The organism is Bartonella sp. OT172YNZD (genome assembly GCF_042193725.1).
GTDB lineage: Bacteria > Pseudomonadota > Alphaproteobacteria > Rhizobiales > Rhizobiaceae > Bartonella > Bartonella grahamii_A.
In genome coordinates this window covers 1-57,671 of sequence record NZ_JBHILZ010000008.1, presented here as the reverse complement: position 1 = coordinate 57,671, position 57,671 = coordinate 1, and the positions used below count along the sequence as shown (strand labels likewise).

Sequence of the window (57,671 nt, the reverse complement as noted above, 5' to 3'; positions counted from 1 at the left end):
ACATGATGATAAAAAAGGTTATTTTTATATTGCTAAAATTGTTAAAAAAGGTCGAGCTGCAGAAGAAATTATTGCCGATATTTTACCGAATATTATCCGCAACTTTCCGTGGCCGAAATCTATGCGTTGGGGAAAAGATTCAGCACAAAGTGGTGCTCTGAAGTGGATTCGACCTTTACAAAACATTCTTTGCATCTTCGGACCAGAAATTGGTGAAACACATACTATTCCGTTTACAATTGGTTCTCTTAAAAGCAATAATTTAACTTATGGTCATCGTTTCTTAAGTGATGGAAAGCCATTTCAAGTGCGCCGCTTTGATGATTATGTTACTCAACTTGAAACCCACAAAGTCATTCTGGATGCCGAGAGACGAAAGAATATTATTTTAGCTGATGCCCAAAATCTCTGCTTTGCCAACGGTTTAGAACTGGTTCAAGACAATCCCCTCCTAGAAGAAGTTGCTGGTCTTGTTGAATGGCCTGTTATCCTGATGGGTGATTTTGACAAATCATTCCTTGATATTCCTCCAGAAATTATCCGCTTGACCATTCGAGCCAATCAAAAATGTTTTGTCACCCGTAAACAAGGAGAAAAAGTAAAACTTTCTCATCATTTTATTCTTGTTTCTAATATTCTTGCAAATGATGAAGGCAAAGAAATTTCAAAAGGAAATAGTAAGGTTGTCCGTGCCCGTCTCTCTGATGCACTTTATTTTTGGCAAACTGATCAGCGTGATTTGCCTGATATTCAACAATTGGAATCTTCTATAAAAAAATTTGATCTTGATATAAAAAAACCTTTCGATCAAAGAATGGCGCGACTTGATCATTTGAATGTAACTTTTCATGCTAAATTAGGTACGCAAGGTGCAAGAGTAGAACGCATTGCTACACTCGCACAAGAAATTGCACCTTTGATACAAACAGATCCTATTTTAGCAAAACGTGCAGCAATTCTTGCAAAAGCTGATTTGCAAACAGAAATCGTCGGAGAATTTCCTGAATTACAAGGAGTTATGGGGAAAAAATATGCCCTTCTTCAAGGAGAAGATCCTCGCGTAGCTGTAGCAATCGAGGAGCATTATAAACCTCAAGGACCAACAGATCGTCTTCCACAAGAACCGCTTGCTATAACCGTTATGCTCGCCGACAAAATTGACATGCTCGTTGGCTTTTGGCTCATTAATGAAAAACCAACGGGCTCAAAAGATCCCTATGCGTTAAGACGAGCAGCATTGGGAATTATTAGGCTTGTACTTTCGCGAGATTGGAAAATCAATCTTATACCACTGTTTCAGTTAGCAACAAATCTCTTCTTACAACAAAAAAATAAATATGAAATCTCTCAAAGAGAAAATTCCCAATTGCAGAATCTGCTTCCAGAAAAAATAGAATATATTTTATCAGACCTGTTATTCTTTTTTCATGACCGTTTGAAAATCTATCTAAAAGAGGAAGGTGCTCGTTACGATGCCCTTGAAGCCGTTTTAAATAAAGACTCTGATGATTTTTTATTGGTGGCACGTCGTGTCGAATCGCTTATCGCTTTTATCAATACCCATGATGGAATGAACTTTGTAGCCTCTGTAAAACGTACTGCCAATATTCTTGAAAATGAATTTCAAAAAAGCACAACAATAGCGAGTAAAATTAATCCTGAGCTCTTTGTCGAGAAAGAAGAAAACCAGCTCTATCATGCAATCTGTGAAGTAGAAAAAAAGGTTCTTGCTCCCATCAATGCAACAAATTTATCATTTGCACTCAGTGCACTAGCGCCACTTGGAAAATTGATTGATATATTTTTTGAAACGGTATTGGTAAATGATAAAAAACCTGACGTTCGTGCTAACCGTCTTGCTCTTCTCAAACGCACTCACATTGTTACACAATCGGTTGCAGACTTTTCAAAACTTGTCATTTAAAATCAAAATGTCCTATTAACTGGTAAAAATAATGAAGATAAATTTTTTTTATGACTTTTATTAATTAATATTGAGGAAATTATGCAATCAAAGAGGACGTTCTTTATCTCTCAAATATCATTAATTAAGATATGTTTTCATCTTGATAAATGATTCCTTCTCAAGAGACGCTTTAATAAGTTTATCTGCCTTGTTAGAATCTAATTCCTTTGCAATAAGGATACGTGCTGTAGAAATTGCCAAATCAATAGCCGATGCAGAAACCATGCGTATTGCATCTGCCTCTGCTTGAGCGATTTTTTGCTCTGCCAATTTATTGCGGTTTTTTACATATTCTTCTGCTTTTGTACGAGCCTCAGCAATAACAGATTCAACTTCATGCTTTGCTGCTGCAATAATTTCTTGCGCATCTTTTTCTGCTTCTGCATGTTTGCGTTGATATTCAGCCAATATTTCCTGTGCCTCTTCACGAAGACGCAGCGCCTCATCCAGTTCATCTTTGATACGTTTCGCGCGTGCATCAAGATGGTGTATAACCCTCTGTGGAATTTGGAAATAGACTAAAAGAGCCAAAAAAAGAACTAACCCAACAAATGCCCAAAAAGTATCAGTCATCTTTGTCTTCCTCCATAATCCGCAGTTTTAACAACTGAACGAACAGCCTCTTTGCTGATATCAACGTCAATCAATTTTTTCACAATTTCAAGAGCTACTTCTTCAGCGATAGAACCAACATTTTGCATCGCTTTATCTCGAATTTTTGCTATCTGTTTTTCAGCATCTGCGAGTTTTTTCTCTAGACTCTCTTCAATTTCTTTCCGTTCAAGCTCTGCCTTTTCTTTTAATTCTTCACTAGCTACCTGCGCTATAGCCTGCGCGTTCAAACGCGCTTCCGCTAATTTCCGCTCATAAGTTTCAACAACAATGTCTGCTTCTTGCTTCATGCGCATTGCCTGATCTAAATCAGATGCTATTCGATCTCGCCGTGTTTCAATAACACCGCCAATACGTGGTACAATTACACGGGAGATAAAAAGATAAAAAAGTCCGAAAGAAATTGCCAACCAGAAAAAATGCGAACCAAAATGCACAAAATCAAAAGGCGGAAACACACGATTTGCATGCTCTGCCACCTTTTTAATATGTTCTATCGACGTTTCAGTGTTCTGTGCATAAGCGCTTGAAACAAACATCTTCTTTCATCCTTTAAATAGCTTATTAAAGCCCTCTATAACCGATGATAACTGACTAACATCTCTCTAGCATCTCTCTGGTTAAGAGCCTAAAAGGGTAAATCTTTCCTCATGCAAGAACAGATATACCCTTTTGATGATGATTAAACCCCAAAAAGAAGTAATAAAGCAATGAGCAATGAAAAAATTCCCAAAGCTTCTGTTACAGCAAAACCAAAGACGAGACGTCCAAACTGACTATCTGCTGCTGATGGATTTCGTAATGCACCAGAAAGATAGCTACCAAAAATATTACCAAGTCCTAAAGCTGTTCCAGCCATACCAAAGCAAGCAAGACCAGCACCAATATATTTTGCTGCAAGCACCATTTCCATGTTATTCTCCTTTAAAGCGAAATTGCATTATTCGACGGAAAACCGCCAGTTCTATTAATGTCCTGGATGAATTGCATCATTAAGATACATACAAGTTAAAACCGTAAAGACGTAAGCCTGAAGAAATGCGACCAAAAACTCAAGAGCAGTAATTGCTACAGTCATAATAAGCGGTAAAATCGAACCACCCACACCTACGAGTCCTACCCCAATCATTGAAACAACAAACCCAGAAAACACTTTAAGCGTAATATGACCAGCAAGCATATTCGCAAAAAGACGAAGAGAAAGACTAATTGGACGGGAGAGAAAAGAAATAACCTCAATCATTGTCACCAGAGGTAAAACCACAACCGGAACTCCACTGGGAACGAACAGTTTCAAAAAACTGACCCCATGCTTATAAAAGCCATAACCAATCACCGTCAAGATTACCACCATTGCTAACGAAAACGTGATCATGATTTGAGACGTAACCGTATAAAAATAAGGAAAGAGACCAATAAAGTTAGCAACCAAAATAAAAGTAAACAGAGAAAAAACTAAAGGGAAAAACTGCATTCCTTGCACACCAGATGATTCCCGCAGAGTCGATGCTACAAATTCATATGCCATTTCCGAAAGAGACTGCATCCGCGTTGGAACCAATCCACGACTCGATGATGAAATAAAGAGAAAAATAGAAGTTACAACAACCGTGAGGACTGTAAATAATGATACATTTGTAAACGATAAATCCATATTTCCTATGGAAATCTTAATCAGCCTTGAAACCTCAAACTGATGAATAGGATCTGGAGCGTGTGCTGTCACTTCAACCTCATTTATCGGACCTCTCATTGGCCCCTTTATCTTGTTTATCTTGGCGCAATACGCCTTTTTTTCCTAATTGACTGGAGGAAACATACCCCACAGACCGAAGAATACTCAATACACCCGCAGCAAATCCAAAGAAGAGAAAAAATACCAATCCCCAAGGCCATGAACTTGCTAACTTATCAAACCCCAACCCCAAAACAATACCAACTATAATACTTGCCAGAAACTCACTGGAAAGCTTAATTGCATCTGCCATCCTTCCTTGTGATTTTTCCCGCTTACTCTTATACTCCCGCTTCTTTAATGCTTGCTTGCGCACTAAAGCTACGCTTAAGTTCCTACTACGACATTCCAAATCCTCTGAATGAAGACACTCTCCTTGCTTTTTCTCTTCAGCCTCCTTACGGCTCATAACGGGTTTCTCGCCCATCGCCATCATTGGCTCCTTAATTAAAAAGCAATGTAAGAATACATTTCATAAAACCGTGTGCATCATATTGTTCCCGAATTTATTCGTCAAGATACTAAAAGAAATCTATCACAAGTTATCGTATAAATTTCATTGCAGAAATAACGTATTTTTCAATTTACATGCTTTCTTAAAAAGATATTCTAAGCACCTAAACCGATTTCACGACAGCACCCGTGAATGTATAACGAAAAGTTCCCGTGAATAATATAAAACTTATAGAACAACCATTTTACGCTTAACGAAAGGTGTAAACTAATACCATCTTATTTTCCGGCTCCCAATGTTATATCAGTCCTAGTTTTGAAAGAGAACATAGAAAACTAAAAACAGTATGAGAACGTTGGTTTTCTCCTTTTATTCGAATAAACTTGCACTTTTCATTTTATGAAAATGATAATAATCAATGGTTTCTGTATGATCCTATTCGCGAAGTATTTTATAGACGCCATTACAAGCCTCATCACGAAATGAGCTTGAGGGTATTAAGAGAAGCTCCTTTAAATACAAGATATTAATAAATCAAAAATTTCAAATAGATTAAGCCAATAGAACACAATAAAATTTAAATATGATTACCATACCACTTTATACAATTTTAATCCACTTTTATAAACTTCGCTCCTTACAATTGAATATCTGTGGATTCAGCAAATATTTTTGCTTTTTATTCAGACAAACAAGAAAAAGCGCTTATTCATAAGCTTTATTTTTATGAAACGATAATCTAATGCTGCTTTTCAAACAAGCATCATAATTATATTCCCCTACCCTCATATTGCATCTATTCTTGCATTTAAATAACCCATTAAGAGGATTATGTACTCTTTCTTAAATACTATTAAACTCTTCTCATGACATGCAAATAAATGATCTTTATCAAGATGAGAGAGCTCTATTCAATAGCGCTCATGATAAATGATTATCAATAAAATTAAAACTTTAGCAAATAAAACTTTTTCTTTTATGAAAAGAAAGATCATAAAAAAACTTATTTTTAAGATTCTTAAGTATAGATTTCATTCACTTAAAAAATTAAAGAGTTATCATTTCTTCTTGGAACGTGTCGCAAAAGGATTATCAGAGGCTCGTAATGATATGCGAACGGGTATACCAGACATATCAAATGTTTCACGTAACCCATTGACAAGATAACGCAAATACGACTGGGGCATACTTTTGGGGCGCGAGCAGGAAATCATAAATCCAGGAGGACGTGTCTTAACCTGTGTAATGTATTTAACCTTAAGTCGACGTCCAGAAACCGCAGGAGGTGGATGATGTGCCACAATAGTTCCAAGCCATTGGTTCAATTTAGCCGTCGAAATGCGACGATTCCATACACGGTGCATCATCATGACATTTTCCATCAGTTTATCAATCCCTTGACCATATTGTCCTGATAAAGGAACAGCTCTCAAACCACGAACTTGAGGAAGAAATCGCGCACATTTTTCATGCAAATCAATCAATGTGGTCTGACTGTTTTCAATAAGGTCCCACTTATTGAAAGCAATAACTGGAACACGCCCTTCACGAATCACAAGATCAGCAATTTGTAAATCCTGCTTTTCAAAAGGTATCGTTGCATCAAAAACAATGACCACCACTTCTGCAAAACGAATAGCACGTAAAGTATCTGCAACAGATAGTTTTTCTAATTTTTCTTGAATTCTCGATTTTCGACGTAAACCTGCAGTATCAAAAAGTTTAATATGACGACCACGCCATTCCCAATCTACAGAAATAGAATCACGCGTGAGTCCTGCTTCTGGTCCTGTTAACAATCGCTCTTGTTTCAACATACTATTGATAAGAGTGGATTTTCCTGTATTGGGACGCCCCGCAATTGCAATCCTAATGGGCTTACTTTCATCGTAAATAAGCTCCTCTTCTTCCAAATCCTTTACATCATCACCAACAGATGCAGGTTGTATCATTCTATCTTCTTCTTTGTTGTTGCCAAAAGCATGCTCTGACCCAACAGCATCTATAATTGCATCACGCAGATCACTAAGTCCCAAACCATGTTCAGCCGATATTGGGCACGGCTCCCCCAAACCTAATGACCACGCCTCATACTCTCCTCCTGTTGCCGCTCTTGACTCAGACTTATTGGCAACAAGCACAATTGGCTTTCCTGATTTGCGAACCAATGAAGAAAAATTTAAATCACTTGGTGTTATTCCGCTCTTTGCATCAAATACAAATAAAATAAGATCCGCTTCATCAATTGCAACTTTTGTATGAGAACGCATACGCCCCTCAAGTGTATGATCACCTGTTTCTTCCAGCCCAGCCGTATCAATCACATCAAAACGTAGATCTTGAAGTTTTGCCGCATGAATACGCCGATCACGTGTTACACCAGGCTTATCATCAACCAAAGCCAATTTTTGCCCAACCAAACGATTAAATAGTGTTGACTTCCCAACATTGGGACGACCAACGATAGCAATGGTAAGGCTCATCGATTTATTCCTTATTTGCCTTGCCCTCAGCTTGTATAAGCTCAAGCATCATTCGAGCCCGATCTGTTATTTTTAAACCCAAAGAACCTTCTTCAGAAATTTTCTTAAAATAATAAACCGCCTCATCCATTTTATCCGCCTTATAAGCAGCTAAGCCTAAAGCTTCTCTTGCAGACATACGCATAGGATCGGTATCACTTGCCATATCTTTGATGCGCTTTTCAACATCAGTTAATGTCCCTGTATCAACCAGAATATAAGCCGCCCGAATTTTTGCAACTTTCTGCAAAATCTGCGGTGCTTTCTCGTCCGCTGCAACAGAATCAAAGATCTCCACTGACTTAATAATATCACCTTTCTCCATGAGTAAAGAAGCCTCACGTAAACGAGCAAGAAAAGGATACCCCCCAAAATGAGAGGTTTTAACAGTTTCTAATTGCTTTATCGCTTTATCAAAATCACGTGTATCCGCAAGATCAAGACTCTTTACAAATGCATCACCAATATAACCAGCTTTCTTTATTTGTGTATGATGATAAACTTGATAAGCAACTATCATGAATATAAAAAGAATAGCTGCTCCAATAATTGAAAAACCATACCGTCTCCAAAAAGCAAGCGCCTTTTCCTGACGAAATTCTGCATTCACTTCAGCAATAAAACTATCATACGACATATATCATACCTTGAAAAAAGTTACTTCACCTATGCTTTTACGCATAAATGGATAAAGATAGTAGCCCTAATTAACTAAAAATCTTTAAATTGCTCGTTTATTTATTTTAAATCAACATGTAGCCAATTCAATCAGATTTTTGCAACAGTCTTAATCGAAAATGATGTAAGCACCCTGTTTGTTCACATTACAGCTTTTACATATATTGAGTCTTATGAAAAATTCACTGCCTTAATATTTATCATGATTGCCTATCATCTCAAGCGAACTTTCTCCCCATTATATAGAGGGATAATCTTTTGAAGTCTTCAACCGCAATCGTTGGTTGTATTGGATTATACAATTATAATAGAAAAACTAATTCTTGAAAAAACTTGAATAAACAGTAAATTTCCACGAATGTCTACTAAAACCAAATAGATAAAGTTTTATCTGTATCAAAAATACCGAAGCGCCATGATTAAAGTGTGGTATAATTCCAAATCTTCAGTTAAAGTTCTATATACAAAGTGTATCCCTTCAGCTTATCTTCATGCGATTAACAACTTTTTATAATTGATCCTTAAAGTTTTTTAAAATATCCTATTGTAAGGGCCAAACCCACATAAGCATTGGAACAGCAATAATAACGATCAACACCGCCAATGGAGCACCCAAACGTGGATAATCACTAAAACGATATCCTCCTGGCGCCATCACGAGCATATTACTTTGATGTCCAATAGGTGTAAGAAACTCACAACCCGCACCAATTGCAACAGCCATCAAAAAAGCTTCAGGTTTATAATGAAGGGAATGAGCAAAACTTGACGCAATTGGTGCTACCATCATCACTGTTGCTGCATTATTCAAAAATGGCGTGACCAACATAGCTGTCACCAACATAAGTGCTAAAGCACCAAATGGCGGGAAAAATATTGCCAATTGACTCAGCCATTGACCAATGAGATCCGTACATCCTGTTTTCTCTAACGCTTCACTCACTGGAATAAGAGCCGCTAGTAGTACTAATATTTGGCCATCTAATGCCTGATACAGATCACGCGCGGGCAAAACGCGAAAGATAACCATTGCGGCAGCAGCAGAAAAAAAAGAAAAAGCAACTGGAACAATATGAAAAGCTGTAAAAATAATTGCTATAAATAAAACAACTAAAGAGATGAAACCATGTCGTAAATTTCCAAACACAATATTTCGTTTTGCTAGGGGCAAGCATTTCAATTCTCTTAATAAATTTGGAATAACTGCATCCTGTCCTTGCAAAACAATCACATCTCCAAGATGGAAAATAATATCATCAAGTCTTCCCCGCACCCTTTCATGTTGACGACTTAACGCAAGCAAATTTACATTATAGCGATCAAATAGGGAAAACTCTTTCGCACTAATACCAATAAGAGGTGAATTATGGGTGATGACTGCTTCAATAATATCAATGTCACTGTCCTTATCACCTGCAGCAATAGTTCGCCCCTTAGAAAACTCTAAACGAGCAGAGTTCATCACGCTATCTAACCCTGTATGCGACCCTTCCAGCAAAATAATATCATTTTCAGACAAAACAAAATCTGGTAATGGTGAAATAGATACTTTGTTTCTGATGATTTGAATCACCATAACGTCACCACTTGATGGCTTAACCAAATCAACAATATTTTTTCCTATAATTGGTGAATTTATTGGAATATGCACTTCTGCAACATAATTACGAATATCAATGGCATCATCAAATGATACACCTGAACGCATACGCACAGGCAAAAGCCAATAAAAAAAGACTAAATATACAACACCAGCCGCCGCAATAACAGCACCAACTGGTGTAAAATCAAACATAGTAAAAGGTGTTCCTGTTAAACGTTCTTGCATCGCTGAAATAACAACATTGGGAGATGTTCCTATCTGTGTCATAAGCCCCCCCAACAAAGAACCAAAGGCCATGGGCATCAAAAAGACAGAAGGAGAAACCTGAGAACGACGTGCAAACTGAAAAGCTATCGGAAGCATAATAGCCAAAGCACCAATGTTTTTAACAAACATTGATAATACGACAACAGAAAGAACTAAAAAAGCTAATTGAAAACGCACAGATTTCACGTCTGGCCATATCCGTTGAATAATAAATTCCATTATACCTGAGCGAGATACAGCCGTACTGACAACAAACACACTCCCCACAATAATAACAATATCATTACTAAAACCGCTAAAAGCTTCCTTCGGACTGACAAGACCAAGAGCACAAGCTATTAATAACGTACAAATAGCAACAAGATCATAACGAAATCGATCCCAAATAAAAACAACCATCATGAGACCAATGATCGAAAAAGCCATTATTTGATTTTCTGTCATAACACTCACCTCTCCCCGTTAAATTATAATGAACAAAAACATATCTTTTATGTTTTAAATATTCCTGTAAACAGCAGCAAGATAAAAGCAGAGATCGGAATATTTTAGGATAATTTTAAAGTGATAAAAGTTGATAAAGCTATATTGCAAAAAAGATGAGAATAACTCTAATATAGAGAGTAGATAATTGTTGAAACTGGTGCACGCGATATTTAAACCTTTGTCGTTGCTTAAAAGAATTTATCTTCACTCTCAATTCAAAGAGTGCTAAAAATGAAAGAAGAAAGAATGGTCAATCTTAATAGTGGGTATCAAAGTAACCTCAGATATTGGCTCACTTGCATTATTGGATTTGTTGCTATCTTGGCAATTATAATTGTTGGTGGATTTTATATCGCAAAACCCTATCTTGACAGTTTTGTAAGACAAGAAATAGCCCGTCGTGCCATAAAAGCCGAAACATCTGAAGTAAGCATTCTAGGTAAAGTCAATTTGAAGAATGTGACATTACCCGTTCCACCTGGTACATCACTTAAAATTGGTGCCATTTCTGCCCGTCCTCCTCTTTCCTTTATTCCTGGAACTTTTACATTTTATAATGTTGATTTAAAGCATAATAATATTCATGTGCAAATTCCCCAAATTTCTCTTCGGAGTGTATCCTTAAAAGAAAAAGATAGAACAATAACATCACATCTTTTACAATCAATGATGCGTATTGAGCTTTCCTCAATTATTGCTCCCAAGATACAACTTTCTATAGAAAATAAAAATAACCGAATAGAAACGGTTGAAGTCAAGAATTTCCAGCTTTCTGATTTTAAAAATGGACATATCCGTTCAGTTAGTATTAAAAATATGGATCTTAAAACAGTTACAGTAAATGGTGCCAAACAGATGCATCTTATGGCTAAAAGTGATATAATAAAAGCTCATGATATCGACATCAACTATGCCTATTCTATCATTTTTGGAAAAAACAACGCTCTCAACCAAGGTAAAACCGTTACTGGCCCCATTTCTCTGAATAATGTAAGTGTCGATGTTTTTGAAGAAGCGGAAAAAAGCAGTTCTTTCTTTCTCGGACAATTTAAAACATCTGGTTTAAAAATGAAACCGCTTGAACAAACTCCTGAAAAATTGATCAAAGCTTACCTTAATGCAAGAAAAGAGAATAATAAAATCGCTGAAAAAATAGCACAAAATGGTCTTCTTCTAAACATACTGCTCGCCATTACCTCAGCGGATGCCAAAGTTGATAATATCACCGTTGATATACCGCAGTTGAAAGCAACACTCGAATCACTCCAATTTAAACCAAGCTTGTGGAAACAACCTATCCCCAAAAAGCTTTTTCTTTCTCTCAATAACCTTTCCGTTTCACCTAAAAAAATGAATGAAAAAGACTTAGAGTTCTTCAAAAATCTGAACTTTGATCGCTTTGACATTTCAGGAAAAATTGATATTTCTTATGATGAAAAAAAACGTATGCTCCTTCTTGATGCAATGTCTTTCAATATGAAAGACATTGCATCTGGGAACATGTCGGCTCAGGTTATTGATGTTGATGAAAAGTTTTTTTCTGGTCAGCAAAATGTAATGATTGCTGCTTCTCAAGACTTTGGCATCAATGAAATTGATATACAATATAGGGATGCAGGTTTCATTGATAAGCTTTTTTCTTATCTTGCGCAAAACCTTAATGACAGCCAACATGATCTTAAAAAGGAACTCTATGACGATTTCTATCTAATGATGACGCAGACCTCAAAAATGCTGCTAAAAAATCATGCCGAAGCAGAAAAAATTTCAAAATCTTTAGGTGAATTTGCTAGAAATCCACAAACATTGATCGTTAAAATTAAAGCAAAAGATAATAAAGGGCTTACAATAGTTGATCTCGAATCTGCTCTACAAAATGATCTATCCAAGGCTTTAAGCAAAGTACATCTCACTATTAAAAATGAAGCATTACCTTAAACATTTTGTGCTTTAAAGATGCTGATCTTGTCTATAAATTAAGAACTTTATTCCTCTTTTTTCTTTTATATGATACAGAAGGTATCATACAGAGTCATTTATACAGAGAATGTAGAATCTAAAATGTCGATGCTTGGAGTTGTTCATGTCTGATTTATCTTCAAATCGCCTGCCTAATCGTGCTTCTCGTGTCACCAATCAAGCGCTTTCTGCTATCGAGCGTTTTCTCCATATTGAAGCTCTTAGTGGTATTGTTCTTTTATTAGCTGCTGCTTCTGCACTTATTTTTGCCAATTCTAAATATGCTGCTTTCTATGAATCTTTTTGGCATACACCTCTTGGCTTTAATTTGGGTCATTTCACTCTTTCATGGGATTTACATTTCTGGGTTAATGATGCCCTTATGACTATTTTCTTTCTCGTCGCAGGAATGGAAATTCGACGTGAAATTCATGAAGGTGCTCTTGCCGATTTTAAACAAGCAATCTTACCAATTGTTGCTGCAATAGGGGGCGTTTGTGTTCCTGCAATTATTTACTTTATCTTCAACTTTAACGAGGGACATATAGGCGGTTGGGCTGTGCCAACAGCAACAGATATTGCCTTTGCTTTAGGTATTCTTGCTCTTCTTGGAAAAAAAATTCCTTCTAATCTTCATATTATTCTTCTATCATTAGCCATTATTGATGATATTATCGCTGTTCTTATTATTGCTTTTTTCTACTCAACAAACATTGATCCTAGCGGTTTAATGATCGCAGGGGCAGGTATTGCTTTGGTGCTATTTTTTCAGTGGATCGGACTTGCATCAACATGGCTTTACATTTTACCTGGTGCAATCATCTGGTGGGGTTTAATGGTAACAGGCGTTCACCCATCACTTGCTGGCGTAATCTTAGGGATGATGACTCCCGTTCTTCCTACCCGTACTCTTGTAGCGCCACTCACCATGCTCAGTAACGCTATGCAAATTCTTCAAGAAAAAAATACAAAAACAGATCTGCATCATATTTCAACCGCATTGAAAAAAATGCGCAAAGGACAACAGGCCATGATTGCTCCAGTAACACGTGTTCAAAAAGCGTTACATCCGTGGGTTGCATACGGTATCATGCCGATTTTTGCCTTCGCAAATGCAGGAGTAAGTTTTGCAAACTTTGATCTTTCTTCTGACAAATCATTCTTGATTGTCCTGGGTGTTGTCATTGGTCTTTTCGTTGGTAAGCCTCTTGGTATTATCACAGCCAGTTATATAGCCGTAAAATCAGGGCTATGCCGCCTACCCCCTCATATGACATGGACCGGCGTTTTACTCATTGGTTTTTTAGCAGGAATTGGCTTTACAATGTCTATCTTTGTTTCAATGCTCGCTTTTAAAGATATCATTCTGCTTGATTCTGCAAAAATTGGGGTCCTTTGTGGCTCTGGTTTATCTGCTCTTATCGGTCTGGGATATGGATTTATTTATATTAAGCGCAATAAAGGAGTTTCTCATAGTTCCTGACAAACTAACTGAGAATACATTTTTATGCAAAACTTTTAAAAAGTGATTTACAAATAAAAAAAATCGTAAACTATTTAAAAAATATAGGCTATACTACTCAAGACGCTTTTTTCATTGTGTATAATTCTGAATTATACAAGAAGAAAATTAATAGTAGGCAATTTAATACAACCAATGATGGCAGAGAACTTTTAAACCACCCCTATGTACTGGGTGCTTAAGCGTATTATCTTATTCCTGGTGGAGAAGCATATAATGAAATGGTAGAAAAATATTTACAAATTAAAGGTTGTAGTGCTCAAGATGCTTTCTATTATCGAAGCTGGTATTAAGTTAATAGTCCAGATATTTGAAAGAATATAGTAGAAGATTGATAGAAGAACCAATTATTCTGCCTGGATACATAAAGTATAGAACCGTAACTATTCCCGATGGGAAAGCGTACGAAGATGCACAAAAAAACAAATTGAAGGAATCACTCTACCTGCAGAATATTGCAAAATTGAAATATATAGAAAAAATTAAGACTCAAAATTATGTGCGTAAGGAATGATTATTAATACTAAATGTAAAAAATGGAACATATTTATACATTCAACATGAAATAACTAAGCGATAAAAAATACCAGACAAGCACAAAATAAAAATACAAAAAACTATAGAAAATAATATTTATAAAAAGATCTTTATTTGGAATAAGTGTATTAATTATCGCACTTTGATAACGTATCTTATATTCACTTCAAATGGACGTCCCCATTCGAATGCATTACTATTAAAAAGTAATTACAAAACATGAGAATACGTTTCGCATTCATATACTGAATAAAAACAAACTGTGGGAAAAAATATTTAACGAAATTAGAATAATAAAAATGGCTATATTTCTTACAAGAAGAGTTTTACTTACAAAGAATACCATTTGAAAAATCTGTAAACATGATAAGAAAATACTTGTAATATAGTAGTTAAGGGAAGAAAGTTAACCTAAAGAACATATGGAGGTATCGAAAACTCTGAAAATCTTAATCATAATTCAAAAAAAAGATAAATAGATATGAGAAAAAATTTAAGTAATGAAATTATAAAGCAATACGCTATAACATTATCATTAATTTTAAGCTATAGTTACATGATTTTATGAAAAGTGCTTCTGAAGAGCTATAAGCCATAAACGCAGTGGTTTGTTCCTTATTCTATAAAAAAGGGGCTATCTTAAAGACTTCTCATCCCTCTCTATAGGCTCTAAAACGTTTATAGACGGCATATTTTATATCCCTTCTTAAACAGTTTTTACCCAAACATCTTTCTCTTATAATGTATAAATAACCATTTTTAAATTCATCATGAACAAATTTAAAATGAGAGAGTTTTGCTGTATTAAATATTCTATTTAAGTTAAAAATATAAATTATCCTTAACAAAAATTATTAATATATATTAAAGCATTATGTTATTGAAACTTTGTTGAAACTAAAAAATGCTTATCTCTTATCAAGTGCATAAACAGCATGTAATGTTCTAACCGCAAGTTCAGTGTAAGCACTATCAATCAAAATAGAAATTTTAATTTCTGAAGTCGTAATTGCTTGAATGTTAATACCCTTTTCAGCCAAAGCCTTAAATGCTGTAGCAGCAACACCTGCATGGCTACGCATTCCAATACCAATCACAGATACCTTGGCAAGATCGCTTTCAAATTGGAGAACATCAAATCCAATTTCTTTGCGATTCTTCTCAAGAAGTGTAACGGCTTTTTCTACATCTGATGATGGTACAGTAAAAGTCATATCAGTTTTTGACCCATCCTCAGAAATATTTTGCACAATCATATCAACATTAATGCGTTCTTCAGCCAAGGGACCAAAAATTGCTGCCGAAATCCCTGGACGATCGGCAAGCCGACGAAGGGAAATTTGGGCTTCATCCTTAGCAAAAGCAATACCAGTAACATTTTGTTGTTCCACGATTTCATCCTCATCGCAAATAAGTGTTCCAGAAGAACTCATTGGGTCCTTCATGCCTAACGCATCAGGATTCTCAAAACTTGAACGCACAAAGGTACGAACCTTATGAACCATTGCCAATTCAACAGAACGAACTTGTAAAACCTTTGCACCAAGAGAAGCCATTTCTAGCATTTCTTCAAAAGCTACTTTTGATAAACGACGCGCTTTTGGTTCTATACGTGGATCCGTTGTATAAACACCATCCACATCCGTATAAATATCACAGCGATCAGCTTGTACAGCAGCGGCTATAGCAACAGCGCTTGTATCTGATCCTCCACGCCCTAAGGTAGAAATCCGATTATCCGGAGCTAACCCCTGAAAACCAGCAATAACGGCAACCTGACCTTCCTGAAAACACTCGATTAAAAAAGATCCATCAATATTAGTAATACGTGCACGGCCATGCCCATTGTCTGTATGAATAGGAATTTGCCAACCAAGCCATGAACGTGCATTCACCCCCATTTCTTGAAGTGTCAAAGCCAACAAACCTGAAGTAACCTGTTCACCAGAAGCAACCACAACATCATATTCACGAGCATCTCTATGCATGGAGGAAGCATCACACGTCCACTGAACAAGCTCATTGGTTTTACCAGCCATCGCAGATACGACAACGGCAACCTCATTGCCTGCATCAATCTCTCTTTTGACATGCCGTGCAACATTATGAATACATTCAATGTTTGCTACAGATGTTCCACCAAATTTCATGACAATGCGCGCCATTAATAACACTCTTACCTTTACATCTCTTATCTCAAACAGTAATAAGAATTAGATGCTGTATCAACTAACCATTTTCTCGACATAGCGAATATCTATCATTTGTGCAAGTTTCATTATGATTATATTAATTTCTCTTGACTTTGTATAAAATCTACTTGACCTGATCATTAAAAATAAAAGGAAGGCAACATGATCGATGAAACACAAACAACTATTGATCAAAGTGAAATTGATCATTTTTCACGTATTGCTACAGAATGGTGGAAGCCACAAGGAAAATTTCGACCTCTTCACCAATTTAACCCAACGCGCCTTGCTTACATCAGAGAAAAAATCTGTTTAGAGTTTAATCGTGACCCTTCTTCGCTTACGCCCTTTGACAATTTGAAAATTCTTGATATTGGCTGTGGAGGAGGCTTGTTATGTGAACCAATGGCACGTCTTGGCGCTATGGTCGTAGGCGTTGATGCTGCACAAACAAATATTGAAATCGCAAAAACCCATGCAGCTCAAAATGACCTTTCCATTGATTACCGCACGACGACAGCAGAAGCACTTGCCAATGAAGGAGAAAAATTTGATATTATCCTTAATATGGAAGTTGTTGAACATGTCGCTGACGTTAATCTCTTCATAGCAGCTACAGCAAAAATGTTGAAACCACAAGGGCTAATGTTTGTCTCAACACTCAATCGCACGTGGAAAGCATGGGGGCTTGCTATTGTAGGTGCTGAATATATTCTACGTTGGCTTCCTAAAGGAACCCATGATTATAAAAAATTCCTAAAACCTCTAGAACTTAAAAATTTCTTATCAAAAAACGCTCTGACTGTCATTGATGAGATAGGGATTACTTATAACCCATTAAACGATAGCTGGAATCGCTCAAAAGACATGGACGTTAACTATCTCCTTCTCGCAAAACGGTCTTAAGGATATGTAATTTACAAATATTATATGCCTTGTAATAAACAATTGAGCTTTCCCTCAGCCTCTAAAGCATAAAGATCATCACAACCGCCAACGTGATAATCACCGATGAAAATTTGGGGAAATGTATTACGTCCATTTGCGCGCTGTACCATTTCTTGGCGAAGGGATGTGGAAGCATCAATATCTGTATACTTTACGCCTTTTTTATCAAGCAAATCACGTGCTTTTGTGCAATAAGGGCAGTTAGGACGTGTATAAATTATTATCTCTTTCATAGTATTATCCTCCAATATTTTTTTAATAATATTCACTTTAAATTCCTCTTAAGAAGAAGGAAAAATAGAATCTTCTTTGAGAACACGCGAAAATGTTAGCACATCAACCTGTCGTGCACCTGCATATTTTAATGCAGCAGCTGCTGCTGTAACTGTTGCACCCGTTGTAAATACATCATCAATCAGCAAAACAGAACATCCTTTGAGATATTTTTTAACTTTATGCGAAACCTTAAAAGCATTTTTTACGTTAAGTTTTCTCTCTCTCGAAGAAAGACTAACCTGCGGACGGGTATGCCGACAACGAACAAGCCAACTCGGTTTTAAAAGCTTTTTTTGTGATGCTGCAATATAACGTGCAAGCTCAGCAGATTGATTATAACGCCTCTCCCAAAAACGACGAAAATGCAATGGAATGGGAATAATAACATCACAATCATCAATAACCTCGCGTCCAGCAAACATCATCCAATTGGCCATAAATGATGCCAATTCTATATGATCACCATATTTTAAGCGCGTTACTAAAGTTCGTGCAAGCCCTTTATGAACAATGACTGAGCGAACACGTGAAAAAGGATGAGTATTACGGAGTGCTTCACCACTAAGAAAACCATCCCCCATATCACAAACAAAAGGAGTCCCCATAACAGGACAATAAGGTTTCGTGATAAATTGAAGTTCTTTCCAACATTCGGAGCAAATCGTACCATAAGTAGAAACATTTTGCTTACATCCAGGACAAATTGGTGGATAAAGCATCGTTTTCAAGCGTTCAACGAACTTACTTAGTATATCTCCGCTATTTAACGCCGCTTCTCGAAAATACAACATTATAAATTTAGGCTTTTACAAGTTTCCCTCAGAACAAAAGTTCATTTGTATTTCCTCAATTTATAATTTTAATTCCTTTAAAAACTCTTACCTTCTATAAATTTATTTCTTTCATATTATAAACTTGACAGAGCTTGCACAAATAATGAACCTTTTCAAAATATATTCTTTCATAGATCGAAAGTGTTCTACAATATGTCGCATCCTTTAATTTTTGATCATAACCGCATTGAACAATTCCGAAAACGTGCCTTTCAAAAAGCAAAAAAAGGATGTGACTTTTTACTCTCTCACATGGCAGAAGATCTCTATAAACGCCTTAGCACTGTTGATCGCCTCTTTACATTAGCTCTCGATTTACACAGCCATACAGACCTTGCTGCGCAAGCTTTAATGAAATCTGGAAAAGTTTGTTCCATAGAACGCATTGAGACAGATCCGCTTTATCAAAGCCATGATAAAAAATTTCATTTACGTCATCGAGAATTTCTTGATTTACCTCAAAGTTACTGTGACCTTATTGTTTCACTTCTTTCATTACAATTGACCAATGATACCCCTGGTGTTCTAAGCCAGATAAAAAATACCCTTAAACCAGATGGCTTATTTCTTGCTGTTATGGCAGGAGCTGGTACATTAAGAGAATTGCGCGAAAGCTTGCTGCAAGCTGAAAGTGAAATTTATGATGGAGCAAGCCCTAGGGTCTACCCTTTTGCCGACATTCGTGATGCAGGTGCTCTTTTACAGCGTGTTGGCTTTGCCCTTCCTGTAGCAGACGTTGAAGATATCACAATACGTTATAATACAATGTTTGACCTTATGCACGATCTTAAAGCTATGGGAATGCAAAATGCACTCATCAATCGTTCACGACGCCCTGTATCCAAACGTTTTTTTCTCCGCGCAGCTGAAATCTATGCACAACGATTTAGTGATCCTGATGGACGTATTCGTGCACATTTTTCTTTCATCTGGCTCTCTGGTTGGGCTCCTCATCCCAATCAACAAAAACCGCTCCAGCCTGGTTCAGCGCAAATATCTCTTACAGATGTTTTACAGCCCCAAAAAATATAATCTAAAATTATTTTTTAAAAATACTTTTATCTGTTGTCCGTAATATTTGACTGGTGACCGTTCCAGCTATCATTGAATCGCTCACGTTTAGAGCAGTACGTCCCATATCAATTAGCGGTTCAATAGAGATAAGTACAGCAACCAAAGTAACAGGAAGCCCCATAATTGGTAACACAATCAATGCAGCGAAAATAGCACCTCCCCCCACACCAGCAACACCAATAGAACTCAACGTTACAACACCAATAAGCGTAGCAATCCAAGTAGGATCAAGAGGATTAATCCCCATAGAGGGTGCAATCATGGTCGCAAGCATCGCTGGATAAAGACCAGCACAACCATTTTGTCCAATTGTTGCCCCAAAAGAAGCTGCAAAACTCGCAATGGATTGTGGTACACCTATCCACTGTGTTTGCGCTTCAATATTCAAAGGAATACTTGCAGCACTTGAACGACTGCTAAAAGCAAATGTTAAAACCGGTAAAACCTTTTTGAAAAAACGAAAGGGATTAATCCCAGAAATACCAAGCAATACACCATGAATTCCAAAAATTAAAATAATACCGACATAAGAGGCAATGATAAAAACCAGTAAATTTAAAATATCTGTAATACGCGATATTGCTCCTACTTTCGTCATAAGTGCAAAAATACCATAAGGCGTCAAAGCAATCACAATACGGACTAACCGCATAATCCAAGCTTGTGCCACTTGAATAAATAAAAGCGCTTTTTCTCCTTTTTCTGGCTCATCTTTCTTTAAAAGAAGAACCGATGCACCTAAAAATGACGCAAAAATCACAACACTAATAATTGACGTACGTTTAACTCCACTCAACTCAGCAAATGGATTTTTAGGAATCATAGACAAAATCATCTTTGGTATATTCATATCTCCAAGTTTAGAAATATGACTTTCAAGAATAGCAGAAACATTTTGCCCTTCATGCACCAAACCATCAGCTGTTAATCCAAAAAAATTAACCACAAGCACACCAACCAATGCGGAAAGAGCCGTTGTAAAAAGCAATATTGAAATTGTTATTATACTCATCTTTCCAACAGCATAAACAGAATGTAAATGAGCAACTGCTGAAACGATAGAGATAAAAACCAGTGGCATAACAATCATTTGCAACAATAAGATATAACCCTCACCAACAATGTTAAACCATTCAACGGATTTCAATAAAGTGCTTTCACCCTCTCCATAAATAAACTGCAAAACACTTCCAAAAATCAAGCCAAGGATAAGTCCTAGCATAACGCGTAGTGAAAGACTCCATTGCATTCTCTTACTTTGAGAAACCAACAATAAAAAAATAACAAATAGAAATAAATTGACTAAAAAATTAAATGTCATTGTCTATGCTCACTTACTATTGTTATGATTGACGTAAATAATTTGCATAATTCAAAATCAATGCATGATATTTAAAATTAACCTATAAAGCTTACAAAGCTTTTACAAAATCATTATTTTTTTAATTTATAGATTAAAAGAGAATTTTTTATCTACTAATAACTGTTTAAAGAAAATAAATAAAATTATTTTCCTATTCTTTAAATTTATGCTCTCATAAAATAGTTAAAAAGAGAAATATAAACAACATTCATTGCATCTTAATACTGAATAATTCCAGCATATCTTATCCTATAAATGTCCTTACCACTCTCTTTTTCTATTTGAACTGAAGTGAGCTTTCCAAGCAAGGATGAATTAACAATCGAACATTCATGATTTTTCTAGAAAATACACTAACAAGCTACTTTTGCTAATTTTATGGACTGCACTCTCAACAGCTTTGATCAGCACTTCAAATATAATTATTTTATTAAAAACACCTTTTATACACTCTTTCTTTGCTCTCAATGAAATTTTTTTATTTATTAATAGTTAATAATGTAATTAATACATTAATTCTATATATTATAATCTCTATTTCTATCTATTTACATAATATATTTCTGTTTTATATAAAAATAAATTTGAGTTATACATACATAGATCTATGGTTGTTTTTTCTACTGTTTTTTTAGCTTACTGAAAATATTGATATCGTAATTTTTGTATAATAGAATGCTCTTCCATATAAGCATCGTATATTGGATTATAATAATTGACTATTAAAAGAAAATTATATTTTTTATCCCTTTTACAAAGTGAAAAATATTATTTTCAGACCTATTCATAAGTGGGATAAGCCAAGTGAATAAAAAATGTTTGATAATAAACTTAAATATATCTCTTATGAACTATCTTTAGCACAAAGGTACAACATTAAGATTACGGAAATATCGTGATATTATTGAGTATAAAAATCACACTGCCCAAGAGATTTTTGTATTGTATTCTTTATGAGAAATGTTAAAAGCAAGGTAGGATATGCTCTCTAGAGTAAATGAGTGAATGAGCCACCACGGTGATATGCATTTTTTAAAAAGTAGGAAGTATCTTTGCTTCAAATTTAATAGGCACATTCTAAAAATAATGGTTCTACAGACTCATTCCAAATAGAATAGTAATGGGACAAAAATTTTTCAGCATCTGTTTGTCCCATTGCAACAACCTCTTCTAAAGGATTAAGAAAATTTGTTTCATCAAAACCATTCATATCATACTGGTTGCGATTTTTTAAGCCTTTACGGGCAATAGCAAGAGCTTGACGTGCTAACTCTAAAAGAATAGTTTGACGAAAAGGAGTTCTTAATCCTTCTTTAGGAACGCGTTGGCGCATATCTAAAACTTCTTCAAAACACCAATCTTTTGTCAAAGCCTCTGCCTCATTAAGTGCTTCCCTATCATAAAGAAGCCCAACCCAAAAAGCCGACAACGCACAAATACGCTTCCAAGAACCGCAATCAGCTCCTCTCATTTCTAAAAATCTTTTTAAGCGGACTTCAGGAAATAACGTTGATAAATGATTAATCCAATCTCCCATGTTTGGAATTGAATTTGCAACTTGTCCTTTTAATGCTCCATTCATAAACTGACGGAACGTTATATGTGTACAATCATAATAACGACCATCACGCACAACAAAATACATTGGAACATCAAGGGCCCATTCAACATAGTCAGCAAAACCAAAACGCTCAGAAAATATAAAGGGAAGAACGCCTGTCCTCTGATTATCTGTATTACGCCAAATTTCAGAACGCCACGACAAAAAGCCATTTGGGCGTCCTTCTGTAAAAGGTGAACTTGCAAATAATGCTGTTGCAATGGACTGTAACTTCATGGATACTTGCATTTTTCGCCGCATATCACTTTCAGATGAAAAATCAAGATTAACTTGAACTGTTGATGTGCGATACATCATATTAAGACCATTATGCCCCACTTTAGGCATATAATCAGTCATAATCTGATAACGTGATTTAGGCATTCGCGGCGTTTCAGCTAAAGTCCACTTTGGACTAGCTCCAAGACCTAGAAAACCTATACCCAATGGTTCTGCAATTTTTTTGAGAAGAGTTAAATGCTCCATCAACTCGTAATATGTATGACCGACTGTTTTTAATGGTGCACCAGATAATTCAAATTGTCCCCCAGGTTCCAAAGAAATGGCTCCCTGATCAACTGATCCTACGAGCCCAATAATATTCTCTTCATCTAAAATAGGTTTCCATCCTAAGGCGCTTTGCATCCTCTCTAAAAGCGCTCGGATTCCCCTCTCTCCTTCATAAGGAACAGGGTGAAAACCATCTCTATAAAACGGAAATTTTTCATGTTCTGTACCAATACGCCAATCATCTTCTGCTTTATACCCCCCTTGGAAATAGCTAACCAAGGAATCTAAGTTATAAATTTCACTTTCATCAGTTATATCAAGCGCCATAACTTATCGTATCCTATCATTGGTATCATCATCTTAAATGAATTGTTTAGAATGATTTTACAGATTTCTCAATCCATTGCCCAATCCCCCACGGTAGCATTAAGAAGAGACAAAGCAGCAACAGCGGCAGTGTCCGCGCGTAAAATACGCGGACCTAATGATATTGGAACCACAAAAGGATGTTTTTTTAAAAAGCTCCGCTCTTCTTCACTAAAGCCACCTTCCGGTCCAATAAGAATACCAGGTGTTGTAACGTCACGCTTTTTAAAAGAAGGTAATGGATTATGCGATTTATGCTCTTCATCACAAAAGAATAAAGGCTGTGTCTCACCCCACTGTGCTAAAAGTTCTGCTAATGATAGAGCAGATACGCATTTAGGGAGAGATAAAATGCCGCACTGTTCAGAAGCTTCAATAACATTGGCTTCCATACGCGCCATATTGATACGTGTAACCTGCGTATGATGCGTTATAACAGGCTGCAAAATCGATACCCCCATTTCAACAGCTTTCTGCACCATATAATCCAACCGCGCGTTTTTGAGTGGAGCAAAGCAATAAATAAGATTGGAATGCGTCGTTTGTAACCTTGCTTGATGGATAAGCTGAACCACAACAAATTTTTTCTTAACAATGATAAGTTTAGCAAGCCACTCACCATCCTGTCCATTAAAAAGTAAAAGTTCTGCTCCTTCTTTCATACGCAAAACATGTACAAGATAAGAAGCTTGTGCCCCCTCTATCTTTATTTCTTCATTCAAAGCCAATGTCTGTCGAATAAATAATCTTTTAAGTTTATAATTTATGCGCATAAAAATTTTGCCAATGCTCATTATCGTCAACGAGAAAATGAAGAAAAATATATAGCAAAAAGAAAAAATTATATCTATAGAACTATAATATATTAAAGAATTATAGAGTTTTTTCAGCTTTATGAGATAATAATAGGAACTTATAGATCCTTAAGTGATTCTGCTTTCATAAAAGTTTAAATAATGCACCATTCATCTTTGCATTCAGTCATTGATGCATCCGTGGAGGAAAAATATGTCTGCTAAAAAAGCTACAATTATTACGATTACAACCCTCTTAGCCTTTATTTTGATTACAGTGGGAATTGGTTCTGTTGGAGCAGACGGGAAGCATACAATTACCAAAGATGGCTATGGTATTTCTTCTGGGATTCAATAAGCACTGGCCGACACCCCCTTAAAATTTTAATGTTTTTTAGCAACTTTTATAAGATTTGCACCAATATTATGAATCTCTTGTATTTGAAAGATTTTATAAGAAGGGCGTTTATTCCTCTCTTCAGACATTTATCTATACCAACCACACTTATGATGGAGAGGACGATTTTTACTGCTTCATCACGAACGAATTTAAAATGAGAGAATCTTCCGATAGTGGGACCTCTGATTTAAATTTAAAAGACAATTTTAAGTTGTAAAAAGACTAATTACCATTATAAGATAGAATGTTATACAGATGAAAAGCAATACTCAATCTGCGTCAGTGTCTTTTGTAACCCAAAAATTACCATGATTTTGTCCTTTAGAGCTTAGAGAAAATGTAACAGGCCATGCAAGGCTATTAGCAAGACATTGGACATCTTTACATAAAGTTTCTGATCTATAATTTTTACGTAGTTGTGCCTGTAATATCAATTCATTCTGCTTCCCTTGCGCAATAGCAGTTGCAACAGTTCCTTGAATAGATAAGCTCAAGTCTGCTGTATGCATTAATGACTCTGTCACCTTCATCATACCTTCAGAAAAGCTTATCTGAATATCCCAGTGATCAAATGTTGTTGAAAAGGTATCATTCTTCATTAAAAGAAATTGTTGTTTATTTAAAAGTCTTGTTTGTAATTCATTCAAATCATACCCTAAGAGCCGACCAGAAGACATCTTCAGTGTTAATTCACCGTGCATTTTCGTAAAAATTCCTTGCCAAGAATCAGCAAGTGTTCGTACCGTTGCAGTAAAATTCGTTTTGCTTTGTATAAATGGAATAAATCCCAAAATTTCTAAAGTCTCCTGTATATCAATAGAAGCACCTGAAATATTTCCTCCAATCCGCACTTTCTGTCCAGCTGACGTAACTTCAATATTACTTTGCACAGATCCACCAAAAATATTCGCATGTCCAAGATCAAAAATACCATGCCCATTTCTTATTTGTATTGCAGCAGCTAAATTTGTGAGTGAAATATTTCCTATTTTGGCTTGTGGCACAGAAAGTCGTATATCCACGCCAATACGATCAAAAATTGTCATATCAAAGAAGGCATTTTTCTTTTTACCTGAAAAAAACATTGAACCTAAAAGGCTAAGGTCTAGCTTATCAAAAGCTAAAGAGCCCATGACATTTGGTACATAATCTTGAAAATCGAGTTTTAAAGCTCCCCGCGCATTGGCTTTCCCCATCGTAAATGTAATATTGTTCATTTGGATATGCATTGGCTGCGCTAAAAAATGAGATTCCCATACAATAGGTATTTTTAATTTATGTCCCCAAAACTGATTTCCACCAACCCAAGACAATGTCTGATTCCATCCAGGAGAACGCATCGATACTTTTCCGTCAAAAATATAATATTCAGATAACCGAGCTTTTCCTGTAAAAGTTATTCCCCCACGTACAGAATTGAGACTTGCCCTAATATGACTTTTGCCTCCTGCAAGAAGCAGCAATGCTTGAGAAGCATCAATTGATAACTTTGTAAATTCTCCGCGCCAACGCGCATCTGCACGTAATCGTACTTCCTGAGTTGATTCCGGCCAATCTAAAGTCGCATTTAATCCTGTTATTTTTTCTGCTATCCCCGAAAAACTATCGTGATACGCAAGAACACCATTTTTAATGACAATCCGCCCAAAAGGTTGTTTGAAAAGGTGCTCTATCTCTGGATGTTCAGGATTATGTTTTAATATTTCACGCGTATTGCGTATTGCCAACCCTAATGCACCTCGTGAACGAGAAAAGCGATCAAAAAAATCTGCTATTGTTTTAACAGGCTTTTCCATAACAAATTGAGGACGCATAATCCGCGTCTCTGAAAAAGAAACATGTCCCCAAAGAAGATCAACAACAGAAAGATCAACTTCTATTGATTCAGCTTCCATTAATGGCGCAACATCATCCATTTTTGATGTTAAAGTAACGCCAGAAAGAAATGCTTTAGGATAAGGAAAAAGATGTAACCGCGGTGGATCACGCAATTGCACATTGTAACCCGTGCATGCGCTCAAATCCTGCGCTAAACGAATACGAATCGCATCTGTAGAGATAAAATAAGGTAAAATGAGAATCCCCACTCCAAATAAAAAGATAATTGTAATAAAAATTCCGCTCAAAAATTTTATGATTCTGATGCGCACAATATCCCTCTATACTTATCCCCCTATAACAGATTAAAAACAAACTTAAATGACCATAAAAAGTTTTTATAACCCTATAATTTACTATATCCACTTTGTATCTTCATTATTTTTGTTCTTTATCCAAAATTTATTCAAATAGCAATGTTGCTGCTTCTTTATAAAGCAATTATTTAAAAGTGTTCAAAACTATAAATCCACAACATTATAAAACCATTCTGACTGTTCTCATATGAATATTGCTATAAAACTCTATCGTATTATTAGAAAATGCTTTACAAAAAAACAAACAGCCTTACCGAAAGGATCTCTGAATGAATAATATTATCGACGGAAAAAAACTTGCTGAAGAGATTATTGTGAAAGTTAAGGCCGAAACAACAAAGCTCCGCCATCACTATAATATACAACCTAGTATCGCTGTTATTATCGTTGGAGATGATCCCGCAAGTCAAGTATATGTCGCCTCAAAAAATAAAAAAGCCGAAGAATGTGGGTTTCTTTCAATCAAACATGTCGTTTCCAAAGAAACGCAAGAAACAGAACTCCTTCAACTTATTGCAACATTAAATTCTGATCCCAAAATTCATGGTATTTTGGTACAGCTACCTCTCCCTGCTCATATGAATACAAATCGCATAACACAAGCTGTTGCTTTCCAAAAAGATGTTGATGGTTTTCATTATATTAATGTAGGAAAACTCGCAGCAAATGCACTTGAAGATGCGATTATTCCCTGCACACCAGCTGGTGCCATGATGATGATTGAACAACACTGTGGGCAAGATTTATCTGGACTTGATGCTGTCGTTGTTGGACGCTCTAATATTGTTGGAAAACCTATGGCTGCCCTTTTAACAGCAGCCAATGCCACTGTGACAATTGCCCATAGTCGTACCCGTGACCTTGATGATGTGTGTCGAAGTGCTGATATTCTAGTAGCAGCTGTAGGCCGCCCACAAATGATTAAAAAAGACTGGATAAAAAATGGTGCAATCGTTATTGATGTCGGTATTAATCGCGTTGCTGCACCAGAAAAAGGTGTAGGGAAAACACGTCTTGTTGGTGATGTCGATTTTGAAAACGTAAAAGAAAAAGCTGCTGCGATCACCCCTGTTCCAGGAGGCGTTGGACCAATGACAATTGCTATGCTTATGGTTAATACACTCAAAGCCGCCGCGCGATCACACAATCTGCCTATACCAAAATTCTAAGAATTGTAATAATACCTTGTATATGGTTTCATTGTACATGATTAAGCTTGTCTATTTTTGCATTTTTCATGTCATAAAAACAGATGCCCCTTGATCTGCACGATTAACGGATTGACGAAAAACATGAAAAAGTTCGCGTCCAACACCATATTCGTTTTTTGAAAGATCAGGAGATATGATTTTTCGCGCGTTAAATTTTGCTAAATCCTCCAAAAGAGTTAATTTACCCTCATGAGCATCAAGGAAAACAATATCACCATCCTGCAAACGTGCAATGGGGCCATTATCCACTGCTTCTGGTGTCACATGGATGGCGCAGCAGGAATTTTTTCTGATGCCCCTGACATACGCCCATCGGTTATCAATGCTACCTTTTGACCGCGATCTTGTAAAACGCCTAAAATGGTTGTTAATTTATGAAGCTCTGGCATACCATTGGCTTTTGGTCCTTGATAGCGAATGACAGCGATAAAATCTTTATCATACAACACTCCAGATTTAAAAGATTTTTGTAGTTCCTCTTGATCATTAAAAACAAAGACTGGTGCTTTAATCTGCCAATACTCTAATTTAACCGAGGAAACCTTTATAATAGCTGTTCCCAAATCTCCCGATAAAACACGAAGACCACCATCAGGCTGAAATGGCTTTCTCCACCCTGCTAACACCTTATGATCACCACTTTCCTTGAGAGCCGCTTCACGCACCACATGACCATCAGCAGAAAGCTTTGCCTCAATTGCATAAGCATTGAGATCTTTACCAAAAACCGTAGAAACATCTTCATGTACTAAACCTGCCTCGATAAGCTCGCGAATAATAAATCCCATCCCCCCAACAGCATAAAAATGATTGATATCCGCTAAACCGTTAGGATAAATGCGCGCTAAAAGAAGCACAACGGATGAAATTTCTGCAATATCATACCATGTCAATTTAATACCGCAAACAGCAGCCATAGCAATCAAATGAATCGTATGATTGGTAGGGCCCTCCTGTTGAATTTAATCCTACAATGGCATTCACAAAAGAACGCTCATCAATGATCGTACCAAATGGACTATAATTATCACCAAGATCTGTCATTTCAAGTACACGTTTCGTGGCTTCTTTTGTTAAAGCATCACGCAACGGTGTATTCGCATTAACAAAAGAAGCTCCCGACATATGAAGCCCCATCATCTCCAGTATCACCTGAGTAGAGTTAGCGGTTCCATAAAATGTACATGTTCCTGGTCCATGATAAGAACGTGCTTCTGATGCTAGAAGTGTTTGGCGATCTATTTTATTTTCCGCGTAAAGTTGACGTATCTTCGCTTTTTCATCATTATCTTGACCACTTGTCATAGGACCAGCTGGTATAAAAATTCCTGGTAAATGACCAAATGTTAGTGCGCCAATTAATAAACCTGGTACAATTTTATCACACACCCCAAGATACAATGCTGCATCAAAAACATCGTGTGATAAGCTTATAGCTGTCGCCATTGCAATTACTTCACGCGAAAAAAGGGAAAGCTCCCCATCCCCGCATTTCCCTGCGTAACACCATCGCACATCGCGGGAACACCACCTGCAACCTGTGCAACACCACCAACCATACGAGCCGACTCTTTAATTAAGTGAGGAAATTTTTCAAAAGGTTGATGAGCTAAAAGTAAATCGTTATACGCCGTGATAATGCCAATATTCCCAACGACATTTCCCTTCAAACGCTCTTTATCTATTGCACTACAAGCAGCAAAACCATGAGCCTAATTGGCACATCCTAAAAACTCCGTTTGGGACGATGCGCTTGAGCTTTCGTAATACGATCTAAGTAAATTTCTCGTGTTGATCGAGAACGTTCATAAATCCTTCTTGTAACTGTGGCAATTGTCTTGGAAAGTGCCATATTCCCCTCCCTTTTCATTGTTGCTTCCCCTCATTCATTGAGAAAGATTACGTTTTTATTCACCGTGTCTCTCATATTCTGATTCACTTATTTCATTTTCTGCAGGTGACCAATAAACCTGCACAAGATGAGGGGAATTACGTAAAATTGCCCGAATAGGCATTTCTATTTCAGATCCATCTTGACAAGCTTCTTCAAAACAATCGCGTTTCTGAAAACCTTCGAAATGGAGAATAATACAACGAGATTGCATAATAACTGGCAAAGTTAGTGAGAGTCTTGGCTCAACAGCACTCTTAGCATGAAGGGGTAAAACAAGTGCTTGTGTTCGCAGATCAAGCGCTTGCTTTAAACGATCAGCATCAGGAAAAAAAGAAGCCGTATGTCCATCAACCCCCATCCCTAAAACAACAACATCAAAGGGTTTAGGCAAAGTATTAATACGACTCGCCGCTGAAAAAGCAGCAAGTTCAGCAGTAATGGCTTTATGATAAAGCCCTACAAAACGCGCTTTTTCGGCAAAATTTTGTAACAAATGACACCGTACCATATATTCATTTGAACGTTCATCGTGTGTAGGGACAAAACGTTCATCGACCAAAGTGATAATGATATTTTGCCAATCAATATCGGCTTTTGACAAATAATGAAAAAACAATTCTGGTGTTTTACCACCAGACACCGCTAAAACCGCTCTCTTGCGTTCAAGAACAGATACACTAAGCTCTGCGGCTACTCGATCTGCTAATGCCAAGGCTAAAGTCGCAGATGTTTCAAAATCTAAACGGTCAATATTCATTCTATACATACTTATTGCTCTAAACTAAATTGTTCCATATACGCCCATCATGTTCCATGAGAATCGTCGAAGCAGATGGACCCCACGAACCAGCGTTATAACTGTGAACAGGCTGTTTTATTGCTTCCCATCCCTCAATGATTGGATCAATCCAACGCCAAGCAGCCTCAACTTCATCACGACGCATAAACAGTGTCTGATCTCCACGAATAACATCCATTAATAAACGTTCATAAGCATCAGGATTACGTTCAGAAAATGCGGAAGCAAAACTCATGTCTAATGGTATGTTTCGAAACCGCATACCGCCATAACTTGGATCCTTAATCATCAACCATTGTTTTACACCTTCATCAGGTTGGAGACGTATAACAAGCCGATTAGAAAAAATTTTATCTAAATCCACATTGAAAATATTATGAGGAATAGGTTTAAAAACCACAACAATTTCAGACATTCTCGTGAACATGCGCTTACCTGTTCGTAAATAAAAAGACGTATTAGCCCAACGCCAGTTATCAATCTTAACCTTAAGCGCGACAAATGTTTCACTCTTACTCACTCTTCCCAGATCATCAAAATAAGACTCTACAGATATACCATTTGATAGACCAGAAAGATACTGCCCACGTACAGTATGCTGCCCTACATTATGTACATCAAGCGGTGTTAAAGAATGTAAAATTTTAAGTTTTTCATCGCGCACAGCATTAGCACTGTTGGTAAATGGTATTTCCATCGCAACCAAAAAAAGTAATTGTAGCATATGGTTTTGAACCATATCGCGTAGAGCACCAGTGCTTTCATAATATTCTGTACGCCCCTCTAATCCTAAAGATTCAGCAACGGTTATTTGAACATGATCAATATAATTGGAGTTCCATAGCGATTCATAAAGTGTATTAACAAACCACAATGCCATTAAATTTTGAACAGTTTCCTTCCCAAGATAATGATCAATACGAAAGATCTGCTCTTCATTAAAGGCGTTTGCAAATGCATCATTAAGTGAAACAGCTGTTTTCACATCGCAACCAATTGGTTTTTCAATGATAATCCGTGTTTGTGGTGTTACCAAATCATTTTTTCCTAACTTCATCGCGATATCAGCAAAAAGCGACGAACTAACAGCCAAATAAAAAGCTCGAATATCCGCTGAATCTTGTGACAGAAGGAGGGCTAAATCCTCCCACCCTCGATTTGAGGAAACATCAACAGAAACATAGCTTAAACGTGCAAGAAAACGATTGAGTTCTGTTGAATTGAGATCTTTTGGAGGGATATGTTTTTCTAAAGAAATGCGGATAAAATTTTGATATTCTTCATGACTTAAGGAAGTGCGGGAAGCCCCAATAATACGTGTTGGCTCACTGAATTGACCAACACACTGACAATGATACAAAGCCGGCAAAAACTTGCGCGACGCCAGATCATCATTGCCACCAAAAACAATACAATCAAAAGAAGAAACTGTAATAATTTTACACACCACGAACTTGTTTATTTTTCTATTCGATTATGAAATCCCATATCACTTATAAAAGCCTCCATCATTAAAGCAGATAGATACTAAATAAGCCATTAATTTTCTTCATTTCAAGTAATGTTTCCATTAAAAACGATCCATTAAAGAAAACCAACGCATTGCTAAAAATATAAGCGGATAACGCAAAACTCTTCCCCCCGGAAAGGATGAAATCTTTAAGTCCTGGAAATAGGAAAAACGTTCATATTTTCCAGTCAACCATTCTGCGTATAATTTTCCCATGAACGGAGCCAGCATAACGCCATGTCCTGAATAGCCGCCACAATAAGTCATCCTTGAGAAAAGTTGTCGAACATAAGGCATGCGCTCAACTGTGATGGCAACCGTTGCTCCCCAACGATGACTTAAATTGATAGAGTGTAATTGAGGATAAATTTCAGCAATTTGCCGTTTTATACGTTCATCTAAATTTACAGGATGCTTATTATCATAACTTTCTACGCCACCAAATAAGAGACGATTATCAATGCTTTTGCGAAAATAGCGAACCATAAAACGGGAATCATCAACCGATCCTCCCCCCATGAGAATTGAAATATGCTTTGGTAATGGGTCCGTTGCTCCAATATAAGAGCGAATAGAAACAATATTTTTTTCAATAAAACGCTCCAGACCAAGTTTATACCCATTTGTTGCGAGTAAAACATGCTCTGCTGTTACACTGCCTTTTTCTGTTATCACTTTCCAATGGGCTCCCTTGCGCCTTACGGTTGTTACTTGTGACTTCTCATAAAGCTTAGCACCGGCATTTTTAGCTTTTTTTGCCAACCCAATAATCAATTTTAAGGGATTTATATGGCCGGTATCCGCATCATAAATACCACCACAATAAAAAGATGATCCAAGTCGTCTAGATGTTTCAGCCCTATCCATAAAAGTAAGAGCGTAATAGCCATAACGCTGCATCACCTCAATATGCCGTTGATAAGAGAGAAGCTCACGCCTTTTATGTGTCACAGAAAGCTGTCCTCTTATCAAATCACACGGACAATTAGGCATCGCGCATAAAGATAAAATATCTCTTTTAGCTTCTTCTGCTAAATCAAACAGAGCCTTACTTCGCTCAAAACCATACTTTTTTTCTAATGTTTCTACCCATTGCCGTTGTCCTGTTCCCAGCTGCCCACCATTGCGCCCTGAAGCACCATCACCAAAACGTGATGCTTCAAATAAAACAACATCTACTCCAGCCTTGGCTAAATGATAAGCAGCCGAAAGCCCTGTAAATCCGCCTCCAACAATGACCACATCACACTGTCTGTTTTCACAAAAAGAAGGATAAGAGGGACGTTCTCTTAAAGTATCTTCATACCAAGAAACTCCTGGAGAAATTGAATTATAATCAATCATCGTCATAAAATTTAAACATTCAGCAGGAGATATTCACGCTCCCACGGACTAATTACTTCCATAAAAGTTTCAAACTCTTGTCGTTTGATTGCAGCATAAGTACTGACAAACACTTCCCCTAAAATAGCCCGTATCTCTATATCTTGTTCAAACAAATTGACTGCCTCAATCAGTCCACGCGGTAACTCAATATTATCAGCGTTTACATTATTTGTCGCTGGCTCATCCGGCTCAATTTTTTGTTGCAAACCAATAAGACCACACGCTAAAGAAGCTGCAAGGGCTAAATAAGGATTCGCATCTGATGAAGGAAGTCTATTCTCAACACGCCGCGCTTGAGGAGCAGAACGCGGAACTCGAAAAGCTGTAGTACGATTATCATATCCCCATCGTAAATTAACAGGAGCCGAATTATCAGGGACAAGACGTCGATAAGAATTCACATAAGGCGCAAGCATCACAAGTACCCCTGGCATATGTTTTTGCAATCCACCAATAAAATGGCGAAAACAGATACTTTCTTCACCATTTTCCTGTGTAAAAATATTCATACCGGTTTTCTTATCAACAACCGATTGGTGAATATGCATAGCAGAACCTGGCTGCCCTTGAATGGGTTTTGCCATAAAAGTTGCATACATATTATGTTTTAGTGCTGCTTCACGAATTGTTCGTTTAAACATAAAAACTTGATCCGCTAATTCAATAGGATCACCATGACGTAAATTAATTTCAAACTGACCTGCACCTTCTTCATGAATGAGGGTATCAATTTCCAATCCTTGTGCCTCTGAAAATTGATAAATATCATCAATCAAATCATCAAATTCATTAACACCAGCAATGGAATACCCCTGTCCACCACCAATTGAACGCCCAGAACGACCAACCGGTGGAACTAATGGATAATCAGGATCGGGATTTTTTTGTACCAAATAAAACTCAATTTCTGGTGAAACAACAGGGCTTAAACCCATTTTTGTATAAAAATGAACCACCGTTCGTAAAACATTGCGTGGTGTGTAATCCACAACCTGACCATTTTGATATACAAGATCACAAATCACCTGTGCTGTAGGAGCATCTTCCCATGGAACAATGCTTAACGTAGAAAGATCAGGCTCAAGGCGTAAGTCACCATCTGCTTTAGGATATTCAAAACCATGACCATCTTCAGGATAATCCCCTGAAATTGTTGCCATAAAAACTGCTGAAGGCAATGCCAATGATGTTTCCGATGTAAATTTTTTAGAAAGCATCATCTTGCCCCGTGGTACCCCAGCTTGATCAGGCGTAATACATTCAATATCCTCTACTTTACGGAAAAAAAGCCATTGCGAAACTTGTTCCCAATTGTGCACACCACGTAAACTTTTGAGAAAACGAGAGACAGGTTTAAAATTCTTACTTTTCGTTTGTTTACCATTTTTTACAGCCATAACATACCAACTTTAAAAACAACCAAGCCCTATTCTTATTGTATCAGCCTCTGCATAAACGACACGAAAAAAAATTATCAACTGATATTTTTAAAGAATACTACAAGATTCATCAAGGTAAAAGAACCTTACGCTCAACAAGCTATCTATCAACTATAGTGAAAAAATTGATATTGCACGCGATACATCGGTGCAAACCTTCTCCTTAATATAAAACAGCGAGAAATACCATAGTGGACGTAACCTAATTCCGATTCAAATAATCACAGTAAACATTATGTAAGTCATAGGCAAGTCCCTATTCAACTGTATCTTCACTCTCAAACCTCCTCGTCTTTTATTAACTGTTTATCAGTATAAAGCCAGGACAAATTAAGCGGGATAACTAAACATATACAAAGCAAGGCGGAACAAAAAGCTGCTTTTATACAAACATTATTAGCCAACCAACCAATCAGTATATCCCTAAAATACTAAAAATACGTGCAAGAAAACTAACAATGGATAAAACCGTATTCGCATTCTTTTGTTGAATATGTTTAAAAAGTCTGATTCAAACTGCATCACAGGGACAGAAAAAAACTGTGAAATACGCTGAATAAAATAATGGGAGACCAACTATTTGCAAAGAGAAGCAGAGCAAGCATAACAACAGCACTCAGGACTAGTGAGCACAAAGTTATCGCCATAGAAGCATATTTTTGCATAAGATATTTAATTACAAAGGGATTAAATAAGTATTTTACGAGACTATAAGACACAAAGCACAGGCCAAGAATAAGAATTTTATCTTTCCTGCTGCATTGTCTAATGTTCCTGTTTGTCCCAAAATAAAAGGTTGCCAAAAATGAAATATTGGCTGCAATGCAGCAACAATAAAACCACACATCAATATAACCGGATTTTTGAGACAACTAAATAAGCAAAAGCTTCTGTTGCATGCAACAAAGAACCCGAGTCTATTGGCTGACTACCCCAAACGGATGCAATACCTATCCCCGTCACCCTACTAAACCAGAATACAAGCACAAGAAACTCGAAAGAACAAAAATAATATGCCGACTGATAATTATCCATACACGAAACAATAAGAACACCTAGCGCACCAGAAACCATATTCATGAATGCCGTCAGGTCCCGCTTATAGGCGTTTACTTGGTGGTAAATCAAACTACCATTGTAACCACCGCCGTCGATTAAGCCTTTAATCTATGCACTATCAGCGCTAGAACATAAAGCAAAGCCTAAAGCATAAATAATTTCTGCCAGAATTAAGACAGAAAGATTAGGCGCGTAGATGCATAGAAAGAAGAAGAGCGAAAAAAAGAAACATGATAAGATAACATTTTGTTTAACGCCGATTTTATCTCCTAAAATCCCACAAGGCACTTCAAAAGTACAAATAGCTATGCTAAACACAATTTGCAATAAAGCTAACTGTGTTATATTAACGCCCATAAACAATAAAAAAAGGCATACAAGGAACCAGTAATCAGCCGAACCCCACTCATTGCCGCACAGCCATAGAGCAACTTTTTAACTTCATAATCTATCGTCATTAATATATCCAAAAGCTATAAAGCTGGGAGCTTTTTTTGTCGCCAGCTTTATATATTTTAAAACCTCAATTCATAGAGGCACCTCGGTGCGGGCCTTTGAGCGCAGCAACATCAATCCGCTTAATTTTAATTTTTTTCAGTGGGTTATACATATCTTTAGTTTTCATAACTTTACCTCCTGTATTAAATGAAAACAATTAAATTTAACATGACGTTTAGATTATAGCTAACTTTTATCAATTTATTATCTTGATATAAAAAGCTTTTCTTCCCCCCTACGTTAAGTATTTCATGCACCAATTATTATGCAACAACCACTGCAGCACTTGGAAACTCTCATGCGCCGCTTCAGGCAAAGTACGCTTATATTCACGCCAATTTGTCACCGGCTGTACACCACACTCAAAACCTATCTCAAGCGCCAAAAAATGCGCAAAATAAAGCTTTTGTTCGCCCTCACGCTCTAATAGCGCCCAATCTGGTGTGTAAGAGCCAATTAGCGTTGCAATTTTAAAACTCCTTGGCAATTAAAAAATAATCTTACATCAAGGTCATTATCGAGATTTTGCGCAAACTCTTTCTCAATACGGCTCTCACAAATCACATGATCATAAACACTTTGCTCGTTGACCACCGCCAGCCATTTGGTCTCCTTTTCCGACCTAATTTTACAGATGTAGAAGCAATCTTATTATGATGCGCACATCCAGCGATTATTTTACCCTCTGCATTAGAGCCAAAAACATGATAACACGCGGCGGCTTCGATAAGAAGGCTAGCCGCTTAATCAATCTACACAAAAATACATGTGCAGGCGAATGCCCTCCATAATATGCAATATTTCAAGCCCGTTCATAGGGGCCCCTTTTAAAAATTGTGCTTGTAGCGTATCACAATAATAATCCCAAAATACACATTTAGCCCTTGTCTGAAATAGCTCAATTTTGGATTGATGAGAACGAAAACACGCTGCGATAATCACATTGTTCAGCCCTAATGACCGGCAAAAGGAAGCCAATATTCCTGTACCATCAACGACTAACTAACGGTATTTCTTATCATTTTTGATCATATCCTCCACCCTTATTATTTTAAAATTTATACATTTTATCAACAAGATGTGCGCAGCGAGCTCGTACATCTTCGGCTGTTCAGCCTCCATGTACGGCCTGCATTCTCAGACGCAAAATCACCTTTAGCCGAAGCAACTTTATATTGCAGAGCTTGTCCATAAAGCGTATGCACAACTGGTATCAAATATTCACATGACAGTAGCGCATTTTTTGCTGTACTGCCATGAGAGAGAAGACCAACAGCTTTATCCCAAAAAGCATCACAATCTAAATTATCAAAAGCGTTCTTCAAAATCTCTGAATAAGACCTGTGATAAACAGGATTTGCAAGAATAACACCGTTAGCGACTGCGATTGTTTTAACAAATGCATGCACTTCAGCACCGCTGATTGTAATGTAATGACTTATAAAAACAATAACTTTTTTAAATGACTCTTCAACCGCGTATAAATATAAGCATGCTTTTTCTAGTCCTTTTTTACGGTATTAAACTGTTCTAATCTACCGAACTTACTCTTAAATTGAAGCCGAATGATTTTAATAAATCCATATTATTTTAAAAATTCAATAAAGACTATTGAGGCTACAATCAAAGGCACTTCTTTTCAAGATTAAGCAAGTTTTGTAACCTATATTGTTATCTCCATAGAAGTAAAACATTCTCTATGGATGGTGAGTTAGCTATGCCTTCACAGCTAGTGCTTTACAAGCGCTTTTGTAACACTCACTTCGCCCCAAACGTAGGATTGCGTTTTATTAAATACCCCACGCGCATATAATTAAAGATAGAAACGATTAAGCTTGCGCCAATCATGCCAAGCCAATAGCCAATAAAGCCATATTCAAAAAAATGCGCCATGAGCGTCCCCCCCAAATATGCCTATCCCCCAATAGCTTATTGCTACAACAATTGTTGACCAAAACGTATCAAGCAAGCCCACAAGTATGCCATTGAGCATAGCTCCTAAAGTGCCAAAAGCAAAAGACAATAAGATGAGCGGAAGCAACTCCCAAGAGGAAACAACAACGTTGTCTGAAGAAATATCAAAGATGGTTGTAAGGATAAATTCATAAGAGAGATAAACAACTCCTGATAGAAACAAGACATAAGTTACAGCAAAAACTGTGACACTCATACGCAACTGTTTTAGAGCCATATTATTCCCATCTTCTCTATACCACGCTGCTATTGTTGCAGCTGCGCTGGAAATCCCAAAGCCATCACCGAAATAAGCATATCGAGACGCATTCCAATCGTATGCGCGGCCAAAGCTTTGACCCCATAAGCCGTAATTATGAATGCAATTACAGAAGGAAAGCCCTCCGCAATAAGAATACGTATACCAATGGGTAGTCATACTCGTATCAATTTTATTATTCGTGAAATCTTTAACTTTGGTCTCAAATTTAAAGTGAAAGGAATGAAAAGCAGAATTGCGGGCTAGAATTATTGCTGCCGCAATAACAATCAAAATACGGATCAAACTGCTTGCAATTCCAACACCAAAGACACCTAATCCACTTGGAGGACCTATACCAAAAATAAACGGCCAAGAAATAAGAAAATTCACGAGGATAGCCGCAAGCATAACTCAGGTTAAAGGCTTTGAATTGCCAATTGCTGAAAGTAATCCGCGGCTATTCACATAAAGATAAAAAACACCACCCCTATAGCAGCACCACTATTATATTCCTGCGCTATATTGGCAATTGTCCCATCTTGGCCGAGAAGACATAAAATATTCCTCGTATTGAGTAAAATGATCGCACTCATCATTCCAATCAACAGGGAAAGCCATATTCCTTGATCAAACCATGCCTTTAATGCATATTATCTTGTCTGCGAAAGCTTTCTGCAAGCTTTGGTGCAACCATGGTAATAATACCTAGCCCTCACAACATAAAAAAACTAAACATTCTCAGCGCTAACATTGTACCACTTAAGGACTGAACGCCTAAATGCGCTACAAAGCAGCTGCATCTGTGAAGGAAATCATCATCTGAGATGACAAACCTAACAGCCAGTGGCATGCCAAGAGATAGTAATTGCTTCATCACAACAAACATTGTAAAATATCTTTCCATATTGAACGGTGTATTAAGCTCGGATCTTTTAAACAAAACACATTGATTTTTTCCGTAAAATCTTTCCATCGTAAATCTTACGTAAAGGATGCATAATGAGAGCGCATTAAGCTAAGAGGAGATGCCCAGTTCTTAAAGGAGAAGCGCAATGCGCGCTTTATTCTTTTTTTGGATTTCATGCCATGCATTTTTTGTACAATATTATGCCCCCAAGCAGCTACAGTCGTTGATCCAATATCCTTAGCAAGCGTTTGTTCGTCTTGCACATCCATTTTCAATAAAATTTTTTGGTACGGTTGGTGGGATTTGAACCTACGACCTCTGGTGCCACAAACCAGCGCTCTAACCAACTGAGCTACAACCGCATAAAAAGCAAATGTATCATAACTGTTCACGATTTCGTAAACATTTATTCTTTGCTTATGAGACATAAGGAAGATCAACAAAGTTTGCAAGCCCCTTTAAAAAAATCTCGCAATTTTTTGTGAAGAAAAAAGCGTTTTTTACAAAGGAAATTTTGCCCACTGCTCAAGACTATGATCACGATAGCCTTTTATGTTATCAACGCCATCTTGTTGCATCATCTGCAAAATCTCTTGCAGAATAGTTATGACAAGATTTGGACCTTCATAAACCATCCCACTGTATAATTGAATCAAATCTGCACCAGCTTTTACTTTTTCCAAAGCAGTTTGTGCGTCCTTTACACCGCCAACACCAATAATTGCAATCTCCTTCCCTAATTTTTTACGCATTTTTGCAAGCACAATAGTAGAACGCTCAAAAAGTGGACGCCCAGAAAGCCCACCCTCTTCATTACTGAGGTGACTATTGCTAAGACCTTGGCGTGCAAGAGTCGTATTGGAAACAATCAGTCCATTAAAATCAGAAAGTTTTATTTCTTCAGCAACATCATCTAATTCTTTCTCTGATAAATCGGGGGCAATTTTTAAAAAAATAGGAATGGAGAATCCATGCTTGTTCTCTTGCTCATTTCGCGCTTGCGAAACTGCACTCAACAAAAGATGCAAACTGTCACGGGCCTGTAAATCACGTAAACCTGGTGTATTAGGAGAAGAAATATTAACCGTAAAATAATCAGCAACATCATAAAAATGAGCAATACCAACAGTATAATCATCAATCTTATCGACCGTATCCTTATTGGCTCCAATGTTGACTCCTACAACACCAGTTTTTTTACGCGCACGCAATCTGTTGTAAACAACTTGATGTCCATCATTATTAAAACCCATTCTATTAATAATCGCTTCATCTTCTTTTAAACGAAAAAGCCGTGGTTTAGGATTTCCAATCTGAGGCTTTGGTGTCACTGTCCCAATTTCAGTAAAACCAAATCCTAACCGAAAAATACCATCCACAGCCTCTGCATTTTTATCAAACCCCGCTGCAAGACCAATAAAATTTTCAAACTCAAGACCCGCAACAGTTACACACAAACGTTTATCGATAACCTTTTGACAGCCATTTAATCCACTTTTCAGCCCGAGAATCGCTAAACAGTGTGCTTGCTCTGGATCCAACATAAATAAGGCAGAACGGCCAATACAACGAAAAAAACTCATCAATCCTTCTCCACAACATAAAAATGATCCATCGCACCTTACTTATATCTTTTAACACAAAAGATCGCCAATCAAAGAGAGCATATTATCCAAATAATATTCCCCTTCTAGAAGGAAATTCATCACATAATAGCCATACATGTTCATATTGATGTATACTGTATAAAAAACTTTTTATTCTTAAACAACGTTTCTCTTTTTCGACATTTTTCAAAGATTAAAATATGAATCCTAATCTTATAAAATGCAGCATGAATTGAAACATCAATGGCTCTTCACCATAACATGGTTTTGTAACGTCTCATGCAGGCAAGCTCGAATTCTCTTAAAAATGCACGCAAATTACCCCTATTCCCAAAGTTCCTTTGTATAATATTGTTTCCAATAAAAACAGAACTTGTTCTATAAAGCTATTTTTTGCCTAGCATTTATAGAATACATGGTTCATAAAATCATCTAAATTCATACTATTGTTGCGCCATTTATTAGCAACAGGGTATTCAATCATTTGTACTCTGTTGATGAAATTTTGAAGAATCTGCGTTTTTTTCTTTGCCATTTCTGATGCGCTAAATACAATTTAGCATCTATAACTGCTCTGTCTAACATAGTTTAAGTAATGACAGTTGATTATTGAACTCACACCTATCATACCAACGACTTCCAAACCAAAATGATCTTGCAAACCTTAGAGCTCTGCTATTTATAAACTGATACAATCTTCCAGCAAATGAAATGTATTTCTTCCATCGAAATTATTGCTTTTTAGCTCATGTAACCCAGTACAAATAGCTTTTAGATAAGCCATAATGCCCTCCTAATTGTTATTAGCGCTTATTGAATTAAGAGGAATTAAACTATAAGTCTTACTCCTGCCTCATCTATCTATTCTTCCATCAGTGCTGAAATATATTTTTTATTACTAAATTCTCTTTTTATGACAATATGTTATGCCAATATACGTACTTCATTTGAGAAGCTTCCTGATAGCTCAACTTTCAACGCTGCTCATTTTGTGGTATTTTGTAAAAATTTCTCTTTGTTAATGTTATCATAAAAATCTTGAGGCAATTATATAAATTAAGTTACAGTTTTCTACTTTCTGTTGAAAAAAGCAGATATAGTTTTTATCAAAAAAGCTCTTTTCTAGGAAATATTCTATGTACATTCAAATAGAGCCCTAAAGCTCTTTATTAAACCTGATAAAGTTCTTTGAAAATAAGTTTAATATTGTAATATAATCCTAAAAATAAAATCTGCCCTTTCCTTTTTTATCAAAAGCGGTAAGTAAATTACCGTATATCGTTTATATAAAGGGGAAAACGCAATGCTTAAAGAATTCAAAGAATTTGCCTTAAAAGGTAATGTGATTGATCTTGCTATCGGTGTGATTATAGGAGGTGCTTTTGGTAGCTTGGTTAACTCAATTGTCAATGATATTTTTATGCCAATCATTGGGCTGATTACAGGTGGAATTGATTTTTCTAATATGTTTATTCAACTTGCTGGCGAAAAACAAGCGACATTAAGTGCCGCTAAAGCAGCTGGAGCAACCATTAGCTATGGACACTTTATTACTTTACTTATCAATTTTCTCATTATTGCCTGGGTTCTTTTTTTATTCGTTAAAGCTATGAATAAAATCCGTAGAAAAGAAGAAGAAAGCCCCCAAAAAACGTCTTCTGAAGAACAGCTTTTGATAGAAATTAGAGATCTTTTAGCTAAGAAAAAATAATTTTATGCGAGATTTACATCATGGAACACGAGGAAAAAACATTTCCACAGTTGTTCCATGATTGGGTTTTGAGAATAATAAAAATTGTCCCCCACTTTCTTCCACCATTGCTTTACACATTGGGAGGCCTAAACCTGTTCCTATAAAAGCGCTATCACCAGATCGGCCATCTTTGCGCTCTACTTGACCATAAGGTTGTAGTGCCTGTATAATCTCTTCTTCGTTCATCCCTATACCATTATCACTCACTGAAATTTTTACACGTTCTTTTCTATAAGAAACGTGAACAATAATCTGTCCACCCAAAGGTGTAAAACGAATAGCATTGGAAAGAAGATTCCATATAATCTGGCGAAACACTTGTTGTGATACAGGAATAAATGGAACATGAGGTGGAGCAACAATACGCATGATAATGCCGTTCTGATTGGCTTGAGTTTCAAGAAAAGCTATCGTCGCACGTAAACAAGATATCACATCAAATGTTTCAGAAATAAGAGAAGAATCAATCTGGTTATTAGAACCAGAATAATTTATCTTCGAGCACTCTAGTAATTGATTAATCAGCAATAATATATGTTTTCCAGAGGAAATAATATCGCGTAAATATCCATGATAGCGCTCATTTTCTATCGAACCAAAACGGCCTTCTTTCATAATTTCTGCAAAACCAATAAGAGCATTTAAAGGTGTTCGTATTTCATGAACCACCCCAACGATTTTATCCTCTTCTGCTTTTTTTTCTCCTGATGAAATTGTTTGTATCCTATTACGCAACATAACAGCATAATTGCCTTGCTGTGCCAAAAATACAATCGTTATCAAAACGGTTATATTTTTATGATTTTTCGTCATTAAATCAGCTGTTTCTCTGCGATTTAAAACCTGATTTTTCCCTTCCATACGGATTGATTTAAAATATTTTTCAACAAAAAATCGGCTTTGCAAAGTAAATAATGAAGAGAGTGGCTGTCCTCGTAGTTCATTTATTTCATAACCCATTAATGCTAAGGCTGCCCTACTTGCTGATTCAATAAAGCCCTCTTCATCCAACCATAAAACACCATCTGTTGCTGTATCCAACAATAATAAAACTGCAGTGGGCTCTTTTACGAGAGCTTGTTCTATAGCATTTACCGGCAATGTTTGTGCAGATGGTAACTGAATAGCTGTTTCTTCAACTAAATGTTCTTCTTTTACCGATGAATTCAATTCATCACGCAATTGCTCTGCAATTTCATGAAAAGCTGAACGTTCTATTTCCGTAAGACATGGCATTTCTGTTTCCAGCTTTTCATCTCTTTTTTCTTGGACTTTTTTTCGTATTTTTAAAACACCAAAGCCACGAAATCCCTTAAGCTGCTTTTTAACATCAAAAATTGGCAAAGCCGACAGTTCAACATCAAGCCATTGTAAGCAACCATCAACAGGCCATTGAACAATCTCTTTACTCCAAGGCATAGCCGCTTCAATAAAATGACTGAGAACCAGATATCGATCATCATTAAATTGATGAGCAAGCTCATGAAAACTACATCCTAAAACAGAGGAAGAGAGAGGACCAACAACTTCAGCTAGCTCTTTTGAGACTTCACAGAATAAACCATTGTGATCGATTTCCCACGTAAAAGGCCGCGGCAAAAGCTCTGCTGTAAAACGAAAAGCTTCTTGCTGACATTTTAATTCATTTGTATTTAACTTCAACTCATCTGCTTTTAATGGCATAATTAAAACTAAAAAGTGCTGGATTTACTCTCAAATGAATAATGCTAATTTGTTTACAATTACCTGTTCTGGTTAAAATAACTTGATATCTTATATCAATTGTCTGTAACAAAATTTTGACTGTATCATCAACAAAACAAGAATAAAAAGAATCCTCCAACTCCTGTTGTTTATTCACCCATTATCGTAACAAATCTTGTTACAATAATGGTAACATCTCCCTCACATAAATAGTACTCAAAAAGAATACACTTATTTTACGCATTCACGTGCCTGTTTTAAAAAGATATCTCCTAATGTTACCAATAATTCTTGGCATTTGAAGGCGTTCATAAGCGGCATTTTTATTTCTTTTTTAATTTTTTTACCCCTACATTATTATGATACGCAAAAAAATAGCCTTAGTTGTTTCAACAGAAACAGATTTGAAATGAGAAAATCATACGATATTTGAAACCTTTATTCAATATTTATAATGATAAATTATTATTATAAATCAATAAATTGCATTATAAAAATAGAAATAAAAATTTCTTTCTCAAATAAAGTTTCTCGTAAGGACACCTTTCTTGTGCCAATAATATCAAATGATAAAAAATTTAGCATAGCGCTTTAAAGCACCTAATACAAAAGAACTTGCATATTGGATACTTTTCTTATGATGCTCTCCATAATCCCCAAAAGACCTTTCTTTCATCAGAACCGCTATAGAAGAGAAAACAAAAATCATCTGTTCTCATATAAAGATTTGTTTAATTTCTTTACATTTCAGATCATCTAGAAATGTTAAAATATCTCCCCTTTTGGTATCAGGTTGTTTACCTCATCAGCAGTCAAAAGATCGCTTTTGCTTTGCTACTCTCCACTCAATTCTTTAATATGATTATAAAAATAAATACATGGACACATCTTCTTTGAAACATAAAACAAGCATTCGCTATTTAAATAATGACTGTCAAACATTTTAAAAATCGCACATTAAAATGTGCTTTTTTATTTCCCTGTATTGAGTAAAATTTCACGTTTTCCCACATGATTAGCGGCTCCAACAATACCTTTTTCTTCCATCCGCTCAACAAGAGAAGCTGCTTTATTATAGCCGATTGAAAGTCGGCGCTGAATATAAGACGTTGAACATTTTTTATCACGTATAACAATCTTTACAGCTTGATTATAAAGCTCCTCCCCTTCTTCATCAAAATTTTCTTCCTCAGACACTTCAACCATTGAATTAGCAGAAGCATCCTCTTTGTTATCGTCTTCATTATCCGTGACGGTTGCTAAATAATCAGGTTTTCCTTGCAGTTTAAGATATGCAACAATGGATTCAACTTCTTCATCAGAGACAAAAGGTCCATGAACGCGTACAATACGCCCCCCACCTGCCATATGAAGCATATCTCCTTGACCTAAAAGCGTTTCAGCACCTTGTTCACCTAAGATCGTTCGACTGTCAATTTTTGATGTCACTTGAAAAGAAATGCGGGTAGGAAAGTTCGCTTTAATTGTCCCTGTGATAACATCAACAGAAGGACGCTGCGTTGCCATGATAAGATGAATACCGGCCGCACGCGCCATTTGTGCTAAGCGCTGAATGGCATTCTCTATTTCTTTCCCTGCCACCATCATGAGATCAGCCATCTCATCAACAATCACAACAATATAAGGAAGCTGCGTAAGATCCATGGCTTCTTCATGATAAAGCATTTCTCCTGTTTCCTTATCAAAACCCGACTGGACAGTACACATGATCGTTTCACCTTTTTGAGCCGCAAGTGCAACGCGTGCATTAAAACCATCAATATTACGTACACCTAACTTAGCCATTTTGCGATAACGCTCTTCCATTTCACGAACCGCCCATTTTAAAGCTGTTACCGCTTTTTTAGGATCTGTTACAACAGGTGTTAAAAGATGTGGAATGCCATCATAAACAGAGAGCTCTAGCATTTTAGGATCAACCATGATCAAACGACACTGTTTTGGTGTCATACGATAAAGAATTGACAAAATCATTGTATTAATTGCTACAGACTTTCCTGATCCTGTTGTTCCTGCAACCAATAAATGAGGCATTTTTGCTAATTCTACAATGACCGGCTCACCACTAATCCCTTTCCCCAAAGCAAGAGCAAGTTTAAATTCACTTTCACGAAAAGAACGTGATTGAATTAATTCCCGTAAATAAACGGTTTCACGAACTGCATTGGGTAACTCAATCCCAATAACATTCCGTCCAGGAATGACAGCAACGCGTGTAGAAATAGCAGACATAGAACGTGCAATATCATCAGAAAGATTAATAACGCGCGATGACTTTACACCCGCAGCAGGCTCAAATTCATACATTGTAACCACTGGCCCTGGATGTACATGGATAACCTCACCCTTAATACCAAAATCTTCCAAAACACTTTCCAAAAGCCCAGCACCGCGTTCCAATGTTTCCTGAGGAATCATCGTACCTTCATGAAAAACAGGTTCCTGTAATAAATTGATCGGAGGAAACTCATAAACATCACTATCAATAGATTGAATATTTTGTATAAAAGCAGAATCATAATCGCTTAATGGCACGCGGGTAGATTGCAATATTTTCGTTTTACCGTTTGCTTGCATCACAGACAAATCTTTTAAAGATGATGTGACATTCTTTGTCATGCAATCGGCAATGTTATTGGTTTTTTTCGTCTCTGTACTAGACTCAGAATCGCTTAGTGCCTCAGTATCGTTTAACGCCCTTGCATTACTTAACGTATGAACGGAATCTTCAACAGAAAGCTTAGAATGACACTCTTTAGTAATATCATTATTCGTATGCATTAAATCAGAAATTTGCTCAACGCCTCGTATCCTTTCCGCTGGAGATTCTGATGTAATTGAATCATAGAGTTGCGGAAAGCGGTATTCAAGAACACGGTAAAGAGCAGTTATTGACTCATCAAAGGCAGAAGGGATAACGGATGTAATTTCATTTGTTGTGTCAATCGATGTTTCATCCTCTTTTGAAGTTTGAGTATCCATATGTTCAAATATCAAAGATACGCATTCAAAAAATGCATCATCGGAAAGATGCCAAGCAGGATTCATCTTTTGTAGCACATTTTCTACTTGCAGTTTATGCTCTTGTTTATCCTCCTCAAGTAGAATATTTTCTGACGGCATACGAGTAGCTTGTCGTGACAACTGCTTCAAAACTGTTGAATGACAAACCGACGTTTTATTTTCTATTGATTGGGGATTAATGACTTTTTTTGTCAATGGAACGCTTGTTGTTTTCTTGTTACAACGTACGGTATCTGTAATTTTTTTTTGATCTTGCTTCGTAAAAAATTTAAACTGTTTTGCAAAAACTGGATCTGTTTCTATACGACGGCGCAAAATCTCAACTTCTGGAGTTCGCGTGAAACGGACATTTTTTCCGAGGGTAAATGCCTTTTTCCATACTTCCGGATAAGGAAATATCTCAGTAATCTTAATAGATAAATCTTCTCTTGATGCAGCTTTCGTACCATCATCAGAAAAAGAAGACGTAGAAATAGATTTTGTTTTCGAATTATGCATGGCACCCAACAAATTTATAGCAATGAGAAAAATAACCTTTTCAAAAAGAATTCATAGAAACTATCATACGAAGGTTAATAACCTTTTGCTGATGGTTACTTTTTAATGAAAAAAAATAATGCCATAATGCATATTCATAATCCCCCTTCTGCATATTTACGATATAAATTGTCTAGTTTATGGTATCATAGAGCTCGTATTTCATTTATTTTGAAGAAAACCTCATGATAAAAAGGCTTCAAAAATTGTCTATACCTCTCTTTCTCTTCCATTTCATAAAAGTAATTAGGCCAATAATACAAATGGGTATATTAAGCATTACTCTATTGAATTCTTTATGCTCCATTATCATAATACAATCTAATTTCTCGCGTTTTTATAAGATTACCCTTGTTATCCTCGTTTAAAACGGCTTAGACTAAGATAATCATAATTACATAAACACAAATAGAAAAAAGGGAGCGAATTATGTTTAATAAACGGAAGTTTTATATTAATGGTCTATGGGATGACCCAAGCACTCCTCACGATTTTGACGTCATTAATCCATCCACAGAAGAGGCTTGTGCTGTCATTAGCCTTGGAAGTACAAAAGATGCCGATAAAGCAATTAACGCAGCTAAAGAAGCGTTTCAAAAATGGAAAACAACGTCACCAAATGAACGTCTTGGGTTCGTCGAAAAAATTCTAAATATCTATGAAAAACGTTCTAAAGACATGGCAAAAACCATTTCAATGGAAATGGGAGCACCAATTGATATGGCACTTAATGCGCAAACCGCAACTGGCAGTTCCCACATTCGCAATTTTATCGAAGCTTATAAAGAGTTTTCATTCCAAAAAACTTTAATAAAGGGAAATGAGCAAGCAATTCTTCACTACGATCCTATCGGCGTCGTAGGATTAATTACGCCATGGAATTGGCCTATGAATCAAGTAACTCTTAAAGTTATCCCTGCTCTCTTGGCTGGCTGTACCATGGTATTAAAGCCCTCTGAAATTGCGCCTCTTTCTTCTATGCTTTTTGCTGAATTTTTAAATGAAGCCGCACTCCCTGCCGGTGTTTTTAATTTAATCAATGGTGATGGTGCAACTGTCGGCTCTTATCTCTCAGCACATCCAGATCTAGAAATGATTAGCTTTACTGGTTCAACTAGAGCAGGAAAAGATATTTCTAAAAATGCTAGCGCTACTTTAAAAAGAGTCTGTCTGGAACTTGGGGGAAAAGGAGCGAATATTATCTTTGCTGATGCCGACTCAGATGCTATTCAACGTGGTGTGCGACATTGCTTTTATAATAGTGGACAAAGCTGTAATGCACCGACTCGTATGCTTGTGGAACAGAGCATCTATGACAAAGCCATAAAAATAGCCAAAGATATTGCAGAAACAACAAAAGTAGGACCAAATTGCCAAGAAGGAAATCATATTGGTCCCGTCGTTTCAAAAAAACAATATGACAAAATTCAAGATCTTATCCAATCGGGAATTGATGATGGTGCAACTCTTGTTGCAGGTGGAACTGGTTTACCAAGAGGAATTGAACGCGGTTATTATGTCCGTCCAACAGTCTTTGCTGATGTAAAATCTCATATGCGTATTTTCAAAGAAGAAATCTTTGGTCCAGTTCTCTCGATTCTTGCTTTTAATACAGAAGAAGAAGCTGTAGCTTTAACGAATGACACTGAGTATGGTCTTACAAATTATATTCAATCGCAAGATCGCAATAAATGTCGTCGTATTGCGGCACAGGTACGCTCTGGTATGGTGGAAGTTAACGGACATGGATTACCCAGTGGAAGCTATTTTGGAGGTGTAAAATTTTCTGGACGCGCCCGTGAAGGGGGACATTGGGGAATTAAAGAATTTCTCGATAGTAAAGCAATTTCGTACTGGTAAAATCTTATTAAAAACTTAATAGGAATCGTATGGTAATACAAAAAATAACGGATGAAGGTGCTCTTGGGCAACGTCTTGATCAGTGGCTAGCAAAACAATATCATAATGTGTTCTCACGTTCGCGTTTGCAAACCCTCATCCGTGAAGGCTATCTTAAAATTGATGGTCAATTCATAAAGGAACCAAAAACAAAATTAAGACCTAAGCAAATAATTGAATTGACAATGCCTGACCTTCGTGATGCAGAACCTAGTGCTGAAGCTATTGCATTGGACATCCTTTTTGAAGATGATCATATCATTGTTATTAACAAACCAGCAGGTCTTGTTGTTCATCCTGGTAATGGAAATTGGACCGGTACGTTGGTTAATGCTCTTATTTATCACTGCGGTAATAGTTTATCTGGTATAGGTGGTGTTAAACGCCCTGGCATTGTCCATCGTCTCGATAAAAACACAAGTGGTGTTATGGTTGTTGCAAAAAATGATTTGGCTCATAAAAGTCTCAGTGCTCAATTCTCTGATCATGGACGTACCTGTGCATTAGACCGACGCTATCATGCCTTGATTTGGGGGACACCTCACCGCAATGTTTGGACAATTGATGCATCACTTGGCCGTTCGCCCCATAACCGAACAAAGCAAGCTGTTATTCATAACCAAAACCCTTATGCTCGCCATGCTGTTACACATTTTTCTTTGCTAGAAAAATATGGCTCTCATGCAGACTCAAGATCTTTTGCTAGCCTTCTGGAATGTCGCTTGGAAACTGGACGCACCCATCAAATCCGTGTTCATATGGCTCATATTGGGCATCCACTCATAGGCGATACAGTTTATGGAAACGCTTTTAAAACAAAATTAAACACATTCAACCCCACTATTAAAAATGCAATCGATCAATTCAACCGACAGGCACTCCATGCCACAAGTCTCACTTTTGAACATCCTTCTACCGGTAAAGTTATGTCGTTTTCTGTATCACTACCTCAAGATATGGCTAAACTTATTAAGCATTTTAAAAAAATGAATTGAAACTTTTCTCCTTCTCAAGATTTCACAATAAAATATCTTTTTTTGAACAAAATTGAAAAATATGCTAAAGTGAATGTGCACGGATATTACTATCTGAAACATAGAATTTGCCTTATCAGGGAATTCAGACAAAAGGAGGGTGCTATTATGGCCCATATGAATTTGTTATCAGTAACCACAGGCGATGGCGGATTAAACCGTTATTTGGAAGAAGTGCGTCGTTTTCCTATGCTTGATCCAAAAGAAGAATATATGTTAGCTCAACGTTACCGTGAGCATAATGATTTAAAAGCAGCACATAGGCTGGTAACCAGTCATTTGCGTCTCGTAGCTAAAATCGCGATGGGGTATCGCGGCTATGGACTTCCCATTGGGGAAGTCATTTCAGAAGGCAATGTTGGACTCATGCAGGCTGTTAAGCGCTTTGAACCCGAACGGGGTTTTCGTCTTGCAACCTATGCAATATGGTGGATTAAAGCATCAATCCAAGAATATGTATTGCGGTCTTGGAGTTTGGTGAAGATGGGGACAACAGCTAATCAAAAGCGCCTGTTTTTTAACCTTCGTAAATTAAAAAGTAAACTTCAAGCACTTGATAGCGGTGATCTCAATGCAGAACAAGTAAAAGAAATTGCAACCCAGTTGAATGTCTCAGAGGATGAAGTTGTATCAATGAATCGCCGACTTGGTGGTGACACTTCACTCAACGCACCCCTTCGTACAAAAGAAGGGGAAAACAGCGAGTTGCAAGATTGGTTGGTAGATGAATCTAACGATCAAGAACAAATTTTAATTGAAAAAAGTGAATTGGAGAATCGTCGTTCCATGCTTATAAATGCCATGAACAATCTTAATGAACGCGAAAAACGTATATTCAAAGCGCGTCGTTTAAACGATATACCATTAACTCTAGAAGAACTCTCTGGTGAATTTAATATTAGTCGAGAACGAGTAAGACAAATTGAAATGCGTGCATTTGAAAAAGTGCAAAATTCTATCAGAGATTCTGCTTTATCTCAAAGTCAAATATAAGACTCTAGAATTAGGTATGAGGCCAATTTTTGCGCATTTTTAAAGTAGAAATGAGAGAGGCATATATTGGCTTTGTACTTGTAAATTAGCCTGTAGAATCCTTTGAGTTATGATGTATGGTTTTATTGAGCGTGTTTGATGTAACCAATAAAAACTGATATCGAGAAATAACTTTTTATTTTATTTGCATCTATGTTTTATTTTTCTGACCAAGAACTGTTAACTTATTTTGTTGTGCAAGCCATTGTCCAACAACTTTATTGAAAATAGACTCACCTTTTGGTCCTTTTGAAAAGGTTAATTCATTTATACGTCCGTTTTTATCCGTTAACACCAAACGCATCCAATCTAATTCTCGCATCAATTGTAAATTTCGATCAAGAAATGGATGATTACCACTCAATGCAACAAGAAAAAAATCATCGTTAATTTTTGTAGAAATAGTTCGTATTAAAGTCTGCCCAATAGATTGTTCACTTGCTTTAAAGGTTAACGCTTGAACACTGCTTATAGCTTTACCTGAGAATTTATCAGAAAGAATAAAAATAAGGTCCATAATATATGCAGCAGGAAATGACCGATCAGTATTGCGACGTAAAATTAACCGTAATGATAGCCCTTCATCGGGAATTGTTATATCACCTTGTATAGCTGTTTCTTCTGGATCCCCCTTCACATAAGACTCCTTTATAAGCGTCCAGCGAACACTTCCGGTTGCTATCTTTTCTGCATCATAATTTGTACGTGCTTGATAAAAAACAGCTTCACCTAATTTATCAAGCGATTGCAAATTGCTGGAAACAACTGTTGAGACTCCTTCTTCATCCGAAGAATCTGTCGCTTGTTTTAAACCGACATCAATTTCACTCCCATCCTCTAATAAACGTTGTGTTAATTTTCTCTTAACCGAAAGTGCCTTTGGTACTTCGTGAGAAACTTGAAGATTTTCTCCTAACACCTGATGATCATTTGATACAAATACACGCCCACCAATGAAAAAAATACCAACAGTTAAAACAGCAAAACTAACAACAGAAACAGCACTTATCACAATACGCCTTTGCACCAATGATTTATTAGCACGATGTAAAGCCTGAGAAAAAATATGCGAAACAATATGCGGATTATCTTCTTGCGACGAAGAGACCTTTAACGCACAGCTATTAACATGCTGAGAAGACACATCAGCCTCTATATTAACAGGCTCTGCATCTGGTATATCTGATACCCAAGGCTCATCAAATAACTTGCTATCCTTTGGACGTGTAACAAAATCCTGCTTTCTTTTTATGTCTACCACTGAAAATTCATTATTCTTTGGTAATATAGTCTTTTTTATATATTTCTTATCTTCATTTATATTTGTGGGATTCCACCCAACAACTGAAGAAAGCAACTTCTTTTCAACTGCTAAATATTCTTCTTCAACCGTTGCAATAGCACTATGAAGAATCTTTCTTTGTTCATCTGCTATTGCTTGTGGTATTTTTGATGTTACAAATTGATATTCTAATGTTTCGATAGCCCGTTTATAAATCCGCTTACGCACTTGTGGTGTAACATTATTTTGTGCATTAATTGCCTTTTTTAAGATTCCAACGAAATCTACCATTTCCTCTATAATCTCTCTTAAACTAAGCAAAAAAAACCTAACACTCAGGCCAAAACAGCTTTATTTTAGGCTCATAAATTTATTGTCGTTTATATTGGTACATCTATCGTCATAGTGTAAAATGAATATGCAAAATAAACAATGTTATTTTACAGCTTTCTTTCACGCGCTCTTAAAAGCTCTTTTTGTTAAAAGATATAGAAATGAACAAAAGATCTATATGGAAACCTAAAAGTAATAATCAATTTGCAAAGGGATCTGTAATAAGAATAGTATCTTCGCGTTCCGGACTCGTAGATAATAAAGCTATTTTTGTGTTAATCAGTTCTTCAATATAGCGTATATATTTAACAGCCTGCATTGGTAAATCTTCCCACCTCAATGCATGGGCTGTTTTTTCTTTCCAACCTTCTAATGTTTTATAAATAGGCTTCACACGGGCTTGGGCTCCCATAGAAGAAGGTAAATAATCAATCCTTCTACCATCAAGCTCATAACCAATACAAACTTTTATTTCATCCAAACCATCCAAAACATCAAGTTTTGTCAATGCTATACCTTGAACACCGCAAACTACTACCATCTGACGGACTAAGACAGCATCAAACCAACCACATCGACGCTTTCTACCCGTTACAACACCAAATTCATGCCCACGTACTCCCAGAAATTCACCAATGTCATTTATCTGCTCTGTAGGAAAAGGCCCTTCTCCAACACGTGTGGTATACGCTTTTGCAATACCCAAAACATAATGAATTGCACTAGGTCCCATCCCTGAACCTGTACATGCCTGCCCAGCAACTGTATTCGATGATGTTACGTAAGGATAAGTTCCAAAATCATTATCGAGTAAAGCTCCTTGCGCACCTTCAAAAAGTATGTGTTTCCCTCCTCGATAACCTTCATCTAAAAGACGCCACGTACAATCCATAAAGGGCAAAATTTTATCCGCAACTTGCATCAATTCATCATAAAGTGCTTGAGAATCAATCTCTGCAACACCCATCCCACGACGCAAAGCATTATGATGCCTCAAAAGCCGCTCAATCTTAGCCATAAGTGTATCTTTTTCTGCTAAATCCATCACTCGGATAGCACGACGTCCCACCTTATCTTCATAAGCCGGTCCAATACCACGCTTTGTTGTACCAATCTTTAAACCAGATAAACCGCTTTCTCGAATTGCATCAAGATCACGATGCAAAGAAAGAATCAAAGGAGCATTTTCAGCAATACGTAAAATTTCTGGTGTGATTTTTATACCCTGATCACATAATTTTTTTAATTCTGCAACAAAATGATGAGGGTCAACAACAACACCATTGCCAATAATTGATAACTTGCCACGCACTAAACCAGACGGTAAAAGTGATAATTTATAACTAACTCCATCAATAACCAATGTGTGGCCAGCATTATGCCCCCCCTGATATCTCACCACGATATCTGCTCGCTCAGACAACCAATCTACAATTTTACCTTTGCCTTCATCACCCCATTGTGTACCGACAACAACTACATTGGCCATAACTTTCTCCGTTGTGTTTGGTCAAAAAAACCAGTATTTAAAAACAAACACTTCTTTATAACGAAACCTTAGAGCAAGCGCGACTCCTCATTTCAGATTTTTCTCAATCTTCAAGTGATTAAATTTTCAAATTTATGATAATAAAAATAAGCAAATACCAAAATATTTTAAATCCGTTATTTTTGCTACAAAACGTAAAAAAATTAGAGATTTTAATTTGTTCGTATCCAACACTTGACAGAGTATTTATTCCCCCTCTTAATCTTTTACAATTCATGTAATATTTAGAGACTGTTTTTCTGATATAAGAATACGAAAGATCATCATAATCTCTCGTATCCTTTTTTGTTTAAAAACACGTTGTAAAGATCACCAGTAATTATTTAAAGCTGTGCTTTTTCAACTTGAAACGCCCACTCAAGCCATTGTGTTAAAATTTCAAGATCGGAAGCTTCAATTGTTATACCCGCCCAAATTCGAAGCCCAGGAGGAGCATCGCGATACGAACCGATATCATAAGCAACCCCTTCTTCATCAAGACGTTTCACAACTGCTTTTATAAAAGACACTCGCTTTTCCGTATCCAAAGCAGCAATCACTGGATCCACAATGTCTAAACAAATAGCGGTGTTAGAACGCACTTCAGGATCTTTTGCCAAATATTCTAACCATGGTGTTTTGCGAACAAAAGCATCAAATACAGAAAAGTTTTTCTCAACCCGTGCTCTTAATGCCGCTGCACCTCCTAGAGATTTTGCCCACTTCAATCCATCAAGAAAATCCTCAACACAAAGCATAGAAGGTGTATTGATTATCTTTCCTTTAAAAATATCTTCGTTCAATTTTCCATTTTTTGTCATATAGAAAAGTTGAGGCATAGGCCAAGCTGGAACATGATTCTCAAGCCTCTCAACAGCACGAGGACTTAAAATCACCATACCATGCGCAGCCTCACCTCCCAACACTTTCTGCCATGAAAAAGTAACAACATCTAATTTTGAAAAATCAAGATATTGCGCAAAAGCTGCAGATGTTGCATCACAAATGGTCAATCCAGCCCGCTTATGCGGAATAAAATCCGCATTAGGAATACGCACACCAGAAGTTGTCCCATTCCATGTAAAAACAACATCACGATCAAAGTCAAGTTGTGTTAAATCCGGTATTTCACCATAAGGAGCTTCAAAACGACGCACATCAGAAAGCTTTAATTGCTCGACAACATCTTTATTCCACCCAAATCCAAAGCTTTCCCACGCCGCCATATCAATGCCACGCTCACCTAATAGAGACCATAGAGCAGCCTCAACAGCACCGGTATCTGAACCTGGCATAATTCCTATACGATGATCAGAAGGAACCTCAAGAATCTCACGGGTTAAATTAACAACTTCAGCAAGTTTTAATTCTGCTTCTCTAGATCTATGTGAACGCCCAACTAATGCATTTTTAAGAACATCAAGAGTCCAACCAGGCCGTTTGCTACAGGGACCTGAAGAAAAATTAGTATTATTGGGACGACTGCTTGGTTTTTGTAACATTATCATTCTTTCTCCCCTTTTAGATGTTTTTCTTTCTTTATAAAGAAGAACAAATTATTATAAAGACTAATCAATGATCTTTTTAGAAAAAATCAAAAATATTTTCTATTATTTCGTATGCTGAAAATTCATAGAAACTTTATAAAAAATCTTTCTTAACCATGTTTCTCGATTGATTTTTTTTAATTTTTTTCGTATTATTACCACGATAAGATAGCATTCTAATAACAATACACTAACGTGTCCAATACACCTATCAAATTTATTTTATGATAAAGATTCATTGATAACTCTCTAGAAAAAGGGAGATAAACTTATTAAAAAATCAATTATTTTTCTTTTGATGACTGGACAGAGAAAATTTTAATGTTATAACCGCAAACGCTTTGTATTTTTTATGAGGCATGCCCAGATAGCTCAGTTGGTAGAGCAGCGGACTGAAAATCCGCGTGTCCGTGGTTCGAATCCGCGTCTGGGCACCGTTTTATTACTTTAGTATATTGAAGTATATAGATTTTTTCTTTAAACAACAATTTTCAGACCACCTTTTGGACCACCTTCTACAGTTTATACAATTTTACCTAATTTTTTCTTATTTGCTCCTT

At 36.7% G+C, this 57,671-nt stretch carries 43 protein-coding genes, 2 tRNA genes and 1 pseudogene (1 of these 46 running past the window's edge); 12 read left to right on the top strand and 34 right to left on the bottom strand.

Annotation, left to right across the window (positions count from 1 at the left end; all coding sequences use genetic code 11):
- Nucleotides 1–1,924: the 3' portion of a glycine--tRNA ligase subunit beta gene (glyS, locus tag ACFIJS_RS04855; protein ID WP_375650377.1), read on the top strand. The gene continues 299 nt to the left of window position 1, outside the view; the window shows 1,924 of its 2,223 coding nt (coding positions 300–2,223); its start codon lies off the left edge, out of view; its stop codon occupies nucleotides 1,922–1,924.
- Between the two features lie 120 nt (nucleotides 1,925–2,044).
- On the opposite strand, the gene ACFIJS_RS04850 is transcribed toward glyS, so the two are convergent.
- The 8 genes from ACFIJS_RS04850 to ACFIJS_RS04815 form a co-directional block, all read right to left on the bottom strand.
- Nucleotides 2,045–2,539: a F0F1 ATP synthase subunit B gene (locus tag ACFIJS_RS04850; protein WP_375650376.1), complete on the bottom strand. Its 495-nt coding sequence runs from the start codon at nucleotides 2,537–2,539 to the stop codon at nucleotides 2,045–2,047.
- A complete protein-coding gene (locus ACFIJS_RS04845) occupies nucleotides 2,536–3,117 on the bottom strand; it encodes a F0F1 ATP synthase subunit B (protein ID WP_375650375.1) in 582 nt (193 codons plus the stop codon). Before ACFIJS_RS04845 ends, ACFIJS_RS04850 begins: the two co-directional genes overlap by 4 nt.
- Before the next feature lie 143 nt (nucleotides 3,118–3,260).
- Nucleotides 3,261–3,491: a F0F1 ATP synthase subunit C gene (locus ACFIJS_RS04840; RefSeq protein WP_005773968.1), complete on the bottom strand. Its 231-nt coding sequence runs from the start codon at nucleotides 3,489–3,491 to the stop codon at nucleotides 3,261–3,263.
- 54 nt (nucleotides 3,492–3,545) lie between these two features.
- Nucleotides 3,546–4,304 (bottom strand): F0F1 ATP synthase subunit A, encoded by a 759-nt coding sequence (locus ACFIJS_RS04835; protein ID WP_375623586.1) that lies wholly within the window; start codon nucleotides 4,302–4,304, stop codon nucleotides 3,546–3,548.
- Between the two features lie 7 nt (nucleotides 4,305–4,311).
- The gene (locus ACFIJS_RS04830; RefSeq protein ID WP_375650373.1) at nucleotides 4,312–4,746 is read right to left on the bottom strand and encodes an AtpZ/AtpI family protein; all 435 of its coding nucleotides are present in this window, start codon (nucleotides 4,744–4,746) and stop codon (nucleotides 4,312–4,314) included.
- 1,079 nt (nucleotides 4,747–5,825) lie between these two features.
- On the bottom strand, nucleotides 5,826–7,250 hold the full coding sequence (gene der / locus ACFIJS_RS04825) for a ribosome biogenesis GTPase Der (protein WP_375650372.1): 1,425 nt from the start codon (nucleotides 7,248–7,250) through the stop codon (nucleotides 5,826–5,828).
- A 4-nt stretch (nucleotides 7,251–7,254) separates the two neighbouring features.
- Nucleotides 7,255–7,926, bottom strand: coding sequence for a tetratricopeptide repeat protein (locus ACFIJS_RS04820; protein ID WP_375618447.1), 672 nt, complete (start codon nucleotides 7,924–7,926; stop codon nucleotides 7,255–7,257).
- A 582-nt stretch (nucleotides 7,927–8,508) separates the two neighbouring features.
- Entirely contained in the window at nucleotides 8,509–10,281 is a 1,773-nt protein-coding gene (locus ACFIJS_RS04815; protein ID WP_375650371.1) for an SLC13 family permease, read from the bottom strand.
- A 273-nt stretch (nucleotides 10,282–10,554) separates the two neighbouring features.
- On the opposite strand from ACFIJS_RS04815, the gene ACFIJS_RS04810 reads away from it, so the two are divergent.
- Nucleotides 10,555–12,261 carry a hypothetical protein gene (locus ACFIJS_RS04810; RefSeq protein ID WP_375650369.1) on the top strand — a complete coding sequence of 569 codons (1,707 nt, stop codon included), beginning with the start codon at nucleotides 10,555–10,557 and terminating at the stop codon, nucleotides 12,259–12,261.
- Nucleotides 12,262–12,406: 145 nt separating this feature from the next.
- The gene (nhaA, locus tag ACFIJS_RS04805) at nucleotides 12,407–13,765 is read left to right on the top strand and encodes a Na+/H+ antiporter NhaA (RefSeq protein ID WP_375650368.1); all 1,359 of its coding nucleotides are present in this window, start codon (nucleotides 12,407–12,409) and stop codon (nucleotides 13,763–13,765) included.
- A gap of 1,484 nt (nucleotides 13,766–15,249) precedes the next feature.
- On the opposite strand, the gene ACFIJS_RS04800 is transcribed toward nhaA, so the two are convergent.
- A complete protein-coding gene (locus tag ACFIJS_RS04800; RefSeq protein WP_375650367.1) occupies nucleotides 15,250–16,506 on the bottom strand; it encodes an aspartate kinase in 1,257 nt (418 codons plus the stop codon).
- 189 nt (nucleotides 16,507–16,695) lie between these two features.
- Here ACFIJS_RS04800 and ubiG point away from each other — a divergent pair, with 189 nt between their 5' ends.
- The gene (gene ubiG / locus ACFIJS_RS04795; protein ID WP_375650366.1) at nucleotides 16,696–17,439 is read left to right on the top strand and encodes a bifunctional 2-polyprenyl-6-hydroxyphenol methylase/3-demethylubiquinol 3-O-methyltransferase UbiG; all 744 of its coding nucleotides are present in this window, start codon (nucleotides 16,696–16,698) and stop codon (nucleotides 17,437–17,439) included.
- 20 nt (nucleotides 17,440–17,459) lie between these two features.
- Here ubiG and grxC read toward each other — a convergent pair whose 3' ends face one another.
- Both grxC and ACFIJS_RS04785 read right to left on the bottom strand, forming a co-directional pair.
- A complete protein-coding gene (grxC, locus tag ACFIJS_RS04790) occupies nucleotides 17,460–17,714 on the bottom strand; it encodes a glutaredoxin 3 (protein WP_375624541.1) in 255 nt (84 codons plus the stop codon).
- 48 nt (nucleotides 17,715–17,762) lie between these two features.
- The gene (locus ACFIJS_RS04785) at nucleotides 17,763–18,548 is read right to left on the bottom strand and encodes a ComF family protein (protein WP_375650364.1); all 786 of its coding nucleotides are present in this window, start codon (nucleotides 18,546–18,548) and stop codon (nucleotides 17,763–17,765) included.
- 195 nt (nucleotides 18,549–18,743) lie between these two features.
- Between ACFIJS_RS04785 and ACFIJS_RS04780 the strand changes: the two genes are divergently transcribed.
- Nucleotides 18,744–19,622, top strand: a complete 879-nt coding sequence (locus tag ACFIJS_RS04780; protein WP_375650363.1) for a methyltransferase — start codon at nucleotides 18,744–18,746, stop codon at nucleotides 19,620–19,622.
- Nucleotides 19,623–19,629: 7 nt separating this feature from the next.
- On the opposite strand, the gene ACFIJS_RS04775 is transcribed toward ACFIJS_RS04780, so the two are convergent.
- The 3 genes from ACFIJS_RS04775 to ACFIJS_RS04765 all read right to left on the bottom strand — a co-directional run bounded on the left by ACFIJS_RS04775 (nucleotide 19,630) and on the right by ACFIJS_RS04765 (nucleotide 24,276).
- On the bottom strand, nucleotides 19,630–20,985 hold the full coding sequence (locus ACFIJS_RS04775) for an L-cystine transporter (protein WP_375650362.1): 1,356 nt from the start codon (nucleotides 20,983–20,985) through the stop codon (nucleotides 19,630–19,632).
- Nucleotides 20,986–22,090: 1,105 nt separating this feature from the next.
- Nucleotides 22,091–23,464 (bottom strand): glutamate--cysteine ligase, encoded by a 1,374-nt coding sequence (locus ACFIJS_RS04770; RefSeq protein ID WP_375650361.1) that lies wholly within the window; start codon nucleotides 23,462–23,464, stop codon nucleotides 22,091–22,093.
- Between the two features lie 68 nt (nucleotides 23,465–23,532).
- Nucleotides 23,533–24,276, bottom strand: coding sequence for a 16S rRNA (uracil(1498)-N(3))-methyltransferase (locus ACFIJS_RS04765; RefSeq protein ID WP_375650359.1), 744 nt, complete (start codon nucleotides 24,274–24,276; stop codon nucleotides 23,533–23,535).
- Nucleotides 24,277–24,511: 235 nt separating this feature from the next.
- On the opposite strand from ACFIJS_RS04765, the gene ACFIJS_RS04760 reads away from it, so the two are divergent.
- The gene (locus ACFIJS_RS04760) at nucleotides 24,512–24,655 is read left to right on the top strand and encodes a hypothetical protein (RefSeq protein WP_012754785.1); all 144 of its coding nucleotides are present in this window, start codon (nucleotides 24,512–24,514) and stop codon (nucleotides 24,653–24,655) included.
- A 311-nt stretch (nucleotides 24,656–24,966) separates the two neighbouring features.
- Here the strand turns inward: ACFIJS_RS04760 and ACFIJS_RS04755 are convergent, their stop codons facing one another.
- Nucleotides 24,967–26,847, bottom strand: coding sequence for an AsmA family protein (locus ACFIJS_RS04755; protein ID WP_375650358.1), 1,881 nt, complete (start codon nucleotides 26,845–26,847; stop codon nucleotides 24,967–24,969).
- Nucleotides 26,848–27,161: 314 nt separating this feature from the next.
- Here ACFIJS_RS04755 and folD point away from each other — a divergent pair, with 314 nt between their 5' ends.
- Nucleotides 27,162–28,061, top strand: a complete 900-nt coding sequence (gene folD / locus ACFIJS_RS04750; protein ID WP_375624555.1) for a bifunctional methylenetetrahydrofolate dehydrogenase/methenyltetrahydrofolate cyclohydrolase FolD — start codon at nucleotides 27,162–27,164, stop codon at nucleotides 28,059–28,061.
- A 66-nt stretch (nucleotides 28,062–28,127) separates the two neighbouring features.
- Here folD and edd read toward each other — a convergent pair.
- The 14 genes and pseudogenes from edd to ACFIJS_RS04680 all read right to left on the bottom strand — a co-directional run bounded on the left by edd (nucleotide 28,128) and on the right by ACFIJS_RS04680 (nucleotide 41,393).
- Nucleotides 28,128–29,955 (bottom strand): annotated as a pseudogene (gene edd / locus ACFIJS_RS04745) (phosphogluconate dehydratase).
- A 55-nt stretch (nucleotides 29,956–30,010) separates the two neighbouring features.
- On the bottom strand, nucleotides 30,011–30,763 hold the full coding sequence (gene pgl / locus ACFIJS_RS04740) for a 6-phosphogluconolactonase (protein WP_375650357.1): 753 nt from the start codon (nucleotides 30,761–30,763) through the stop codon (nucleotides 30,011–30,013).
- A 10-nt stretch (nucleotides 30,764–30,773) separates the two neighbouring features.
- On the bottom strand, nucleotides 30,774–32,246 hold the full coding sequence (zwf, locus tag ACFIJS_RS04735; protein ID WP_375650355.1) for a glucose-6-phosphate dehydrogenase: 1,473 nt from the start codon (nucleotides 32,244–32,246) through the stop codon (nucleotides 30,774–30,776).
- A 120-nt stretch (nucleotides 32,247–32,366) separates the two neighbouring features.
- Entirely contained in the window at nucleotides 32,367–33,650 is a 1,284-nt protein-coding gene (locus ACFIJS_RS04730) for an NAD(P)/FAD-dependent oxidoreductase (protein WP_375650440.1), read from the bottom strand.
- A gap of 11 nt (nucleotides 33,651–33,661) precedes the next feature.
- Complete coding sequence (locus ACFIJS_RS04725; RefSeq protein WP_375650354.1) at nucleotides 33,662–35,089, bottom strand: glutamine synthetase family protein; 1,428 nt, start codon at nucleotides 35,087–35,089, stop codon at nucleotides 33,662–33,664.
- Nucleotides 35,090–35,977: 888 nt separating this feature from the next.
- Nucleotides 35,978–36,211, bottom strand: coding sequence for a hypothetical protein (locus ACFIJS_RS04720; RefSeq protein ID WP_375650353.1), 234 nt, complete (start codon nucleotides 36,209–36,211; stop codon nucleotides 35,978–35,980).
- Nucleotides 36,212–36,923: 712 nt separating this feature from the next.
- Complete coding sequence (locus tag ACFIJS_RS04715; RefSeq protein WP_375650352.1) at nucleotides 36,924–37,175, bottom strand: hypothetical protein; 252 nt, start codon at nucleotides 37,173–37,175, stop codon at nucleotides 36,924–36,926.
- Nucleotides 37,145–37,252, bottom strand: coding sequence for a hypothetical protein (locus ACFIJS_RS04710; RefSeq protein WP_375650439.1), 108 nt, complete (start codon nucleotides 37,250–37,252; stop codon nucleotides 37,145–37,147). The genes ACFIJS_RS04715 and ACFIJS_RS04710 overlap by 31 nt, the downstream gene beginning before the upstream one ends.
- Nucleotides 37,253–37,758: 506 nt before the next feature.
- Nucleotides 37,759–38,097: an NADPH-dependent FMN reductase gene (locus tag ACFIJS_RS04705; protein WP_375650350.1), complete on the bottom strand. Its 339-nt coding sequence runs from the start codon at nucleotides 38,095–38,097 to the stop codon at nucleotides 37,759–37,761.
- Between the two features lie 349 nt (nucleotides 38,098–38,446).
- A complete protein-coding gene (locus ACFIJS_RS04700) occupies nucleotides 38,447–38,581 on the bottom strand; it encodes a hypothetical protein (RefSeq protein WP_375650349.1) in 135 nt (44 codons plus the stop codon).
- Nucleotides 38,565–39,293, bottom strand: a complete 729-nt coding sequence (locus ACFIJS_RS04695) for a hypothetical protein (protein WP_375650348.1) — start codon at nucleotides 39,291–39,293, stop codon at nucleotides 38,565–38,567. The genes ACFIJS_RS04700 and ACFIJS_RS04695 overlap by 17 nt, the downstream gene beginning before the upstream one ends.
- 71 nt (nucleotides 39,294–39,364) lie before the next feature.
- Nucleotides 39,365–39,499, bottom strand: a complete 135-nt coding sequence (locus ACFIJS_RS04690) for a hypothetical protein (RefSeq protein ID WP_375650437.1) — start codon at nucleotides 39,497–39,499, stop codon at nucleotides 39,365–39,367.
- A 596-nt stretch (nucleotides 39,500–40,095) separates the two neighbouring features.
- Nucleotides 40,096–40,172, bottom strand: a tRNA-His gene (locus ACFIJS_RS04685).
- A 138-nt stretch (nucleotides 40,173–40,310) separates the two neighbouring features.
- Nucleotides 40,311–41,393, bottom strand: a complete 1,083-nt coding sequence (locus ACFIJS_RS04680; protein ID WP_375650347.1) for a quinone-dependent dihydroorotate dehydrogenase — start codon at nucleotides 41,391–41,393, stop codon at nucleotides 40,311–40,313.
- 1,327 nt (nucleotides 41,394–42,720) lie between these two features.
- On the opposite strand from ACFIJS_RS04680, the gene mscL reads away from it, so the two are divergent.
- Nucleotides 42,721–43,128: a large conductance mechanosensitive channel protein MscL gene (gene mscL / locus ACFIJS_RS04675; protein ID WP_375650345.1), complete on the top strand. Its 408-nt coding sequence runs from the start codon at nucleotides 42,721–42,723 to the stop codon at nucleotides 43,126–43,128.
- 18 nt (nucleotides 43,129–43,146) lie between these two features.
- Here the strand turns inward: mscL and ACFIJS_RS04670 are convergent, their stop codons facing one another.
- Both ACFIJS_RS04670 and ACFIJS_RS04665 read right to left on the bottom strand, forming a co-directional pair.
- The gene (locus tag ACFIJS_RS04670) at nucleotides 43,147–44,853 is read right to left on the bottom strand and encodes an ATP-binding protein (protein ID WP_375650344.1); all 1,707 of its coding nucleotides are present in this window, start codon (nucleotides 44,851–44,853) and stop codon (nucleotides 43,147–43,149) included.
- A gap of 993 nt (nucleotides 44,854–45,846) precedes the next feature.
- Nucleotides 45,847–48,417 (bottom strand): DNA translocase FtsK, encoded by a 2,571-nt coding sequence (locus ACFIJS_RS04665; protein ID WP_375650343.1) that lies wholly within the window; start codon nucleotides 48,415–48,417, stop codon nucleotides 45,847–45,849.
- A gap of 468 nt (nucleotides 48,418–48,885) precedes the next feature.
- Between ACFIJS_RS04665 and ACFIJS_RS04660 the strand changes: the two genes are divergently transcribed.
- From ACFIJS_RS04660 to rpoH, 3 genes are all read left to right on the top strand, one after another.
- Nucleotides 48,886–50,316: an aldehyde dehydrogenase family protein gene (locus tag ACFIJS_RS04660; protein WP_375650341.1), complete on the top strand. Its 1,431-nt coding sequence runs from the start codon at nucleotides 48,886–48,888 to the stop codon at nucleotides 50,314–50,316.
- 29 nt (nucleotides 50,317–50,345) lie between these two features.
- On the top strand, nucleotides 50,346–51,350 hold the full coding sequence (locus ACFIJS_RS04655; protein WP_375650340.1) for an RluA family pseudouridine synthase: 1,005 nt from the start codon (nucleotides 50,346–50,348) through the stop codon (nucleotides 51,348–51,350).
- Nucleotides 51,351–51,497: 147 nt separating this feature from the next.
- On the top strand, nucleotides 51,498–52,382 hold the full coding sequence (gene rpoH, locus ACFIJS_RS04650) for an RNA polymerase sigma factor RpoH (protein WP_375650339.1): 885 nt from the start codon (nucleotides 51,498–51,500) through the stop codon (nucleotides 52,380–52,382).
- Nucleotides 52,383–52,572: 190 nt separating this feature from the next.
- Here rpoH and ACFIJS_RS04645 read toward each other — a convergent pair whose 3' ends face one another.
- From ACFIJS_RS04645 to ACFIJS_RS04635, 3 genes are all read right to left on the bottom strand, one after another.
- Nucleotides 52,573–53,994, bottom strand: coding sequence for a hypothetical protein (locus tag ACFIJS_RS04645; RefSeq protein WP_375650338.1), 1,422 nt, complete (start codon nucleotides 53,992–53,994; stop codon nucleotides 52,573–52,575).
- A gap of 241 nt (nucleotides 53,995–54,235) precedes the next feature.
- Complete coding sequence (locus tag ACFIJS_RS04640) at nucleotides 54,236–55,525, bottom strand: adenylosuccinate synthase (protein ID WP_375650336.1); 1,290 nt, start codon at nucleotides 55,523–55,525, stop codon at nucleotides 54,236–54,238.
- Nucleotides 55,526–55,908: 383 nt separating this feature from the next.
- On the bottom strand, nucleotides 55,909–57,072 hold the full coding sequence (locus ACFIJS_RS04635) for a phosphoserine transaminase (protein ID WP_375650335.1): 1,164 nt from the start codon (nucleotides 57,070–57,072) through the stop codon (nucleotides 55,909–55,911).
- Between the two features lie 400 nt (nucleotides 57,073–57,472).
- On the opposite strand from ACFIJS_RS04635, the gene ACFIJS_RS04630 reads away from it, so the two are divergent.
- Nucleotides 57,473–57,545: transfer RNA gene (locus ACFIJS_RS04630), tRNA-Phe, on the top strand.
- The last annotated feature ends 126 nt before the right edge of the window (nucleotides 57,546–57,671 follow it).

Excerpts from the sequence above, each read along its gene's own strand:
- ACFIJS_RS04730 (WP_375650440.1), bottom strand. The coding sequence starts at position 33,650 with ATGATTGATTATAATTCAATTTCTCCAGGAGTTTCTTGGTATGAAGAT.
- mscL (WP_375650345.1), top strand. The coding sequence starts at position 42,721 with ATGCTTAAAGAATTCAAAGAATTTGCCTTAAAAGGTAATGTGATTGAT.
- ACFIJS_RS04820 (WP_375618447.1), bottom strand. The coding sequence starts at position 7,926 with ATGTCGTATGATAGTTTTATTGCTGAAGTGAATGCAGAATTTCGTCAG.
- rpoH (WP_375650339.1), top strand. The coding sequence starts at position 51,498 with ATGGCCCATATGAATTTGTTATCAGTAACCACAGGCGATGGCGGATTA.
- ACFIJS_RS04655 (WP_375650340.1), top strand. The coding sequence starts at position 50,346 with ATGGTAATACAAAAAATAACGGATGAAGGTGCTCTTGGGCAACGTCTT.
- ACFIJS_RS04690 (WP_375650437.1), bottom strand. The coding sequence starts at position 39,499 with ATGATGAGTGCGATCATTTTACTCAATACGAGGAATATTTTATGTCTT.
- ACFIJS_RS04660 (WP_375650341.1), top strand. The coding sequence starts at position 48,886 with ATGTTTAATAAACGGAAGTTTTATATTAATGGTCTATGGGATGACCCA.
- ACFIJS_RS04760 (WP_012754785.1), top strand. The coding sequence starts at position 24,512 with ATGTCTGCTAAAAAAGCTACAATTATTACGATTACAACCCTCTTAGCC.
- ACFIJS_RS04680 (WP_375650347.1), bottom strand. The coding sequence starts at position 41,393 with ATGAGTTTTTTTCGTTGTATTGGCCGTTCTGCCTTATTTATGTTGGAT.
- der (WP_375650372.1), bottom strand. The coding sequence starts at position 7,250 with ATGAGCCTTACCATTGCTATCGTTGGTCGTCCCAATGTTGGGAAGTCA.
- ACFIJS_RS04830 (WP_375650373.1), bottom strand. The coding sequence starts at position 4,746 with ATGGCGATGGGCGAGAAACCCGTTATGAGCCGTAAGGAGGCTGAAGAG.
- ACFIJS_RS04635 (WP_375650335.1), bottom strand. The coding sequence starts at position 57,072 with ATGATAATGTTACAAAAACCAAGCAGTCGTCCCAATAATACTAATTTT.
- ACFIJS_RS04670 (WP_375650344.1), bottom strand. The coding sequence starts at position 44,853 with ATGCCATTAAAAGCAGATGAGTTGAAGTTAAATACAAATGAATTAAAA.
- ACFIJS_RS04700 (WP_375650349.1), bottom strand. The coding sequence starts at position 38,581 with ATGGCGCATTTTTTTGAATATGGCTTTATTGGCTATTGGCTTGGCATG.
- ACFIJS_RS04780 (WP_375650363.1), top strand. The coding sequence starts at position 18,744 with ATGTCGCATCCTTTAATTTTTGATCATAACCGCATTGAACAATTCCGA.
- ACFIJS_RS04775 (WP_375650362.1), bottom strand. The coding sequence starts at position 20,985 with ATGACATTTAATTTTTTAGTCAATTTATTTCTATTTGTTATTTTTTTA.
- ACFIJS_RS04665 (WP_375650343.1), bottom strand. The coding sequence starts at position 48,417 with ATGCATAATTCGAAAACAAAATCTATTTCTACGTCTTCTTTTTCTGAT.
- ACFIJS_RS04765 (WP_375650359.1), bottom strand. The coding sequence starts at position 24,276 with ATGCGCATAAATTATAAACTTAAAAGATTATTTATTCGACAGACATTG.
- ACFIJS_RS04815 (WP_375650371.1), bottom strand. The coding sequence starts at position 10,281 with ATGACAGAAAATCAAATAATGGCTTTTTCGATCATTGGTCTCATGATG.
- ACFIJS_RS04640 (WP_375650336.1), bottom strand. The coding sequence starts at position 55,525 with ATGGCCAATGTAGTTGTTGTCGGTACACAATGGGGTGATGAAGGCAAA.
- folD (WP_375624555.1), top strand. The coding sequence starts at position 27,162 with ATGAATAATATTATCGACGGAAAAAAACTTGCTGAAGAGATTATTGTG.
- ACFIJS_RS04645 (WP_375650338.1), bottom strand. The coding sequence starts at position 53,994 with ATGGTAGATTTCGTTGGAATCTTAAAAAAGGCAATTAATGCACAAAAT.
- ACFIJS_RS04840 (WP_005773968.1), bottom strand. The coding sequence starts at position 3,491 with ATGGAAATGGTGCTTGCAGCAAAATATATTGGTGCTGGTCTTGCTTGC.
- ACFIJS_RS04785 (WP_375650364.1), bottom strand. The coding sequence starts at position 18,548 with ATGTTGTATTTTCGAGAAGCGGCGTTAAATAGCGGAGATATACTAAGT.
- ACFIJS_RS04810 (WP_375650369.1), top strand. The coding sequence starts at position 10,555 with ATGAAAGAAGAAAGAATGGTCAATCTTAATAGTGGGTATCAAAGTAAC.
- pgl (WP_375650357.1), bottom strand. The coding sequence starts at position 30,763 with ATGTATAGAATGAATATTGACCGTTTAGATTTTGAAACATCTGCGACT.
- ubiG (WP_375650366.1), top strand. The coding sequence starts at position 16,696 with ATGATCGATGAAACACAAACAACTATTGATCAAAGTGAAATTGATCAT.
- ACFIJS_RS04800 (WP_375650367.1), bottom strand. The coding sequence starts at position 16,506 with ATGGCGCGCATTGTCATGAAATTTGGTGGAACATCTGTAGCAAACATT.
- ACFIJS_RS04725 (WP_375650354.1), bottom strand. The coding sequence starts at position 35,089 with ATGGCTGTAAAAAATGGTAAACAAACGAAAAGTAAGAATTTTAAACCT.
- ACFIJS_RS04845 (WP_375650375.1), bottom strand. The coding sequence starts at position 3,117 with ATGTTTGTTTCAAGCGCTTATGCACAGAACACTGAAACGTCGATAGAA.
- ACFIJS_RS04720 (WP_375650353.1), bottom strand. The coding sequence starts at position 36,211 with ATGAATATGGTTTCTGGTGCGCTAGGTGTTCTTATTGTTTCGTGTATG.
- nhaA (WP_375650368.1), top strand. The coding sequence starts at position 12,407 with ATGTCTGATTTATCTTCAAATCGCCTGCCTAATCGTGCTTCTCGTGTC.
- ACFIJS_RS04770 (WP_375650361.1), bottom strand. The coding sequence starts at position 23,464 with ATGGCGCTTGATATAACTGATGAAAGTGAAATTTATAACTTAGATTCC.
- grxC (WP_375624541.1), bottom strand. The coding sequence starts at position 17,714 with ATGAAAGAGATAATAATTTATACACGTCCTAACTGCCCTTATTGCACA.
- ACFIJS_RS04850 (WP_375650376.1), bottom strand. The coding sequence starts at position 2,539 with ATGACTGATACTTTTTGGGCATTTGTTGGGTTAGTTCTTTTTTTGGCT.